General features: G+C 66.3%; 46 protein-coding genes and 2 riboswitches (2 of these 48 only partly in view). Of the genes, 22 read left to right on the top strand and 24 right to left on the bottom strand.

Annotation, left to right across the window (positions count from 1 at the left end; all coding sequences use genetic code 11):
• Together hmgA and fahA are read left to right on the top strand one after the other, a co-directional pair.
• Positions 1-908: the 3' portion of a homogentisate 1,2-dioxygenase gene (gene hmgA / locus CEY05_RS19590; protein ID WP_088597142.1), read on the top strand. 391 nt of this gene lie to the left of the window's left edge; the window shows 908 of its 1,299 coding nt (coding positions 392-1,299); its start codon lies off the left edge, out of view; the stop codon is at positions 906-908.
• Positions 909-1,044: 136 nt separating this feature from the next.
• On the top strand, positions 1,045-2,481 hold the full coding sequence (gene fahA / locus CEY05_RS19585) for a fumarylacetoacetase (protein ID WP_233161605.1): 1,437 nt from the start codon (positions 1,045-1,047) through the stop codon (positions 2,479-2,481).
• A 116-nt stretch (positions 2,482-2,597) separates the two neighbouring features.
• Here the strand turns inward: fahA and CEY05_RS19580 are convergent, their stop codons facing one another.
• The gene (locus CEY05_RS19580; RefSeq protein WP_088607533.1) at positions 2,598-3,332 is read right to left on the bottom strand and encodes a FadR/GntR family transcriptional regulator; all 735 of its coding nucleotides are present in this window, start codon (positions 3,330-3,332) and stop codon (positions 2,598-2,600) included.
• 166 nt (positions 3,333-3,498) lie between these two features.
• Here CEY05_RS19580 and CEY05_RS19575 point away from each other — a divergent pair, with 166 nt between their 5' ends.
• The 4 genes from CEY05_RS19575 (at position 3,499) to CEY05_RS19560 (ending at position 7,445) form a co-directional block, all read left to right on the top strand.
• On the top strand, positions 3,499-4,344 hold the full coding sequence (locus CEY05_RS19575) for an NAD(P)-dependent oxidoreductase (protein WP_233161604.1): 846 nt from the start codon (positions 3,499-3,501) through the stop codon (positions 4,342-4,344).
• 168 nt (positions 4,345-4,512) lie between these two features.
• The gene (locus CEY05_RS19570; protein WP_088597140.1) at positions 4,513-5,529 is read left to right on the top strand and encodes a TRAP transporter substrate-binding protein; all 1,017 of its coding nucleotides are present in this window, start codon (positions 4,513-4,515) and stop codon (positions 5,527-5,529) included.
• 84 nt (positions 5,530-5,613) lie between these two features.
• Positions 5,614-6,171, top strand: a complete 558-nt coding sequence (locus tag CEY05_RS19565) for a TRAP transporter small permease (RefSeq protein WP_233161603.1) — start codon at positions 5,614-5,616, stop codon at positions 6,169-6,171.
• Entirely contained in the window at positions 6,162-7,445 is a 1,284-nt protein-coding gene (locus tag CEY05_RS19560) for a TRAP transporter large permease (protein WP_088597139.1), read from the top strand. The genes CEY05_RS19565 and CEY05_RS19560 overlap by 10 nt, the downstream gene beginning before the upstream one ends.
• On the opposite strand, the gene CEY05_RS19555 is transcribed toward CEY05_RS19560, so the two are convergent.
• The 4 genes from CEY05_RS19555 to CEY05_RS19540 form a co-directional block, all read right to left on the bottom strand.
• Positions 7,361-8,149, bottom strand: coding sequence for a phosphatase PAP2 family protein (locus tag CEY05_RS19555; protein ID WP_088597138.1), 789 nt, complete (start codon positions 8,147-8,149; stop codon positions 7,361-7,363). The two genes, CEY05_RS19560 and CEY05_RS19555, sit on opposite strands and share 85 nt — an antisense overlap.
• A gap of 145 nt (positions 8,150-8,294) precedes the next feature.
• Positions 8,295-9,632, bottom strand: coding sequence for a HAMP domain-containing sensor histidine kinase (locus CEY05_RS19550; protein ID WP_088597137.1), 1,338 nt, complete (start codon positions 9,630-9,632; stop codon positions 8,295-8,297).
• Complete coding sequence (locus CEY05_RS19545) at positions 9,629-10,369, bottom strand: response regulator transcription factor (protein WP_088597136.1); 741 nt, start codon at positions 10,367-10,369, stop codon at positions 9,629-9,631. The genes CEY05_RS19550 and CEY05_RS19545 overlap by 4 nt, the downstream gene beginning before the upstream one ends.
• Entirely contained in the window at positions 10,366-11,781 is a 1,416-nt protein-coding gene (locus tag CEY05_RS19540; RefSeq protein WP_088597135.1) for an FAD-binding oxidoreductase, read from the bottom strand. The genes CEY05_RS19545 and CEY05_RS19540 overlap by 4 nt, the downstream gene beginning before the upstream one ends.
• Positions 11,782-12,208: 427 nt before the next feature.
• On the opposite strand from CEY05_RS19540, the gene CEY05_RS19535 reads away from it, so the two are divergent.
• Complete coding sequence (locus CEY05_RS19535; RefSeq protein ID WP_304528858.1) at positions 12,209-13,606, top strand: phosphomannomutase/phosphoglucomutase; 1,398 nt, start codon at positions 12,209-12,211, stop codon at positions 13,604-13,606.
• A gap of 61 nt (positions 13,607-13,667) precedes the next feature.
• On the opposite strand, the gene CEY05_RS19530 is transcribed toward CEY05_RS19535, so the two are convergent.
• From CEY05_RS19530 to coq7, 3 genes are all read right to left on the bottom strand, one after another.
• The gene (locus tag CEY05_RS19530) at positions 13,668-14,693 is read right to left on the bottom strand and encodes an NAD-dependent epimerase/dehydratase family protein (protein ID WP_088597134.1); all 1,026 of its coding nucleotides are present in this window, start codon (positions 14,691-14,693) and stop codon (positions 13,668-13,670) included.
• A gap of 29 nt (positions 14,694-14,722) precedes the next feature.
• Positions 14,723-16,000 (bottom strand): Vi polysaccharide biosynthesis UDP-N-acetylglucosamine C-6 dehydrogenase TviB, encoded by a 1,278-nt coding sequence (gene tviB, locus CEY05_RS19525; RefSeq protein ID WP_088597133.1) that lies wholly within the window; start codon positions 15,998-16,000, stop codon positions 14,723-14,725.
• A 1,183-nt stretch (positions 16,001-17,183) separates the two neighbouring features.
• Positions 17,184-17,885 carry a 2-polyprenyl-3-methyl-6-methoxy-1,4-benzoquinone monooxygenase gene (gene coq7, locus CEY05_RS19520; protein WP_088597132.1) on the bottom strand — a complete coding sequence of 234 codons (702 nt, stop codon included), beginning with the start codon at positions 17,883-17,885 and terminating at the stop codon, positions 17,184-17,186.
• Positions 17,886-18,240: 355 nt separating this feature from the next.
• Between coq7 and CEY05_RS19515 the strand changes: the two genes are divergently transcribed.
• Genes CEY05_RS19515 through CEY05_RS19505 form a run of 3 tightly spaced genes read left to right on the top strand, consistent with a single transcriptional unit; the run spans position 18,241 to position 20,048 of the window.
• Positions 18,241-18,687, top strand: coding sequence for an OsmC family protein (locus tag CEY05_RS19515; protein WP_088597131.1), 447 nt, complete (start codon positions 18,241-18,243; stop codon positions 18,685-18,687).
• 3 nt (positions 18,688-18,690) lie between these two features.
• Positions 18,691-19,485 (top strand): thymidylate synthase, encoded by a 795-nt coding sequence (locus tag CEY05_RS19510; protein WP_088597130.1) that lies wholly within the window; start codon positions 18,691-18,693, stop codon positions 19,483-19,485.
• Positions 19,482-20,048: a dihydrofolate reductase gene (locus tag CEY05_RS19505; protein ID WP_088597129.1), complete on the top strand. Its 567-nt coding sequence runs from the start codon at positions 19,482-19,484 to the stop codon at positions 20,046-20,048. Before CEY05_RS19510 ends, CEY05_RS19505 begins: the two co-directional genes overlap by 4 nt.
• Before the next feature lie 52 nt (positions 20,049-20,100).
• Here the strand turns inward: CEY05_RS19505 and CEY05_RS19500 are convergent, their stop codons facing one another.
• A complete protein-coding gene (locus CEY05_RS19500; RefSeq protein ID WP_233161602.1) occupies positions 20,101-21,555 on the bottom strand; it encodes a PLP-dependent aminotransferase family protein in 1,455 nt (484 codons plus the stop codon).
• A gap of 228 nt (positions 21,556-21,783) precedes the next feature.
• Here CEY05_RS19500 and CEY05_RS19495 point away from each other — a divergent pair, with 228 nt between their 5' ends.
• Both CEY05_RS19495 and CEY05_RS19490 read left to right on the top strand, forming a co-directional pair.
• Positions 21,784-23,106, top strand: a complete 1,323-nt coding sequence (locus CEY05_RS19495; protein ID WP_198952830.1) for an aspartate aminotransferase family protein — start codon at positions 21,784-21,786, stop codon at positions 23,104-23,106.
• Between the two features lie 194 nt (positions 23,107-23,300).
• On the top strand, positions 23,301-24,779 hold the full coding sequence (locus CEY05_RS19490) for a CoA-acylating methylmalonate-semialdehyde dehydrogenase (RefSeq protein WP_088597128.1): 1,479 nt from the start codon (positions 23,301-23,303) through the stop codon (positions 24,777-24,779).
• Between the two features lie 94 nt (positions 24,780-24,873).
• Here the strand turns inward: CEY05_RS19490 and gcvP are convergent, their stop codons facing one another.
• The 6 genes from gcvP to CEY05_RS19460 form a co-directional block, all read right to left on the bottom strand.
• Positions 24,874-27,747, bottom strand: a complete 2,874-nt coding sequence (gcvP, locus tag CEY05_RS19485) for an aminomethyl-transferring glycine dehydrogenase (RefSeq protein ID WP_088597127.1) — start codon at positions 27,745-27,747, stop codon at positions 24,874-24,876.
• Between the two features lie 111 nt (positions 27,748-27,858).
• Positions 27,859-28,227: a glycine cleavage system protein GcvH gene (gene gcvH / locus CEY05_RS19480; protein WP_088597126.1), complete on the bottom strand. Its 369-nt coding sequence runs from the start codon at positions 28,225-28,227 to the stop codon at positions 27,859-27,861.
• 100 nt (positions 28,228-28,327) lie between these two features.
• The gene (gene gcvT, locus CEY05_RS19475) at positions 28,328-29,428 is read right to left on the bottom strand and encodes a glycine cleavage system aminomethyltransferase GcvT (RefSeq protein WP_088597125.1); all 1,101 of its coding nucleotides are present in this window, start codon (positions 29,426-29,428) and stop codon (positions 28,328-28,330) included.
• A gap of 100 nt (positions 29,429-29,528) precedes the next feature.
• Positions 29,529-29,661, bottom strand: a riboswitch (glycine riboswitch).
• 28 nt (positions 29,662-29,689) lie between these two features.
• A riboswitch (glycine riboswitch) is annotated at positions 29,690-29,792 on the bottom strand.
• Positions 29,793-29,846: 54 nt separating this feature from the next.
• Positions 29,847-31,088: an NAD(P)/FAD-dependent oxidoreductase gene (locus tag CEY05_RS19470; protein WP_088597124.1), complete on the bottom strand. Its 1,242-nt coding sequence runs from the start codon at positions 31,086-31,088 to the stop codon at positions 29,847-29,849.
• A 30-nt stretch (positions 31,089-31,118) separates the two neighbouring features.
• Positions 31,119-33,380, bottom strand: coding sequence for an arginine/lysine/ornithine decarboxylase (locus CEY05_RS19465; protein ID WP_088597123.1), 2,262 nt, complete (start codon positions 33,378-33,380; stop codon positions 31,119-31,121).
• A gap of 113 nt (positions 33,381-33,493) precedes the next feature.
• Positions 33,494-35,740 (bottom strand): hypothetical protein, encoded by a 2,247-nt coding sequence (locus CEY05_RS19460; protein ID WP_088597122.1) that lies wholly within the window; start codon positions 35,738-35,740, stop codon positions 33,494-33,496.
• A 303-nt stretch (positions 35,741-36,043) separates the two neighbouring features.
• Here CEY05_RS19460 and CEY05_RS19455 point away from each other — a divergent pair, with 303 nt between their 5' ends.
• Together CEY05_RS19455 and CEY05_RS19450 are read left to right on the top strand one after the other, a co-directional pair.
• Positions 36,044-36,982, top strand: a complete 939-nt coding sequence (locus tag CEY05_RS19455) for a TRAP transporter substrate-binding protein (protein WP_088597121.1) — start codon at positions 36,044-36,046, stop codon at positions 36,980-36,982.
• Between the two features lie 126 nt (positions 36,983-37,108).
• Positions 37,109-37,582, top strand: a complete 474-nt coding sequence (locus CEY05_RS19450; protein WP_088597120.1) for a GNAT family N-acetyltransferase — start codon at positions 37,109-37,111, stop codon at positions 37,580-37,582.
• On the opposite strand, the gene dcd is transcribed toward CEY05_RS19450, so the two are convergent.
• The 4 genes from dcd to apbC form a co-directional block, all read right to left on the bottom strand.
• Positions 37,563-38,126 (bottom strand): dCTP deaminase, encoded by a 564-nt coding sequence (dcd, locus tag CEY05_RS19445; protein ID WP_088597119.1) that lies wholly within the window; start codon positions 38,124-38,126, stop codon positions 37,563-37,565. The two genes, CEY05_RS19450 and dcd, sit on opposite strands and share 20 nt — an antisense overlap.
• A 62-nt stretch (positions 38,127-38,188) precedes the next feature.
• The gene (locus tag CEY05_RS19440; RefSeq protein ID WP_088597118.1) at positions 38,189-41,785 is read right to left on the bottom strand and encodes a translocation/assembly module TamB domain-containing protein; all 3,597 of its coding nucleotides are present in this window, start codon (positions 41,783-41,785) and stop codon (positions 38,189-38,191) included.
• Positions 41,782-43,692 carry an autotransporter assembly complex family protein gene (locus CEY05_RS19435; RefSeq protein WP_088597117.1) on the bottom strand — a complete coding sequence of 637 codons (1,911 nt, stop codon included), beginning with the start codon at positions 43,690-43,692 and terminating at the stop codon, positions 41,782-41,784. The genes CEY05_RS19440 and CEY05_RS19435 overlap by 4 nt, the downstream gene beginning before the upstream one ends.
• A 3-nt stretch (positions 43,693-43,695) precedes the next feature.
• Entirely contained in the window at positions 43,696-44,781 is a 1,086-nt protein-coding gene (gene apbC / locus CEY05_RS19430; protein WP_088597116.1) for an iron-sulfur cluster carrier protein ApbC, read from the bottom strand.
• 170 nt (positions 44,782-44,951) lie between these two features.
• Here apbC and CEY05_RS19425 point away from each other — a divergent pair, with 170 nt between their 5' ends.
• Positions 44,952-45,218, top strand: coding sequence for a hypothetical protein (locus CEY05_RS19425; RefSeq protein ID WP_088597115.1), 267 nt, complete (start codon positions 44,952-44,954; stop codon positions 45,216-45,218).
• A gap of 154 nt (positions 45,219-45,372) precedes the next feature.
• On the top strand, positions 45,373-47,526 hold the full coding sequence (metG, locus tag CEY05_RS19420; RefSeq protein ID WP_088597114.1) for a methionine--tRNA ligase: 2,154 nt from the start codon (positions 45,373-45,375) through the stop codon (positions 47,524-47,526).
• A gap of 213 nt (positions 47,527-47,739) precedes the next feature.
• Here metG and CEY05_RS19415 read toward each other — a convergent pair whose 3' ends face one another.
• From CEY05_RS19415 to CEY05_RS19400, 4 genes are all read right to left on the bottom strand, one after another.
• Positions 47,740-48,501 (bottom strand): 5'-methylthioadenosine/adenosylhomocysteine nucleosidase, encoded by a 762-nt coding sequence (locus tag CEY05_RS19415; protein ID WP_088597113.1) that lies wholly within the window; start codon positions 48,499-48,501, stop codon positions 47,740-47,742.
• Complete coding sequence (locus tag CEY05_RS19410; protein WP_233161601.1) at positions 48,498-49,343, bottom strand: sulfurtransferase; 846 nt, start codon at positions 49,341-49,343, stop codon at positions 48,498-48,500. The genes CEY05_RS19415 and CEY05_RS19410 overlap by 4 nt, the downstream gene beginning before the upstream one ends.
• Positions 49,344-49,353: 10 nt before the next feature.
• Positions 49,354-50,184: an META and DUF4377 domain-containing protein gene (locus CEY05_RS19405; protein WP_233161600.1), complete on the bottom strand. Its 831-nt coding sequence runs from the start codon at positions 50,182-50,184 to the stop codon at positions 49,354-49,356.
• Positions 50,185-50,380: 196 nt separating this feature from the next.
• Entirely contained in the window at positions 50,381-50,920 is a 540-nt protein-coding gene (locus CEY05_RS19400; protein WP_088597112.1) for an META domain-containing protein, read from the bottom strand.
• A 179-nt stretch (positions 50,921-51,099) separates the two neighbouring features.
• Here CEY05_RS19400 and CEY05_RS19395 point away from each other — a divergent pair, with 179 nt between their 5' ends.
• Positions 51,100-51,396 (top strand): antibiotic biosynthesis monooxygenase, encoded by a 297-nt coding sequence (locus tag CEY05_RS19395; protein WP_088597111.1) that lies wholly within the window; start codon positions 51,100-51,102, stop codon positions 51,394-51,396.
• Between the two features lie 77 nt (positions 51,397-51,473).
• On the opposite strand, the gene CEY05_RS19390 is transcribed toward CEY05_RS19395, so the two are convergent.
• Positions 51,474-52,088 carry a GNAT family N-acetyltransferase gene (locus CEY05_RS19390; protein WP_233161599.1) on the bottom strand — a complete coding sequence of 205 codons (615 nt, stop codon included), beginning with the start codon at positions 52,086-52,088 and terminating at the stop codon, positions 51,474-51,476.
• 241 nt (positions 52,089-52,329) lie between these two features.
• On the opposite strand from CEY05_RS19390, the gene CEY05_RS19385 reads away from it, so the two are divergent.
• From CEY05_RS19385 to CEY05_RS19365, 5 genes are all read left to right on the top strand, one after another.
• Positions 52,330-53,127 carry a hypothetical protein gene (locus CEY05_RS19385; protein ID WP_143220512.1) on the top strand — a complete coding sequence of 266 codons (798 nt, stop codon included), beginning with the start codon at positions 52,330-52,332 and terminating at the stop codon, positions 53,125-53,127.
• 190 nt (positions 53,128-53,317) lie between these two features.
• Positions 53,318-53,971 carry a hypothetical protein gene (locus CEY05_RS30995; RefSeq protein ID WP_143220510.1) on the top strand — a complete coding sequence of 218 codons (654 nt, stop codon included), beginning with the start codon at positions 53,318-53,320 and terminating at the stop codon, positions 53,969-53,971.
• 271 nt (positions 53,972-54,242) lie between these two features.
• The gene (locus CEY05_RS19375) at positions 54,243-55,658 is read left to right on the top strand and encodes an MmgE/PrpD family protein (RefSeq protein WP_088597107.1); all 1,416 of its coding nucleotides are present in this window, start codon (positions 54,243-54,245) and stop codon (positions 55,656-55,658) included.
• 52 nt (positions 55,659-55,710) lie between these two features.
• The gene (locus CEY05_RS19370) at positions 55,711-56,799 is read left to right on the top strand and encodes a tripartite tricarboxylate transporter substrate binding protein (protein WP_088597106.1); all 1,089 of its coding nucleotides are present in this window, start codon (positions 55,711-55,713) and stop codon (positions 56,797-56,799) included.
• Positions 56,800-56,833: 34 nt separating this feature from the next.
• Positions 56,834-57,671: the 5' portion of an MmgE/PrpD family protein gene (locus CEY05_RS19365; RefSeq protein ID WP_088597105.1), read on the top strand. The gene runs 605 nt beyond the window's last position; only the first 838 of its 1,443 coding nucleotides appear in the window; the start codon lies at positions 56,834-56,836; the stop codon falls past the right edge of the window.

Genomic DNA, 57,671 nt, shown 5'->3' with positions numbered 1-57,671 from the left:
ACGCCGCCAACCAGTCGATGGCGGGCCGCTACTTCTATGATGCGGACGGCGAATTGCTGCTGGTGCCGCAGGAAGGCCGGCTGCTGCTGTCGACCGAACTGGGCCGGCTGCTGGTCGCACCGCAGGAAATCGCCGTCATCCCGCGCGGCATACGTTTCCGGGTGGACCTGCCCGACGGCCAGGCGCGCGGCTATCTGCTGGAGAATTTCGGCGCTCCCCTGCGCTTGCCGGAGCTGGGACCCATCGGGTCGAATTGCCTGGCCAATGCGCGCGATTTCGAGACGCCGGTGGCGTGGTACGAAGACCGCGCGGGCGATTTCCTGCTGGTCGGCAAGTTCGCCGGCGCCTTCTGGCAAGCCCGCATCGACCACTCGCCGCTGGACGTGGTCGCCTGGCACGGCACGCATGCGCCGTACAAATACGATCTGCGCCGCTTCAATGTGATCGGCTCGATCAGCTTCGATCATCCGGACCCTTCCATCTTCACGGTGCTGACCTCGCCTTCGGACACGCCGGGCACGGCCAATGTGGACTTCGCCATCTTTCCGCCGCGGGTGCTGGCCATGGAGAACACCTTCCGGCCGCCCTGGTTCCACCGCAATGTCGCCAGCGAGTTCATGGGCCTGATCCACGGCGTCTACGATGCCAAGGCGGATGGCTTCCTGCCTGGAGGCGCCAGCCTGCACAACTGCATGAGCGGCCATGGCCCGGATGCCGGCACTTTCGAAAAGGCCTCGCAGGCCGACACTTCGCAAGCGCACTACATCCGCGACACCATGGCCTTCATGTTCGAAACCCGGCGCGTGATTCGCCCCACGGCGCAGGCGCTGGCGTCGCCGCAGCGCCAAGGTGATTACTACACGTGCTGGCAAGGGCTGAAGAAGCACTTCACGCCGGACAAGGTGTAAAGAAAATCAGCCGCGGCCCGACAGCAACAGGGCCCCGTCCCACTGCCCCAATGCTTTTCGGCGCAGGTTGACGCCATGCAGGCGTCGCCCGCCCCGCTTCCATCAGAACACGCCATCCACCGCCACCACGATTGCCATGCAGCTGAACGAAACCCACGACCCGAATCTTCGTAGCTGGATCGCCAGCGCCAACGACGCCGACTGCGACTTCCCGCTGCAGAACCTGCCTTATGGCACGTTCCGCCATGACGACGCCGAACCGTGGCGGGCCGGCGTCGCGATCGGCGATCGCATCCTGGACTTGGGCGCATTGGCGGCGGCGGCGCCTTTCGACGGCCTGGCCGCGCAAGCGCTGGCCGCCTGCGCGGCGCCCGCGCACGCGGGCCGGCTCAATGGCCTGATGGCCTTGGGCGCGGAGCACTGGCACGCGCTGCGCCTGGCGCTGTCCCGCGGCCTGCGGGAACAGGATGGAGAGAGCCAGGCGGATGCAACGCAGCCGCGCGCCGCGCAGGCAGGTGACGCGCAGGCAGGTGGCCGGCCAGGCGGCTCTCCATCGGGCGCGACGCCGCCCGCCAGGCAAGCGATCCGCAGGGCATTGGAAGCCGCCTTGCGCCCGATGGCAGGCGCGCAGCATGCGCCGCCTGCGCACATCGGCGACTACACCGACTTCTATATTTCCCTGCATCACGCGACGGCGGTAGGCCTGCAGTTCCGCCCCGACCAGCCCCTGCTGCCCAACTACAAATGGGTACCCATTGGCTACCACGGACGCGCGTCCAGCCTGGGCGTGGAGCCCGCTTTCCGCCGGCCGGTCGGCCAGACCCGGCCGCCGCGGGAGGGCGCGCCGCCCGCCTTCGGCCCCAGCCAGCGCCTGGACTACGAACTGGAAATGGCGATCTACATCGGCCAGGGCAATGCCCAGGGCCAGCGCATCGCCCTGGCGAATGCCGAAGGCCACGTGTTCGGCCTGGGCCTGCTAAACGATTGGTCGGCGCGCGACATCCAGGCCTGGGAATACCAGCCCCTTGGACCCTTCCTGGGCAAGAGCTTCGCCAGCACCCTGTCGCCGTGGATCGTCACCCTGGAAGCGCTGGCGCCCTTTCGCGCGCCGCTGCGCCGCCCGGCGGGCGATCCGGCGCCGCTGCCTTACCTGGCCTCGGACGCCAACGCCGCGGCCGGCGCCTTCGACGTACAGTTGCAGGTGGACATCAGCACGGAACGATCGCGCCAGGCCGGCCATCCGGCCGCGACGCTGTCACGCAGCAATTTCCGCGATGCCTATTGGACGGTGGCGCAGTTGGTGACGCACCACACGGTCAACGGCTGCAACCTGCAGGCGGGCGACCTGATGGGCACCGGCACCTTGTCCGGTCCGCGTCCGGAAGAGGCGGGATCCCTGCTTGAGCTGGCCGCGGGCGGCAAGGCGCCGCTGACGCTGCCCTGGGGCGAAACGCGCACCTTCCTGCAGGATGGCGATGAGATCCGCCTATCGGCCTTCTGCACCGCGGCCGGCCGCCGCCGCATCGGCTTCGGCAGCGCCCGCGGCCGCGTGTTACCGGCGGACTGGCAATAAAAGCGCAATGGCGACCGGTATCGGTCGCCATCGATGATTGCGGGCAAGGTCTGCCTCGGGCTTCGCCAGTAGTGCCGCCGAGTAACGGCGCACGACACGCGCGTTCTCCGTACCTTTCAACGTTCCTGCGCGCGGCGCAGGCGTTCGCGGCTGTTGCTCAGGTGAGTGCGCATGGCGGCACGGGCCGATTCGGCATCCTGGCGGCGGATCGCCTCATAGATATCCTCGTGTTCCAGGTTCACCCGCGCCAGGTAGACCATGCGGTCCTCATCCGCCAGCTTGGCGGAATTGATACGGGTGCGCGGAATGATGGCCGCGCCCAGATGCGACATGAGGTCGGCGAAATACTTGTTCTGGGTGGCTTCGGCCACCAGCAGGTGAAAGCGGAAGTCGGGCGTGACGGTATCGCCCCCCGGCACCAGCGCGGCGCGGAACTGGTCCAGCGCCTCGCGCATATGCGCCAGCTGTTCATCCGTGCGGCGCGCCGCGGCCAGGCCGGCGGCTTCGCTTTCCAGGCAGATGCGCAATTCCAGGATGACGACGATGTCGCGCACCGTGGCGATATCCGCCGGATCCACGCGGAAGTCCGCCATGCTGTTGGGCTTCAAGGCGTACGTCCCCACCCCATGGTGGGTTTCGACCATGCCCGACGCCTGCAGGCGCGACAGGGCTTCGCGCACCACCGTGCGGCTGACACCGAAGGCGCGCATGATCTCGGACTCGGTAGGCAGTTTCGCCCCCGGCACGATCTCGCCGCTGTGGATCTGGGCGGACAAGCTGTCCACCAGTTCCTGCGCAAGGCTACGAGGTCGGCGACGCGCGGGCACGGCGGCTTCTATATTATTGGTCATCAGGGATTTTCCCGGTCGCGGTGCGCTTGACGGCTTTTTGAAGCGCTAATTATACTGGGCTGGCGTTGTACGATGACATATAAGAACTGCACTGCCCACATTGCACACCCCCACGCGCACGGTGTAAACCCACATCGCCGCGGCCAACGCTACCGAGACAGAACCCGTGACTCCTACGGCTGTAGCTTCCTCCCCCGCGCAGCACTGCGCGCGCCTGTTGCTGACCGGTGCGGGCGGCAACCTGGGCAAAGTCCTGCGAACCCGCCTCAAACCCTATACGGACACCCTCAGGCTGTCGGACATCAGCCAACTGGAAGCCGCTGGGCCCGGTGAAGAGATCATCACCTGTGACCTGGCGGACCCGCAGGCGGTGGACGCCCTGGTCCAAGGCGTCGACGCCATCGTGCACATGGGCGGCGTTTCCGTGGAGCGGCCGTTCGAGGAAATCCTGCCGGCCAACATCCAGGGGGTCTACAACGTCTACGAGGCCGCGCGCCGCCATGGCGTCAAGCGCATCGTCTTCGCCAGCTCGAATCATGTGATCGGTTTCTACCGCCAGGGCCAGGTCATCGACGCCGACGTGCCGGTGCGGCCCGACGGCTATTACGGCATCAGCAAGGCCTTCGGCGAAAACCTGTCCCGCTTCTACTACGACCGTTACGGCATCGAGACCGTGTGCCTGCGCATCGGCTCGTCCTTTCCGGAAGCGAAAGACCGGCGCATGCTGATCACCTGGCTCAGCTATGACGACCTTACCCAGCTGATCGCGCAGGCGTTGTTCACGCCGCACGTCGGCCACACCATCGTCTATGGTGCGTCCGCCAACAAGGAAAGCTGGTGGGACAACTCGCGCGCCGCCCATCTGGGTTTCGCGCCCAAGGACAATTCCGAACCTTTCCGCGCCAAGGCGGAAGCGCAAGCCCCGCTGGCGGCCGATGATCCGGCGGCACGGTACCAGGGAGGCGCTTTCGTCAAGGCGGGCCCGTTCGAAGACAGCGACCGCAAGAAATAGTTTCACACGCAACACAACAACAGCTCCATGCCGCGCGGCAACGCGGTCTGCGTACCCATCCGGGACGACAGGGGGCAACCTTGCAGAGAAGACATCCGCAACGGGCGTCCAGCCCGGTCGCGGATGAATACGAGCCCGCCGCCAGTGCGGGCCAGACTGGAGGTAGACATGTTGCACATCGCTCCCCGGCGCTCCCGCGCCCGCCTGTTCCTGTCCGCTGTCCTGGCCACCGCCAGTGCCGCCGCCCTCGCCGCCGCCGTCATCCCCGGCAGCGCGAACGCGGCGGAATTCCGCACCGCTGACATCTTCACCGACGACTACCCGACCGTGATGGCGGTCAAGCATATGGCCGACCAGATCAAGGAACGGTCCAACGGCAAGCTGACCATCCGCATCTTCTCCGGCGGTGCCTTGGGCTCGGAAAACGACACCATCGAACAGGTCAAGCTGGGCGCGCTGACCATGGCGCGCGTCAGCAGCGCCGCCATGCACAACATTTGTGCGAACACGCGCGTGCCGGCCCTGCCGTTTCTCTTCCGTTCCAAGGAACATCTGCATGCCGTCCTCGACGGCCCCATCGGCGAGCAACTGCTGACGTCCTGCGAGAAAGCCGGCTTCGTCGGCCTGGCCTGGTACGACAGCGGCTCGCGCTCCATGTATACCCGCAACAAGCCCGTGCGCACGCTGGCCGACGCCAAGGGCCTGAAGATACGCGTACAGCAATCCGACCTGTCGGTGGCCATGGTCGAAGCCATGGGCGCCAATGCCACTCCCATGTCGATGGGAGAGGTCTACACCTCGCTGAAGACCGGCCTGGTGGACGCGGCCGAGAACAACATCCCCAGCTACGAAAGCGCCCATCACTTCGAGGTGGCCAAGTTCTATTCGCAGGACGAGCACAGCATGACGCCGGAGATCCTGCTGTTCTCCAAGCGCCAGTGGGACAAGCTGTCGCCCGACGAGCAGAAGATCGTGCGCGAGGCCGCGCGCGATTCGGTGCCCTATATGCGCAAGCTGTGGGACGAGCGTGAAGCGAAGTCGCGCGACATCGTGGTCAAGGGCGGTGCGCAGATCGTGGAGGTGGACAAGGCTTCCTTCCAGGCCGCGATGAAACCGGTCTATGACCGCTTCGTCACCACGCCCGAGATGAAGGACCTGGTCAAGCGTATCCAGGACACGCAGTAGCAGCCCTGCCCTGCCTGCCTTCCCGTGGCGCCGCTCCCGGGCCGCGCCACGACCCTCGCCCAACCTAGCCAGAGGCGTCCCATCATGCCTGCCAGTTTCCAGGAAAGCGCCGCGCCCCCCGTGGGCGCCCCGGCCGCGGCCGGCCCGCTCGACGTGTTCTCCCGTGCTTGCGCCCTGCTGGCGCGCATCTGCATGTGGGTAAGCGTCGCCGGGCTGGTGTGCCTGATCGCCGCCGTCGCGCTGCAAATCTTCGGCCGTCACGTCCTTAACAGCACGCCCACCTGGGCGGAAAGCATCGCCATGCTGCTGGTGCTCTACGTCACCATGCTGGGCGCGGCCGTCGGTGTGCGCGACGCCGGCCACATCGGCTTCGAATCGTTGATCGAAGCCCTGTCACCGGCCAACAAACGCCGCCTGCAGATCCTCATCCACCTGCTGGTGCTGCTGTTCGGCCTGCTCATGGCCTGGTATTGCGGCGTCCTCGCCGACGCCGTGCTCGACTACACGATGCCCAACCTGGGCATCTCGGAAGGCTGGAAATACGTGCCGTCCATGCTGTCGGGCGGACTGATCGCCATCTTCTCCCTTGAACACATCGTGGCGCTGCTGCGGCATCAAAAGGTGGTCCCCGCATGGCACTGACTCTGCTTTCCGTCGCCTTCATGGGCTTCCTGGTCATCGGCGTGCCGGTGGCCTTCGCCATCGGCCTGGCGTCCATCTCGGCCATCATGTACGAAGACCTGCCCATCGCGGTGGCCTTCCAGCAGATGACCTCGGGCATGAACGCCTTTTCCTTCCTGGCCATTCCCTTTTTCATCTTCACCGGCGAGCTGATGCTGTACGGCGGCATCGCCGACCGCATCGTGGCGTTCGCCAAGTCGCTGGTGGGCCACGTACGCGGCGGCCTGGGCATGTCCAATGTGGTGGCCTGCACGCTGTTCGGCGGCGTCTCCGGTTCGCCCGTGGCCGACGTGTCGGCGATGGGATCGGTGATGATCCCGATGATGAAACGCGAGGGCTATCACGCCGATTACGCCGTCAACGTCACCACCCATGCGGCCTTGGTCGGCGCGCTGATGCCGACCAGCCACAACATCATCATCTACACGCTGGCCGCGGGCGGCAAGGTTTCCATCGCCGCGTTGATCGCCGCGGGCGTGGTGCCCGCCGTGATCCTGACGCTGTGCAATCTGGCCGCCGCCTATTTCGTGGCACGCAAGCGCGGCTATCCCGCCGGCACCTTTCCCGGCTGGCACATGGTGCTGCGTTCGCTGGTCGCCGCCCTGCCGGGCCTGTTCGTGGTGGTGCTGATCATCGCCGGCATCCTCAGCGGCGTATTCACCGCCACGGAATCGGCGGCGGTGGCGGTGCTCTATGCCCTGGCCCTGACCCTGTTCGTCTATCGCTCGCTGAGCTTCGACCAGTTCGTGCGGGCCGCCGCCAAGGCGGTCAAGACGACGGGCGTGGTGTTGCTGCTGATCGGCATCTCGGCCACGTTCGGCTATCTGATCAGCTTCTATGGCGTGGCCGAAAAGACCGGCGTCCTGCTGGCGTCCATCTCCACCAGTCCGTGGGCCATCTTTTTGATGGTCAATATCGTGCTGTTCCTGCTGGGCACTTTCCTGGACATGGCGGCGACCATCCTCATCTGCACGCCCATCTTCCTGCCCATCTGCATGCAGTACGGCATGGGGCCGGTGCAGTTCGGCATGGTCATGCTGCTGAACTGCGCCCTGGGCCTGAACACACCGCCCGTAGGCACCACCCAGTTCGTGGGCTGCGCCATCGGCCAGGTGTCCGTGGGAACGGTGATGCGGACGATCTGGCCTTTCTACGGCGCGCTGTTGGCGGCGTTGGCCCTGGTCACATACGTGCCGGCTTTTTCTTTATGGCTGCCCGGCCTGCTCTTGGGCTGAACCAGCAGCCGGTAGAACAACAGGCTGGCCAGCAGCCACATGATGGCGGCGGACCACAGGGTCTGGCTGAGGAAGTGGGCGCCCTGGGCGATACGCACCAGCGAAAAGCCGACGCCCGCCACGATGCCGATGGCCAGGCCGGCCCAACGCCACAAGGAGCGCCCCGCCGCCCAGCCGGCGAAGTACAGCGACAGCAAGGCGTAGCCCGCACCCGCATGCCCACTGGGCAAGGCGCCGCCGGCTTCGCGCCGGCTGGCAGCCCAGAAGTGCTGGGGATACGACGCATAGCCGCCGAACATGCTCAGGTCGTAGGGCCGTGGCAGCGCGGTGTAATGCTTGAGATGCGAAATGACCACCTGCCCCAGCGCACAGGTCAGGGCCGTGGCCCACAGCATCCCCCGCCACGGCCGCAGTGCCGGCAGCCAGCGGCTGGCCACGGCGGCGCCCGCCGCCACCATCGCCACGCCCACGGGCACCACCAGCACCAGCCGGTGGCCGAGTATCTCCAGGGCACGCGAGGCGCGATAGGGAAACTGGTGCGCCTGGGCGTCGTAGAACCAGCGCGCCACGATCAGGTCCAGGCCCCACAGATTGACCGCTTGCGCACAGAAGACCAGCAGCAGGGTCACGGAGAACACCTGGCCGATCAGATAGGTCTCGCGGCGCTCAGCCGCCGACCAGTAGGTGGGGTCGGAAGTAGCCATGGGTTCACCTGCGCAAATAACATTGCAAGCTAACCCGTAACTAGTTGAATATTCGTCAAATCCGCCCGGACGGAGGCATGGAAGGGATCAGGCCGAAGCGTCCGCTCCGGCCCCCCCGCACGGCGGCCTGCACCGCCCCCATGCCCTAGAACCGCAGAGTGAACCGGGTTCCCCGGTCGGCGCCTTCCGTAGCCGACTGCACGGTCAGGCTCCAGGCCTGCATGTCGCACACCCGCTTGGCGATGGCCAGCCCCAGCCCGCGTTCCAGCGCCGCGGCGGCCTCGGGCGACTCCGCCGCGCGAACGCCGTTGCCGTTCGCCTTGCCATTGCCGTTACGCATGTCACGCAGGCGCACGCTGTAGTAGCGCTCGAACACGAAAGGCAGGTCTTCCGCGCGTATCCCCTTGCCGTTGTCACCCAGCACGATGCCGCCCTCCACCGCGCTGACGGTGAGCTGCGCCGGCGCGGCGTGCTCGATGGCATTGCGGATGAGGTTGCGCAGCACGGTCAACAGCGCATAGCGGTCGAGCGTACGGGCATTGCCCGGCTCCAACTGGTCGTCCAGCAGCAGGCCGGCCTGTTCGGCGTAGGCCTCCAGCCCCTGCCAGGCGGATTGCATGCAGTCGCGCAGATCCACCGGCTCCGGCGCGCGCAATTCGTCGCGCGCCATGGCTCGGGCGCTTTCCAGCGCGGCCGCCACGCTGTCGACGTTCTTGACCACGCGGGTCAGGCGCGTGCGCTGGTCATCGCTGACCTGGCCCAGCAGCATCAATTCGCCGTCGCTGCGGATGGCCGCCAGCGGCGTACGCACTTCGTGGCTGAGGTTGGCGGCGAACTCCCGCTCGCGCGCCAGGGAACGGTCGACCTGGTTCTGCACGCGATTGAAGGCCTCGACCAGGCGGCCGGCCTCGTCATTGCGCTCCACCGCCAGGTCTGGCGACCCCGGCGCCCATTTGGCCAACTGGTCGGTCAACGCCAACATCGGACCGACCGCCAGCTGCGCGACCTTGCGCGCCACGCCGTAGGACGCAACGATGCTGATCACGCCCAGGCCCAGCACGATGAGACCGAAGTCGAAGACCCGGTCTTCGTTGTCGGTGGCGTCATACAGGACGAAGAATTTGCCCTGGGGCGGGTTGGCGATCACCACATGCCACGTTTCCACCCCGGGTTCGACCAGATGCAAGCCGGCATCCAGGTTATGGATGGGCTCGGGGATATCGGGATTGACCGCGCCCGGCTGCTGCAGCCATGCGCGCATATTGCTGCCCAGGTCCAGCGGACCATGCGCGGGCATGGTTACCGTGCCGTTCTGCAGATGCGCGATCTGGCGCTCGGCCTCGGTGGTCAGGATGTCATTGACCAGATCGTCTTCCATCTGGTCGAAGGTCAGATAGGCCAGCACCACCAGCGCGGATACGAAGATCGCCACCAGCCCTGTCAATGCCCAGGTGACCCGCTGGGTCAGGGTACTGCCGTTCATGCGTCGGCACCGTCCACCAGCAGGCGCCAGCCGGTCCCATGCAGGGTTTCGATGCCATCGAAGCCGGCGTCGTTCAGCGCCTTGCGCAACAGGTGCATCTGGCTGCGCAGGGCGTCGGAGGACGGCGGCTCGGCGCCCCACAGATGGCTTTCCAGTTCGGCGCGCGACACCACGCGGCCGGGATCGCGCAGCAAGGCTTCGATGATCATGACGGACTTGCGCGTCAGGTGCACCGGCTTGCCGTCCACCGCCACGATGCGGGTGCGGCTGTCATAGCTGAGCGCGCCGCAGCGGCGCACCGGCGTCGCCACGCCGCCACTGGCGCGCAGGATCAGGGCGTTCAGCCTGGCCTCCACTTCCGCCAGCGCGAAAGGTTTGGTCAGGTAGTCGTCCGCCCCATGGGAGAAACCAGCCAGTTTGTCGTCCAGCTCGGCACGGGCGGTCAGCATCAAAACCGGCACAGGCAGCAAGTGTTCGGTACGCATGGCGCGCAGTACCGCATAGCCGTCCATGCCCGGCAGGCCGACGTCCAGGATGACGGCGTCGAAGTGCTGCGATGTCAGCAGGCCGAGCGCGGCGCGGCCGTCATAAGCCGCGTCCGGCACGAAGCCGCGCTGCTCGAGGAAACTGTAGAGGTTGCCGGCGATGGTCGCGTCATCCTCGACGATGAGGACGCGATGGTGGCCGGACGAAGCGGATGACGACGATGACGAGGACGACGGGGCTGGGGAATTCATACGCGGACAACCTTGCCGGGGTTCATGATCCCGTCCGGATCCAGCGCCTGCTTGATCCGGCGCATCAGCTCCAGCTCCAGGGGATCCTTGTAGCGGGTCAGCTCGTCCACCTTGAGTTGCCCGACGCCATGTTCGGCGCTGATCGACCCCTGGTGCGCGGACACGCTGTCGTGCACCACCTGGTAGATCTGCGCTTGCAGGGCCAGCAGGTCGGCTTCGGCCTGGCCAGGCGCGGGCGCCACGTTGTAATGCAGATTGCCGTCGCCCAGGTGGCCGAAAATCACATGGGTGACGCCGGGGAAGCGCGCTTGCAGCAGGCCGTTGGTGGTGCGCACGAATTCAGCGATGCGCGAAATCGGCACCGACACGTCATGCTTGACCGCCTTGCCGAAGGCCGCTTCGGCCAGGGGGATGCTTTCCCGCAGATGCCACAAGGCGCGCGTCTGCGCGACGTTCTCGGCGATGGCGGCGTCGGTGGCCAGGCCGGCCTCCAGCACCTCGCCCAGCACGGATTCGAAGCGTTCGCGCGCATGCGCCTCGCTTTCGCTGTCCGACAGTTCCAGCAGCGCGAACCAGGGCGACTGGGCCGACTCGCCGCTGAAGGGCAGGCGCTGCTGCGGATACAGGCGCACCACGCCTTGCAGGCAATAGCCGGCCATCAATTCGAAACCGGTCAGCGTGGCGCCGAAGCCGTTGCGGGCGCGGGACAGCACCTGCACGGCCTCCTCCACGCCCGGCAGCGCCAGCAAGGCCGTGCAACGGGCCACCGGCGCAGGATAAAGCTTCAGCGTGGCCGCGGTGATGATGCCCAGCGTGCCTTCGCTGCCGATGTACAGGTCGCGCAGGTCGTAGCCGGTGTTGTCCTTGCGCAGGCCGCGCAGGCCATGCCAGATACGGCCGTCCGGGGTGACGACTTCCAGCCCCAGCGTCAGGTCGCGCGTATTGCCGTAGCGCAGCACCTGGGTGCCGCCGGCATTGGTGGCCAGGTTGCCGCCGATGCTGCAGCTGCCCTCGGCGGCCAGGCTCAGGGGAAACAGGCGGTCCGCATTCTCGGCGGCCTGTTGTACCGCCTGCAGGATGCAGCCAGCCTCGACGGTAATCGTATCGTTCTCGGTGTCGACGGCGCGGATCCGGTTCAGCCGGCCCAACGACAGGATCAGCGTTGCGCCTTCCCCGTCCGGGGTGGCGCCGCCGCAAAGGCTGGTATTGCCGCCCTGCGGCAGTACCGGCACCCGGTGGCGGGCGCACAGGCGCACGACACCTGCCACTGCCTCGGTGTCCGCGGGCCGCGCGACGGCCAGGGCCCTGCCCTGATAGCGGCCGCGCCAGTCCAGCGTATAGGAGTCCGTATCGGCGCCGGTCAATACATGCTCGGCGCCCAGCAATGCCCGCAACTCATCCAGGAATGTCATCGACCACCGTAATGGTTATGGCCGCCGCCGGACGGTTTGTCCCCCCGGACAAACCGCGCAATCGACGCAGGCGCCGAAACGGCGCCCCGCCTGGGCGGACGGAAAGTGAAGCTATTGTAGGACGAGACGTGCTCGCCAAGGGCTATGGCAGCATCCCGCCGCAATGCTCCGTCAGGATTGTCGGATTCAGACACATCGACCGCGTCCGCTTCCGTGTAACAATCCCCCCTGCCCCGCGATCTCCGCGTGGCGCAATTCCTGGCGGGATGCGTGGCGCTGATTCGCAGCCAACCCCCCGCCGGATCGCATCCCGCACTGCGTGTTTCGTCCGAGAGGACTAGGACACATGCAGCACGCAGCAGGCGATGGCGCCACCGGCAATCGGGGATAATGCCCTTTTCATCGCACCCCTGAACAAGGAATCAACGTGGCTACCGCGTCGACAATTCCCGCATCGATTTTCAAAGCCTACGACATCCGCGGCACCGTGCCGGACCTGTTGAACGCCGGCTTTGCCCGCGAATTGGGCCTGGCACTGGCCGCCCGCGCCCGTTCCCTGGGCGTCAGCGAAATGGTCATCGGCCGCGACGGCCGCCTGAGCAGCGAAGAACTGTCGCTGGCTTTGCAGGATGGCCTGAACGCCGGCGGCGTGGACACCGTGGACATCGGCGAAGTGCCGACGCCGCTGGTCTATTTCGGCGCCTATACGCTGAAGACCGGCTCCGGCGTGGCCATCACCGGCAGCCATAATCCGCCCAAGTACAACGGTTTCAAGATGATGTTGGCGGGCGCCGCCCTGTATGGCGACGGCATCCAGGAACTGCGCAAGGCCATGGAAGCCGCCGGCGGCAAGGCCCCGCCCGGTGTCACCCCCGGCAAGCGCCGCGAACTGGATCTGGTGGAAACCTATCTGCAGCGCATCGTCGGCGACGTCAAGCTGGCGCGCCCGATGAAGATCGCGGTGGACTGCGGCAACGGCGTGGCCGGCGCCATCGCGCCGCGCCTGTTCCGCGCCCTGGGCTGCGAAGTCACCGAGCTGTTCTGCGAGGTCGACGGCAACTTCCCCAACCATCACCCCGATCCGGCCGACCCGCACAATCTGGAAGACCTGATCCGCTGCGTGCAGACCACCGACAACGAAATCGGCCTGGCCTTCGACGGCGACGGCGACCGCCTGGGCGTGGTCACCAAGTCCGGCCAGATCATCTGGCCCGACCGCCAGCTGATCCTGTACGCGCGTGACGTACTGGAGCGCAATCCGGGCGCCACCATCATTTATGACGTCAAGTGCAGCCGCCACGTCGGCCTGGCCGTCACCGAGGCGGGCGGCAAGCCGCTGATGTGGCAGACCGGCCACTCGCTGGTCAAGGCCAAGCTGGCCGAGACCGGCGCCCCGCTGGCCGGCGAAATGAGCGGCCACATCTTCTTCAAGGAACGCTGGTTCGGTTTCGACGATGGCCTGTACACCGGCACCCGCCTGCTGGAAATCGTGTCGCGCGACGCCAACCCGTCGGCCGTGCTGGAAGCCTTGCCCCAAGCCATCTCGACGCCCGAACTGAAGCTTGAAATGGAAGAAGGCGAACCCTTCGCCCTGGTCAAGGCCCTGCAGGAAAAGGGCAAGTTCGACGGCGCCATCAACGTGGTGACCATCGACGGCGTGCGTGCCGAGTATCCGGACGGCTTCGGCCTGGCCCGGCCGTCGAACACCACGCCGGTGGTGGTGCTGCGTTTCGAGGCCGACACCGACGCCGCCCTCAAGCGCATCCAGGACGACTTCCGCCAGCAACTGCAACTGCTCAAGCCGGATGTGAAGCTGCCGTTCTAAGTCCTCTCGCCCAAAAAAAAAGCCCCGCGCCAGTTCATCTGGCGCGGGGCTTTTTTTCATGTCACCGCAGGAATTGCGTGTACCAGGGCATGGCAACTTCCAGCCCTTCCAGGATGTCGTGCATGGGCTTGTAGCCCAGGTGCTCGTTGGCCTTGCCGATGTCGGCCTGCGAGTGCCGCACGTCGCCGGCACGGAACTCACCGTAGACAGGCGCCTTGTCGTACTTCACGCCGTGCTTGGCCAATTGCGCGCGCAGGTGCTCGAACAACTGGTTCAGGCTGGTGCGGGCGTTGAACGCCACGTTGTAAACCTGGCTGGCCTTCTCCGGCTGCGACAGCGCCGCCAGCAGATTGGCCTGGACGGCATTCTCGACGAAGCAGAAGTCACGGCTGGTCTCGCCGTCGCCGTTGATCACGACGTCCTCATCGCGGATCATGGCGCTGATCCACTTCGGAATCACCGCGGCGTAGGCACCGTTGGGATCCTGGCGCTTGCCGAACACATTGAAGTAGCGCAGGCCCACGCTGCCGAAACCATAGGACCGGGCAAAGACGTTGGCGTAAAGCTCGTTGACGTACTTCGTCACGGCATAAGGCGACAGCGGATTGCCGATCTCCGATTCGATCTTGGGCAGACCGGGATGGTCGCCGTAGGTCGAGCTGGACGCCGCATAGACGAAACCGTGCACGCGCGCATCACGCGCCGCCACCAGCATGTTCAGATACCCGTCGATGTTCACCGCATTGGTAGCCAGGGGATCGGCCAGCGAGCGCGGCACCGAACCCAGCGCGGCCTGGTGCAGCACGAAGTCCACGCCGGTGCAGGCACGGCGGCAGGTTTCGACATTGCGGATGTCGCCTTCGATGAACGTGAAGCGGGCCCATTGCTCGGCCGTCACCAGTTCCATCACCTCGTCCAGGTTGTGCTGGAAGCCGGTGGCGAAATTATCCAATCCGACCACGGTCTGATCGAGCTTGAGCAACGTCTCCAGCAGGTTCGAGCCGATAAAGCCCGCGCAGCCGGTGATCAGCCATTTACGGGGCGCCTGGCGCAGTTCCTCGGTAATCTGTTGATAGCGATTCGTCATGCTTATACCTTCTTCAATGATGACCGGGTTTACAGCCGCAGATCCGATTCGTCCGGGCTCAGGACGTATTTCAGGTCGTAAAGAATGTGCTCGGGCTTGCCGTAGGCGCGAATGGCCGCTGCACCCATGGCGCCGAACTGCTGATGCGCGACAGCAAGAACGATGCCGTCGTAAGCCCCTGCCTGCGGCTGGCTGACAGGGGTAATGCCGTACTCTTGCACCGACTCTTCCGGGTCGATCCAGGGGTCGTAGACGTCGACCGAGACGTTGTATTCACCCAGCTCGCGCACGATATCGACGATGCGTGTGTTGCGCAGGTCCGGGCAGTTCTCCTTGAACGCCAGTCCCATCACCAGCACGCGTGCGCCTTGCACGTGGATGCGCTTGCGCATCATGGATTTCACCAGCTGCGACACCACATAGCTGCCCATGGCGTCATTCAGGCGACGGCCCGCCAGGATGATTTCCGGGTGGTAGCCGATCGATTGTGCCTTGTGCGTCAGGTAGTAGGGATCAACGCCGATGCAGTGCCCGCCCACCAGGCCGGGACGGAAAGGCAGGAAATTCCATTTGGTGCCGGCCGCCTGCAGCACCGCTTCGGTGTCAATGCCCATCTTGTTGAAGATCAGCGCCAGTTCGTTGATCAGGGCGATGTTGACGTCGCGCTGCGTGTTCTCGATGACCTTGGCGGCCTCCGCCACGCGGATGGACGCCGCCTTGTGCGTGCCGGCCGTGATGATTTCGCGATAGAGCGCGTCGACCACCTCCGCCGCTTCCGGCGTCGACCCCGAGGTCACTTTGCGTATCGTGCTGACACGATGCGCCTTGTCGCCCGGATTGATGCGTTCGGGGCTGTAGCCGGCGTAAAAATCGACGTTGAACTTGAGGCCGGAGACACGTTCCAGCACCGGCACGCAATCTTCTTCCGTCGCGCCGGGGTAGACCGTGGATTCGTAGATGACGATATCGCCCCGCTTCAGCACCGCGCCTATGGTTTCGCTGGCGCGTATCAGGGGGGTCAGGTCAGGCTGCTTGTAGGCGTCGATCGGCGTCGGCACCGTGACGATGAACACATTGGCCTCGGCCAGCCGAGCGCGGTCGTCGGTGTAGGTGAGCTGGGCCGCGCTGGCCATTTCCTCGTCGTCGACTTCCAGGGTGTGGTCATGTCCACGCTGCAATTCCTCGATCCGGCGCCGATTGATATCGAAGCCGATGACCGGCCGGCGCTTGCCAAATTCAACCGCCAGCGGCAAGCCGACATAGCCCAGCCCGACCACGGCGAGCTTGAGATCCTGAATACGCAACATGAAGTTTTCCACTGCCTGAATGAATGAGCCGGATTTTAGTAGAAAGGGGCCCGCGTAATTGAGAGCCGGCGATGCGGGACGTTAGCAGCCGTGACGAAGATCAACCGCGACTCCCGCCAGCCAGGAGTCACCCGCGAGGAATGGCGGCCTGCGCGCCCCTGGGAGCGGGAACCGGTGCGCATGGCCGCGACACTGACGGCAGTTTCCAACATTCACCAGAGACTGCCATGACTTTGATCACGACTTCGCCCAGCGCCAGCACGGCCTGGCCAAGCAACTTCGCCCGCCCGCCGGTGCAGCCGAATTTGCTGGATCTGCCCGTTCCGCTCATCATTCGTGCCAGTAGGTCCGGGCAAAGCGGGCGCGCCGCGCAGCTTACCGGACAGGGGCAAGGACACGCCCGGGCGGGAAACGATTACGCCCCCGCACCTTGGTGCCCGCCGCGAAGAGCAGCGCCAACGCGCGGCGCGCCAGAAATGGAAGACTTGATAGACCTGACGACCGACTTGGATGCCCCACCGGATTTCGCCGCCCCGCAATGGCTTGCCGTACCGAAGTCGTTGGCGCCACCGCCGCCCCTCCCGCCGGGGTGGGGGGCACCTCAGCCGCTTCCGCCCATAGGGACGGCGCCACCGCCCCTGCCGCCCAAGTCCTCGGCAAAGTTGCCGTCCAGCCAGCCGGCCTGCGCGCTGCCTAATACACCCGTCATACCGCCGAGGGTCCACCGTCAAATGGATTTACCCACGCCGGTGGGCTACGCACCGGGCGATCCTTGGCCGCCCGCCAACTTCAACCAGGACGCTTGAGGCCAGGCGACGGATAAAAAAAAAAGCCCAAGATCTTGCGATCTTGGGCTAAATCCACCAAAGGAGGAGGGTGGAGGAGACAATCGTGGCAAGTCGAAGGGTTAACCCTGGGGGTCAACCGGAAGCATTTGGGGTTTGCACCGCGCCAACTGCTTTTCGACATCCGTTGAATGAATATTAACCAGAACTTTTGTGCGATGCAAGATAATTTTTTGGAGACCTTGTGGATCAGCACGAGTGTTGCTTTGGTGCATCGCATTATAAACCCGCCGCCCGCCCCCACTCAGCCGGCAAGGCGACTGCAATTATGGGGACGCACTTGCGGGTTAACCCTGTAACGTTCGGCGCCTCGTCAGATCCGTCTGCCCCGGCTAGTCCTAGATCCAATACGCCGTGGTCGTCATCACCCGCGACAACGCCCGCATGGCACCGCGCACCGGCAGGGGCAAGGGGGTGGCACCGGCCCGCTCGGCGCTGACCCTATGGTTGATCTCGTCCTGCTTCATCTGTTCAACCACGTTGCGCGAACGGATGTCCTGGGCCGGCAGGATCTTCAAATGGCTGTCCAGATGGGCTTCCACCTGGCGTTCGGTTTCCGCCATGAAGCCGAGATTGCGCGGCACGCCGGCACGCCCCGCCGCCAGGCCAAGGGCGAAAGAGCCGGCGTACCAGATGGGATTGAACAGGCTGACATGGCTGTTCAGTTCTCCCAGGCGGCGCGCGCACCAGGCCAGGTGGTCGACTTCCTCGGCGGCGGCGTCGCGCAGCAGCGCCCGGGCATTGGCGTCGGCGCACGCCACGGCCTGGCCTCGATACAGGGCCTGCGCGCAAACCTCGCCCACGTGGTTGACCCGCATCAGCCCGGCGGCATGGCGTTTTTCCTGCGCCGACAGCGGGTCGTCCGCCACTTCAGCGCCCGCCGGGTATGGCCGGCCGGCGCTGGCGTTGTTGGAAAGCACCTGCAAGGCACGGTCGACCTCGCCCAGCAGATTGTCCAGCAGGCTGCGACGCCGCAGGAAACCCGGAGCGGCGGCGGAAGCCGGAGTGCCGGAAGAATGGGGAGTAGCGGAGGAAGACATGAGAACTCCTGGTAACAACGCGCCCCGCGGGTAGCACCGGGTGGCCCGTGGGCGGTACATGACGGCCATGGCAACCCGCTGGGCACGTGGCGACAAGCCGCTATTGTATTGAGGGATTACGAGAATACGTCTTGATCCTGATCAGAGAGCTACAGCGGATGCCACGGCCTCGGTTCCAGGCCAGGCAGCGCTGCCTGGCGGACATAGCGCCAGCTCAGCAATCCGCTTGCCGCGTGGCCGCGTCGGCGCCGTGGGCTTCCCGGATGGGTAACGGCGAACCGGCTATCATTTGCGCTTTGGCACGGGGCCCGCGCGGCGCCGCGCACGCAACCTTGAGCAAATACGGGATTTCGACATGGAATGCACCATCGATTGGGGCGGCCCTTCGGGCATGCTGTTCGTAGCCACCTCCGGCAGCGGCCACATCGCCGCGATGGACGGCGCCGTGGATGGCGGCGGCCATGACCTGGCCTTTCGTCCCATGGAAATGGTGCTGGCCGGTACCGGCGGCTGCACGGCCTACGACGTGGTGCTGATCCTGAAGCGCGGCCGCCACGCCGTCACCGGCTGCAACGTCAAGCTGCATGCGGACCGTGCCGATACCGACCCCAAGGTGTTCACCAAGATCCACTTCGCCTTCACGGTCACCGGCAGCAAGCTGCCGCGCGCGGCAGTCGAGCGCGCCGTGCAGTTGTCGCACGAGAAGTACTGCTCGGCCTCGGCCATGCTGGCCGCCACCGCCGAACTGACCTTCTCCGTCGAAGTGGTAGATACCAGCGAAGACACCGCCCAGGCGGCCTGAGCCATGGCCCAATACGAAGATTTCATGCGCCATGTCTACGAACATGGCGTCACCAAGACCGACCGCACCGGTACCGGCACGCGCTCGGCCTTCGGCTACCAGATGCGCTTCGACCTGGCCCAGGGCTTCCCCCTGGTCACCACCAAGAAGCTGCACACCAAGAGCATCTTCATCGAGCTGCTCTGGTTCCTGCGCGGCGACGCCAACGTGCGCTGGCTGCAGGAACGCGGCGTCACCATCTGGGACGAATGGGCCGACGCCAACGGCGACCTGGGTCCTGTCTACGGGGTTCAATGGCGCTCGTGGCCGACGCCGGACGGCGGCCATATCGACCAGATCAGCCAGTTGCTCGACCAGATTCGCCGCACGCCCGATTCGCGCCGCCTGATCGTTTCGGCGTGGAACGTGGGCGAGATCCCCAATATGGCGCTGCCGCCCTGCCACGCGTTCATGCAGTTCTACGTGGCCGACGGCAAGCTGTCCTGCCAGTTGTACCAGCGCAGCGCGGACATCTTCCTGGGTGTGCCCTTCAATATCGCCAGCTATGCCCTGCTGACGCACATGGTGGCGCAACAGTGCGACCTGGAGCCGGGCGATTTCATCTGGACCGGCGGCGATTGCCATATCTACAGCAATCACTTCGAGCAGGTCGAGTTGCAGCTGTCGCGCGAGCCGTATCCGTATCCGAAGCTGAATATCAAGCGCAAGCCCCCCACCCTGTTCGATTACGAGTACGAAGACTTCGAAATCGTCGACTACCAGTTCCATCCACACATCAAGGGGCAGGTGGCGGTATGACTATCGGTGCAGCAGCAGGCGCGACGCAGGCCGCGCCTGCATCGGCCACGCGGGACGCCAACGGCTCGGCCGCGGCGCCCGTGCTGACGCTGGTCGTCGCCTATGCGCGCAACCGGGTGATCGGCCGCGACAACGCCCTGCCCTGGAAATTGCCGGGCGACCTGGCGCATTTCAAGCGCACGACCTTGGGGCATCCCATCGTCATGGGGCGCAAGACCTGGGAATCGCTGGGCCGGCCGCTGCCGGGGCGGCGCAATATCGTCATCAGCCGGGATGCCGGCTATGTGGCTGGCGGCGCTGAAGTGGTGGGCAGCCTGCCGGCCGCGCTGGCTGCCTGCGCGGATGTCGCGCAGGTGTGCGTGATCGGCGGCGCGCAGATCTACGCGGCGGCCCTCCCGCTGGCCGATCGCATCGTCGCCACCGAGGTGCAGGCGGATGTGCAGGGCGATGCCTGGTTTCCCGAACTGCCGGCGGGCGCCTGGCGCGAAGTGTCGCGCCAGGGGCAGCCCGGCGAAAACGGCTACGAATACGACTTCGTCGAATACGAGCGCCAGGCCCGTTGATATCGCTGCACGGTTGATATCGATACCGGCCTTGCTTCGCAACGACGTCGCCCTATTCCAGGGTCTGCCGCAGGGACACCTGCCGCAGGAAGCGCCATAACGAGGCGTCGTCCGAGTACGCGACGTTCAGGCGCAGCCAGGGGATGTCTTCCTGGTCGGCATCGAAATAGGAACCCGGCGCCAGCCAGATGCCGTCGTTCAAGGCGCGGCTGGCCAGCGCGTTGGCGTTGCCCGGCCACACGCCTGGCAAGCCGGCCCACAGGAACAGGCCGGCACGTGGCTCGGAATGCAAGGTCATGCCCAGCTCAGCCAGGGCCTGCGCCACCTTGCCATGCGCCAGCGCCAGGCGTTCCCGCACGCGCGTGACGTGGGCCTGGTAGCGGCCTTCATGCAAGGCCTGATGCACCACCCGTTCGAGGATTTCCGGTGAAGTCAGGCCCACGGCCATCTTGGTGCGCGCCATGTCGCGCACGACGTCGGCGTGAGCCACCAGATAGCCCACCCGCACCGACGGGCTGACCACTTTGGAATAACCGCTGAGATACACCACCCGGCGCGCGCCATCCAGCGCCGCCAGCATGGGTGCCACCCCCACCGCCAGCTCGCGGGAAATATCGTCCTCGACGATCCACATATCGTGCTGCTCAGCCACGCGCAGCAACTGGAAGGCATTCGCCATGGTCAAGGTGGCGCCGGTGGGATTCTGCAGGACCGGATTGACGAACAGGGCACGCGGCCGGTGCAGCACCGCCAACTGCTCCAGCGCCTGGCAGTCCAGGCCGTTGGGGCCGCGCTCGACCGATACGATGCGCAGGCCGGCCAGGCGCAGCAGCGGCAGCAGATTGGCATAACAGGGGCGTTCCACCACGACGGTATCGCCGGGCCGCAACAGCGTGCGGATGGCAAGGTCGAGCCCATGCGTCACGCCCTGGGTCAGCAGCACTTGATCGGGCTGCACCACCAGGCCCAGGCCGGCCAGATGGTCGGCGATGGTGGCCCGCAACGGCGCATAGCCATAGGGATGGCCGTAACCCGTGATGCGTCCGCCGGGCACCCGGGCGACATGGCGCAGGCCCAGATGCAAGCCGTCCTCGTTGAGCCATTCGCCCGGCAACCAGCCGCAACCGGACTTCACCGGGATGGAATGGTCGGCGTAGACGTCCGACAGCAGCCACTCCGCGCCCAGGGTGGGCGGCGACCAGGGACGCGGCGGCGCGTCGGCGGCGGCACCCGGCGCCGCGTTGGAGCGAGGCGCGACGCGGTAGCCGGCGCCCGGCCGGGCAATGACGCGCCCCGCCGCGACCAGCCGCGCATAGGCTGCCGCGACCGTGAAGGTGCTGATTCGATGACCGCGTGCGAAGTCGCGTACGGACGGCAGGGCCATGCCGGGACGCAAGGCCTGCGTATCGATGGCCCGCGTGACGGCGTCGATGACCTGCTGGACCAAGGTCGGCGCATGCGCCCGGTCACGCACGGGTTCGAATTCGATGAGCGGAAGATCGGTCACGGCAGTACTCGCTGCTGGTCACCAGGAAGGCGGAGGGGGACACCTCGTCAGCCGGTGGCCAGTGGCCGGTTGCGGGGCGCGAGGCATCAGAATTCTATACAGTCGTCCAGGATATACCTGTACGGTCAGGGAGATTTGCATGGATTGTATATGTTCATGCCTCTGCGCTGGAGCCAAAATCGCCGCTATTGCCACTCAGCTGCTTACCGCTTACTCCTGGAGCCATCCATGAACGCCCCCGCCCTGCCCGACCTGTCGCATCTGTGGATGCCCTTTACCGCCAACCGTCAGTTCAAGGCCGACCCGCGCATGCTGGCCAGCGCCAAGGGCATGTACTACACGTCGCTGGACGGCAGGCAGATCCTGGACGGCACCGCCGGCCTGTGGTGCGTCAACGCCGGCCACTGCCGCACGGAAATCGCCCAGGCCATCGCCAGCCAGGCCGCGCATCTGGACTATGCCCCCGGCTTCCAGCTGGGCCACCCGCTGGCCTTCGAGGCCGCCACCGCCGTGGCCGGCCTGATGCCGGCCGGTCTGGACCGCATATTCTTCACCAACTCCGGCTCGGAATCGGTCGACACGGCACTGAAGATCGCCCTGGCCTATCACCGCGCACGCGGCGAAGGGCAGCGCACCCGCCTGATCGGCCGTGAACGCGGCTACCACGGCGTGGGCTTCGGCGGCATCTCGGTAGGCGGGATCTCGGGCAACCGCAAGACCTTCTCCGGCGCCCTGCTGCCGTCGGTGGATCACCTGCCGCATACCCACAATCTGGAAAAGAACGCTTTCTCCAAGGGCCAGCCGGCCTGGGGCGCACACCTGGCCGATGACCTGGAACGCATCCTGGCCCTGCATGACCCGTCCACCGTGGCGGCCGTCATCGTCGAACCCATGGCCGGTTCGACCGGCGTGCTGATCCCGCCGCAAGGCTATCTGCAGCGCCTGCGCGAAATCACCGCCAAGCACGGCATCCTGCTGATTTTCGACGAAGTCATCACCGCCTATGGCCGCCTGGGTGCCGCCACCGCCAGCGAGTTCTTCGGCGTGACGCCGGACCTGATCGTCATGGCCAAGGGCGTCAGCAATGCCGCCGTGCCGGCCGGCGCGGTAGCCGTCAAGCGCGAAGTGCATGACGGCATCGTCAACGCGGTCAACGGCGGCATCGAGTTCTTCCACGGTTATACCTACTCGGCGCACCCCCTGGCGGCGGCCGCCATCCTGGCCACCCTGGACATCTATCGCCGCGAAAACCTGTTCGGCCGTGCCCGCGACCTGGCCCCGGCTTTCGAAAAGGCGGCCCATGGCCTGCGCGGCGCGCGCCACGTGATCGACGTGCGCAACATCGGCCTGGTGGCCGGGATCGAGCTGTCTTCGCGCGACGGCGCGCCGGGCGCGCGCGCGGCCGAAGCGTTCAAGCAGTGCTTCGACGCCGGCCTGATGGTGCGCTACACCGGCGACATCCTGGCGATTTCGCCGCCCCTGATCATCGACGAAGCGCAGATCGGCGAAATCTTCGACACCATCGGCAAGGTGCTCAAGGAAATCGCCTGATCGATTTCTGAAGCGTTTCCTTCGCCCCGTGCCATGCGTTCCTGCATGGCACGGGGCGAAATGCTTTCAAGGGTCGCGCGGGGGTGTCATCAAATATCCCCTATGATCCGAATAGACGAAAGCCTCTGGGTAATACTTGAAGCCTGCCCGAACCGCTACCGTGTTCGTGGACCCATCTGCCCTTCCTACCCGTCATGCTGAAGATTCCGCATTTCATCAACGGCCAGCCCTATGATGGCCGCAGCTCCCGTTATGCCGATGGTTTCGACCCGGCGCGCGGCGAGATCGTTTCCAACATCCCGCTGGCCGGACCCGACGAGGTCGACCTGGCCGTGGCGGCGGCGCGCGAGGCCTTTCCCGCGTGGGCGGAAACGCCACCCCAACGGCGCGCGCGCGTCCTCTTCAGTTTCAAGGCGCTGCTGGAGCAGAACCTGGACGCGCTGGCCGCGACCATCACGCAAGAGCACGGCAAGGTACTGGCCGAAGCACGCAGCGAGGTAACCCGCGCCATCGACATGGTGGCGTACGCCTGCGGCATCCCGCAACTGCTCAAGGGCCAGTACACGGAACAGGCCGACGATGGCATCGACAGCTGGAACGTGCGCGAACCGCTGGGCGTGGTGGTCGGCATCACGCCTTTCAACCTGCCCCTGCTGGCGCCCTGCTGGATGTTTCCCTTGGCGCTGGCCTGCGGCAATACCTTCGTCCTCAAGCCGTCCGAACGCACACCCTCGATTGCCGTGCGGCTGGGCGAACTGCTGCGCCAGGCCGGCCTGCCGGCGGGGGTGTTCAACGTATTGCACGGCGACAAACTGGCGGTGGATGCGCTGATCGCGCACGAAGACGTACAGGCGTTGTCCTTCGCCGGTTCGTCCGCCACGGCGCAATACGTTCACACCCAGGCCACCACGCGCGGCAAGCGGGTGCAGGCGCTGGGGGGCGCGAAGAACCATCTGGTGGTCATGCCGGACGCCAACCTGGACCTGGCGGCGGAGGCGCTGTTGCGCGCGGCGTACGGTACGGCGGGCGAGCGTGGCATGGCGGTCTCGGTGGCCGTCGCGGTGGGCAGTGTCGGCGATGCGCTGGTCGAGCGCCTGGCGCCGCGCGTGCGCGACTTGAAAATCGGCAGCGGCATGGATGCGCGCAGCCAGATGGGTCCGTTGATCAGCGCCCAGCATCGCGTCAAGGTGCTGGGCTATATCGAAGACGGCGCCGAAGCCGGCGCCACGGTGGTCGTGGATGGCCGCGATCTGCAGGTGCCGGGCTACGAGAAGGGCTACTTCGTGGGCGGTACCTTGTTCGACCACGTGCGGCCGACCATGAACGTCTACCGCGAGGAGATCCTGGGTCCGGTGCTGTGCGTCTTGCGCGTGCCGGATTTGAAGACGGCGGTGGGTTTGATCAATCGGCACGAATACGCCAACGGTGCGTCATGCTACACACGCGACGGCGCCACCGCGCGTGCGTTTACCCGCGGCGTACGCACCGGCATGGTCGGCATCAACGTACCCATACCGGCGCCGGCGGCATGGCATTCCCTGGGCGGATGGAAGCGCTCGCTGTTCGGCGACGTCGCGTTACATGGCGAAGAAGGCTTGCGCTTCCACACGCGCTACAAGAGCGTGTCGCAACGCTGGCCGGACCAGACCGACGACACCGGTGGTAAGCCATAGTGGCTTGGCCGCCGGCATCTTGAAAAACAAACTGGCCCCTGGGGGCCAGTTTGTTTTTGGGGGAAGGGTCAGGTGTTCCTGACCCGCCCGCGGCTTACGCGTACGCTTCGATCGGCAGGCAGCTGCACACCAGGTTGCGATCCCCGTAGGCGTTGTCCACGCGTGCCACCGGCGACCAGTACTTGCCATCGCGCAGGCTGGCCAGCGGATAAGCGGCCTGGCTGCGCGGGTAGTCGTGATGCCATTCGTCCGCCAGCAAGGTGGCGGCGGTATGGGGCGCGTTCTTCAACACGTTGTCCTCACGGTCGCGTTCACCGTTTTCCACCTGGGCGATTTCCGCGCGAATGGCGATCATCGCATCGATGAAACGGTCCAGCTCCGCCCGGCCTTCGGATTCGGTGGGCTCGACCATCAGCGTGCCGGCCACGGGGAAGCTCATGGTCGGCGCGTGGAAGCCATAGTCGATCAAGCGCTTGGCGATGTCCTCGTTGGAAATGCCGCTGGTTTCCTTCAACTGGCGCACATCGAGGATGCACTCGTGCGCCACCCGGCCGTTACGGCCGGAATACAGCACGGGATAGTGCGCGCGCAGGCGTTCGGCGATGTAGTTGGCGCTGAGGATGGCCACTTCAGTGGCGCGCAGCAGGCCTTCCGCGCCCATCAGCGCGATGTAGATGTACGGGATGGGCAGGATGCCGGCCGAACCGGAGGGAGCGGCCGAGACCGGACCCACCTTGGCGTCGGCGGGCAGCTTGCCACCCGCGTCCAGCACGCCCGGCAAATAGGGAGCCAGGTGGCCGCGCACCGCCACGGGACCGACGCCCGGGCCGCCGCCGCCGTGCGGGATGCAGAAAGTCTTGTGCAGGTTCAGGTGCGATACGTCGGAACCGAATTTGCCCGGCTTGGCCACGCCCACCATGGCGTTCATGTTGGCGCCGTCCATGTACACCTGGCCGCCGGCCGCGTGCACGATCTCGCAGATCTCGGTGACGGCTTCCTCGAACACACCGTGGGTCGAGGGATAGGTGATCATCAGCGCGGACAGGCGGTCGCCCACCTGCGCCACCTTGGCGCGCAGATCGGCCACGTCGACGTTGCCGTTGGCGTCGGAAGCAACGACCACCACCTGCATGCCGGCCAACTGCGCCGACGCGGGGTTGGTGCCGTGCGCCGAGGACGGGATCAGGCAGACGTCGCGCTGATGCTGGTCATTGGCTTCGTGATAACCGCGGATGGCCAGCAGGCCGGCGTATTCACCCTGCGCGCCCGAATTGGGCTGCAGGCTGACGGCGTCGTAGCCGGTGATTTCGCACAGGGCAGCCGACAGGCGCTCGATCAGTTCGGCATAGCCGGCGAACTGGTCGGCGGGGGCGAACGGATGGATCTGGGCGAACTCGGGCCAGGTGATGGGGATCATCTCGGCCGTGGCGTTCAGCTTCATGGTGCACGAACCCAGCGGGATCATGCTGCGGTCCAGTGCCAGGTCCTTGTCGGACAGCTTGCGCAGATAACGCAGCATGTCGGTTTCGGATTGCACGCTGGAGAAAATCGGATGGGTCAGGATGTCGCCCTGGCGCGCCACGGCGGCCGGGATGCCGGTGACGGCGCGCGCTTCCAGTGCATCGACGTCCAGCGCCGGCACGCTCTTGCCCAGGCCGCGCGCGAACACGGCGGCCAGTTGTTGCAGGTCTTCCGCGGTGACGGTTTCGTCCAGCGACACGGACACCTGGCTGCCATCGACCACGCGCAGATTGACCTGCTGCGCCACCGCGGCGTCGACCACGGCCTGCGTGGCGGCGCCGGTTTGCACCAGCAGCGTATCGAAGAAGGTGTCGTTGACGACCGCGGCGCCGAGCGACTGCAAGGCGCCGCGCAGGATGGCGGTGGCGCTCTGCACGCGCTGGGCGATGCGGCGAATGCCCGCCGGACCGTGCCACACGGCATACATGCCGGCCATCACGGCCAGCAGCACTTGCGCCGTGCAGATATTGGAAGTCGCCTTCTCGCGGCGGATGTGTTGCTCGCGGGTCTGCAGGGCCAGGCGCAGCGCGGTGTTGCCCTGCGCGTCCTTGGACACGCCGACCAGGCGGCCGGGCATGCTGCGCTTGTAGGCGTCCTTGCAAGCCATGAAGCCGGCGTGCGGGCCGCCGAAGCCGAAGGGCACGCCGAAGCGCTGGGCCGAACCGATGGCGATGTCGGCGCCCCATTCGCCGGGCGGCGTCAGCAGCGCCAGGGCCAGCAGGTCGGTGGCGCAAGCCACCACGGCGCCCTGTTCATGGGCTTGCGCGGCCAGCGCGCGGTAGTCGCCGATGGCGCCCAGGCTGTGCGGATACTGCAGCAGCACGCCGAAGCAGTCGGGCAGGCCGGCGGCTTCGTCGCCCACCGTCACGGCGATGTCCAGGCCTTCGGCGCGCGTACGCACGACTTCGATGGTCTGGGGGTGGCAGTGCTGCGAAATGAAGAAGACATTGCTGGACGACTTGGCGCCGCGGCGGGCCAGCGTCATGGCTTCGGCGGCGGCGGTGCCCTCATCCAGCAGCGAGGCATTGGCGATATCCAGGCCGGTCAGGTCCATCACCATGGTCTGGTAGTTCAGCAGCGCTTCCAGGCGGCCCTGGGAGATTTCCGGCTGGTAAGGCGTGTAAGCCGTGTACCAGGCGGGATTCTCCAGGATGTTGCGCAGGATGACGTTGGGCGTGTGCGTGCCGTAGTAACCCTGGCCGATGTAATTGCGGAAGACCTTGTTGCGGCCGGCGATCTGCTTGAGCTCGGCCAGCACGTCCGGCTCGCTGCGCGCGGCGGGCAGCGCCAGCGGCGCACGCGTGCGGATGGCGGGCGGCACCACCTGGGCGATCAGCTCGTCCAGGCTGTCAAGGCCCAGCACCGCCAGCATGGCAGCCTGGTCGGCATCGGAGGGACCGATGTGGCGGGGGATGAAATCGGAATGGGTGTCTAGGGCGCGCGACATGGATATCTCGGTGTGACGGTTGTCCGCATCCAGGCGGACGGGCAGCGGAGCGCCGCGAAGGACAGCCGGCCTTGGTGGCACGGCTGCGCGATTACGCGGCGCCGCGCCGCATCAGAGTTTTTCGTAGCCGGCGGCGTCGAGCAGACCGTCGACGTCGGCGGGGTTGTTCGGCTTGAACTTGTAGATCCAGGTGTCGAAAGCCGACTCGTTGATCAGGCCCGGGGTGGCTTCCAGCGCGTCATTGAAGGCAACGACTTCGCCGGCAACGGGGGCATAGATGTCCGAGGCGGCCTTGACCGACTCGACCACACCGGCGGCTTCGCCGGCGGCCAGCTTGGCGCCGACCTTGACGTCGCCGACAAAGACCAGATCGCCCAATTGTTCCTGGGCGTCCTCGGTGATGCCAACGACAAAGACGTCGCCTTCGGCTTTGATCCACTCATGGGATTCGGTGTACTTGCGATCGGTAGGCAGGCTCATGGAAGCTCCTGGAAAGACGTTGTATGACGGTATGGGGTTGCGCGCCCACCCGTTGCAGGCCTGCGAAAGTTTTCGCCGGCCGCCGCGGGAAGCTACGAGTTTACGGGTGTTCGACGGCTTTGCCGTTGCGCACGAAGGGCAATTTGGTCACGGTGGCAGGGACCCACTTGCCGCGGATCTCCACTTCCACCTGCTCGCCGGGACGCGTGCCCACGGGCATGCGGGCGAACGCCACCGATACGCCCAGCGTGGGCGACATGGTGCCGCTGGTGATTTCCCCCGTGCCGGCGGCGCCGCGCACATTCATGTGCGGACGCATCACGCCACGCTCGCCCAGCTTCAGGCCGACGAAATCGTTGGGGGTGGGGAATTGCTCGATGGCGGCGCGGCCGATGAACTGGCGCTGCGCGTCCTTCAGCGACACGGTCCAGGTCAGCCCGGCCTGCGCCGGCTGCGTCAGTTCGTCCATGTCCTGGCCATACAGGTTCATACCGGCTTCCAGGCGCAGCGTGTCGCGCGCGCCCAGGCCGCAGGGTCGTACGCCCTGGGCCACCAGGTCACGCCACAGCGCGACGACTTGCGTGGCGGGCAGGACGATTTCGAAACCGTCCTCGCCGGTATAACCCGTGCGGGCCACCAGGGTGTCGGTATCGGCGATGGCGCCGACGAAAGGCGTCAGCGCTTCGGACGCGGCGCGCCAGGCAGGACGCGCGGCCCACACCTTGGCGCGGGCATTGGGGCCCTGCACGGCGACCATGGCCAGGTCGCGGCGCGGGGTGACCGTGACGTCGAACTTGCCCGCGCTGGCGACGCGTTGCATCCAGGCAACGTCCTTGTCAGCGGTGCCGGCATTGACCACCACGCGCCAGCGGTCGGCGGCGAAGAAGTAGACGATGAGGTCGTCGATGACGCCGCCTTCCGGGTTCAGCATGCAGCTGTACAGGGCCTTGCCCGGCACGGTCAGCTTGGCGATGTCGTTGGCGATCAGGCGGCGCAGGAAATCGCTGGCGCCAGCGCCCGCTACGTCGACGTTGAGCATGTGGGACACGTCGAACATGCCGGCGTCGCTGCGCACGGCATGATGCTCTTCCAGTTGCGAACCATAGGCCAAGGGCATGTCCCAACCGCCGAAATCGACCATGCGCGCGCCGGCGGCGAGGTGTTCAGGTGCCAGGGGGGTTTGCTTCAGAGAGGCGGACATGTGGACTCCGGTAAGGCTCAAGGGATACGGAATACCTGCCGGAGACAACAATGCGGGATCGAATCGGAAAACGACGCGCCCGCCTGCCGGCTGGTGATGTTTCCGCCCCTCTGTCCTTTTGCCTGAGAGTTGCCCCGCGTGGCGGGTTTGCACCTTCGGCGTCCGGGCTTGCCGCCGCCCGCGCTGTCTTGCGCGGGACCTGGGGGCCGCCGGATCTCTCCAGAGTGCTGTGTTGGCCGCCGCGCCGTTGGGCGGGTGGACAGGCATGTTGCGGTATCGGTTACCTGAGCGATTCTGGGCGAATTGCGCCTTCGGTGGCGGCGCCTGTCATGTAACAGCAGCCGCTCTCTCCCGCACCATGCGTGACAGCTTGCGAAGAATATCATGGCGCGCCCCGGACGCGCTATGCAGGAACGCCCTAAAGCGCCTTGCCGCAGGCCACGGCGCAGGCCCAGGCCCATTGGAAGTTGTAGCCACCCAACCAGCCGGTCACGTCGACGGCCTCGCCGATGAAATGCAGGCCGGGCACGGCGCGGGCCTGCATGCTCTTCTGGTCCAGGCCGCGGGTGTCGACCCCGCCGCGCATGACCTCGGCTTTCTTGTAGCCGGCGGTCCCCGTCGGCACCAGGGTCCAGCCATGGATGCCCGCCGCCAGGGCACGCAAAGCCTTGTCGGGCGTGTCGGCCAGGCGCTGCGTGGCCAGGCCATCGCGTTCCACCCACGCTTCCGCCAGGCGCCGTGGCCACAGGCCCGCCAGCACGGTACCCAGTTGCTGGCGATTGCCGGGCTTGGCGCTGACCAGGTCCTGTTCCAGGTCCAGGCCAGGCGCCAGGTCCAGGCTCAGCGGCTCGCCGGGATTCCAGTAGCTGGAGATCTGCAGGATGGCGGGCCCGGACAGGCCCCGATGCGTGAACAGCAAGTCTTCCAGGAATTCGCCTTGCCCGCTGCGCACGCCTGCTTCCAGCGCCACGCCGGACAAGGCGGCAAACGGCTGCCACAGCGCGGGATCGAAGGTCAGCGGCACCAGGGCCGGGCGCGGCTCCACCACTTTCAGGCCGAACTGGCGCGCGACCTTCAGGCCGTAGTCGGTGGCGCCGAGCTGCGGAATGGCCATGCCGCCCGTGGCGATGACCAGCTTGGCAGCGCGGAGGGTGCCCGCCGTGGTGGTGCGCAATACGTAGGTGCAGCCGTCGGCCGTCGGCGCTGTCCCGGCGCCGCTGCTGCCAACGCCGCCAGGGCCGCCCCCTGGGCCCGTCTCACGGCTGATTTCCACCACGCCGCAACCCATGCGCCATTGCACGTTGCCGGCGCCGCATTCGGCGCGCAGCACGTCGATGATGGATTCGCTGGAGTCGTCGCAGAACAGCTGGCCGCGATGCTTCTCGTGCCAGGACACGCCATGCCGGCGCAGCAGGTCGAGGAAATCGCGCGGCCCGTAGCCCGCCAATGCCGAGCGGCAGAAATGGGGGTTTTCCGACAGGAAATTGGCCGGCCCCGTGCCCAGGTTGGTGAAGTTGCAGCGCCCGCCGCCCGAGATCCGGATCTTCTCCGCCAGCTTGTCGGCATGGTCGATCAGCACCACCCGCAAGCCGCGCTGGCCGGCGACGGCGGCGCACATCATGCCCGCCGCCCCCGCCCCGATGATCGCTACGTCATACATGCGATCACCTGCTCCTCACATCCATCACGCTCACATTTCCTTCAGGCAGTCGACGTAGTAGCGCACTTCGCCGTTCTCGTCCGTATCCTCGGCCAGGCCGTGGATGTCGGTTTCGAAGCCGGGGAAGCGGGCGTTGAACGAACGAGCGAACTGCAGGTACTGGACGATGGTGCGGTTGAAACGCTCGCCCGGAATCAGCAGCGGGATGCCCGGCGGGTAAGGGGTCAACAGCACGCCGGTGACGCGGCCTTCCAGGTCTTCGATGCTGACACGTTCCACTTCGCGGTGGGCCATGCGGGCAAAGGCATCGGACGGCTTCATCGCCGGCACCATGTCGCTCAGGTACACCTCGGTGGTCAGGCGCGCCACGTCGTTCTCGCGATAGGCTTCGTGGATCTGTTGGCACAGATCGCGCAGGCCCATGCGCTCGTACTGGCGATGGTCGCGGCAGAACTCGGGCAGGATGCGCCACAAGGGCTGGTTGCGGTCGTAGTCGTCCTTGAACTGCTGCAAGGCGGTCAGCAGCGTGTTCCAGCGGCCCTTGGTGATGCCGATGGTGAACAGGATGAAGAAGGAATACAGGCCGGTCTTTTCCACGACCACGCCGTGCTCGGCCAGGTACTTCGACACCAGGGCGGCCGGAATGCCGGTCTCGCCGAAGCTGCCGGAGATATCCAGGCCCGGGGTGATGATGGTGGCCTTGATCGGGTCCAGCATGTTGAAGTTTTCGGCCATCTCGCCGAAACCGTGCCAGTGGTCGTTCGACTCCAGCAGCCATTCGTCGCGATTGCCGATGCCTTCGGACACCAGGCGATTGGGGCCCCACACCTTGAACCACCAGTCGTTGCGGCCGTATTCCGATTCCACCTTGCGCATGGCGCGGCGGAAGTCCAGCGCCTCGCGGATGCTTTCCTCGACCAGCGCGGTGCCGCCGGGCGCTTCCATCATGGCCGCGGCCACGTCGCAGGACGCGATGATCGCGTACTGAGGCGACGTGGACGTGTGCATCAGATAGGCCTCGTTGAAGATGTTGCGGTCCAGCTTGCGGGTCTTGGACTCCTGCACGATGATCTGCGAGGCCTGCGAAATACCCGCCAGCAGCTTGTGCGTGGAGTGCGTGGCAAAGACGATGGCGTCGTCGCTACGCGGCCGGTCCACGCCGATGGCGTGCATGTTCGTGTAGTACTCGTGGAAGGCCGCGTGCGGCAACCAGGCTTCGTCGAAATGCAGCGTGTCGACGTAGCTGCCCAGTTTTTCCTTGATCATTTCCACGTTGTAGATGACGCCGTCGTAGGTGCTCTGCGTCAGCGTCAGGATACGCGGCGTCTTGTTCACGGCTTCGCGCGCGAACGGATTGGCCTCGATCTTCTTGCGGATGTTTTCCGGTTCGAATTCCTCGATGGGAATCGGCCCGATGATGCCCAGGTGGTTGCGCGTGGGGCGCAGGAACACCGGGATCGCGCCCGTCATGGTGATGGCGTGCAGAATCGACTTGTGACAATTGCGGTCGACCACCACCACGTCGCCGGCGGCGACGTTGGCATGCCACACCACCTTGTTCGAGGTCGACGTGCCGTTGGTGACGAAGTAGCAGTGATCGGCGTGGAAGATGCGGGCGGCATTCAGCTCGGACTCCGCCACCGGCCCGGTGTGGTCCAGCAACTGGCCCAGCTCATCCACCGCGTTGCAGACGTCGGCGCGCAGCATGTTTTCGCCGAAGAACTGATGGAACATCTGGCCGACCGGGCTCTTCAGGAAGGCCACGCCGCCGGAGTGGCCAGGGCAGTGCCAGGAATAGGAACCGTCCTGCGCGTACTTCACCAGTTCGCGGAAGAACGGCGGCGCCAGGCTGTCGACGTAGCTGCGCGCTTCGCGGATGATGTGGCGGCCGACGAATTCCGGCGTGTCCTCGAACATGTGGATGAAGCCATGCAGTTCGCGCAGGATGTCGTTGGGGATGTGTTCCGACGTGCGCGTTTCGCCATACAGGTAGATGGGGATGTCGGCATTGCGGAAGCGCAGCTCGCCGATGAAGGCGCGCAGGTTCTTGATGGCGCTGGCCACGTCTTCCGGGGAATCGACGTCGAATTCCTCATCGTCGATCGACAGAATGAAAGCGCTGGCGCGGCTTTGCTGCTGCGCGAAGGAACTGAGGTCGCCGTAGCTGGTGACGCCCAGCACTTCCACGCCCTCGGCCTCGATGGCCGCGGCAAGCGCGCGTATGCCCAACCCCGAGGCGTTCTCGGAGCGGTAGTCTTCGTCGATGATGACAATGGGAAACCGGAATTTCATGCGGGCACTCCTGCGGGGGGTATGGCGAAAGCGGGGCGAGTGTACTGCGTGCGCGGGACAGGCGCATGACGATATGCGACGGCCAGCCGCCGCGGTCTACGCAGCGCAGTGCGTCACGACGCCAGGCCAGGGCGGCGCCGGCGGAATTTTAGCCCGTCCTCGGCAGGGGCCTGCAGCGGCTCGCCCAGGGCGGCCATATTCGGCGGCGCCAGGGTTTGGCGCGCCCGCTCCAGCACAGCGCGTGCCCGCTCGGTCCGGCCCTGGGCCAGATACCACTGCGCCAGCCGTTCGTAGTGGCGCATCTGCATGGGCTCCCACGCAATACAGCGCAACAGCGCCCGCTGATAGGCCGGCCCCTGGCGGCCGCACTCGCGCGCGTCGGCTTCGGCCATGACTTCGCCGCAAGAACCCGGAGCCTGGCGCCGCAGCATGCGCCAATGGCGCAGGCGTTCGGCCCGGCCGTACAGGTCGGGGAACAAGGCGGCCACATGCCGGGCCACGGCCGGTGCCTGCGGGCTGCCGGCCAGGGCGCGCGTGGCGCTGCGCCAGGCGGCGTCGATCAGGCCCAATGGAGCCTGGGCCTGGGCCAGGCGCAGCCACAAAGGTCCGTGCGAACGATAGCGCTGAGCCAGCGGTTCCAGGATGGCGCAGGCCTGCGCCCAGTTCCGCTGCGCCAGCATTTCGACGCCGTCCAGGTAGCGCGCGGCATCGCGGCCATGCATGCCGGCCAGTACCTCGCGCTTGTACCGGCGCAGGATGGCGGCGTCGTCGATCATGGTCAACGCGCGCCAGCGCACCAGTGCCGGCAAGGCGGCATTGCCGACGATGCGCAGCAGGGTGCGGCCGAAGTCGCGCGGAGATTCCACGATGCCCTGGGCCGCCTGGGCCCGGTGCAGCACCAGCGGCGAGTCGTCGTCGATGCGGGCGTGCCAGGCCGCCGCGCTGGCGACGTCGCCCCGGGCACAAGCGCGCCGCAGGCTGTCCAGGACCGCGGCATCCGTGTGACGCCAATCGGGGTTGAATTCGAAGTCGTGATGCCCGGGGGGCACCAGCACCATGCCCACTGCGCCACCGGGGCCATAGCGGCGCACCAGATCGGCCTGGCTGCTCCATTGCAGGGCCCAGCGTTCCGGATCGCGGCGATAGAACACGCCGTGCCCGGCGTCGTAGCCGCAGACCACGTCCACATGCGAGAAAAAAGGCCCGTCGACCAGGCCGATCACGGGCAGGCCCGCCGACAGCAGGGCCTGCAGCACGGCGGGCTGCATCGACACGAACTCGACACGGTAAGCGCGCGCTGCGAAGTAATCGCGCAGGCGGCCCATGTCCACGCCCCCCTGCCCGCCCAACTGGGCGTACAGCGCCTGTGGGTCATGAGGGTCGCCGTGCCACGCCGCCACCATGGCGGCGGCGGTGGGCACGCACTGATGGCGCACCTGGCTCAAGGGCGGCAGGGCCAGCAGGACGCGGGGGCAGTCGAGCAGGCGTTCGCACTCGGCCACGGCTTGCCGGGCGCCCAGCGAGGGCGTGAGCAGGGTGGTCAGCAGGTGGGCGTCGCGCAGCAGGCTGGCCGTGAAGATGAGCCAGTCGTCGACTTTCTCGCCGGTATCGCCGGCAGGCCAGTGCGCCCTGTAGGCCAAACCGATGCGGCAGGCCGCGTGCAGATTGTTCAGGCTCAGTTCCAGGCACAGGCGCAGATAGTCGTAGGGCTCGTCGCCGCCCTCGGCCTTGACCGACTCGCGCGCCTGCTCGTACAGGCCGGCCGACATCAGGACGTGCGCCAGGCTGGCGCGCGCCCGGTGCCAGCGCGGGGCCAGGTCGACCGCGCGGCGCAGGGCCGCCGCCGCGCGTTCCCATTCGCGCTGGTTGGCCCAGGCATGGCCCAGGGTGTAGGCGACGCGCGGGTCGCGTTCGTACATCAGGTGATAGGGGCTGGGCAGGTGCTGGGCGGCCGGGATGGCGGCGACGCCGCGTAGTTGCGCGGACAGCATGATGGCCTCGGCCAGCGCATGCACGGCTTCGGGGATGCGCCGCGCGGCCAGCAAGGCGGTCAATTGGGCCACCGCGGGGGCGATGTCGCGGCGCACCGCCTGGCGCAGCCACTCCAGCAGGACGTAGGGGTTGTCCGGCCAGCGCTTGCGGGCCCAGCGCACTACCGCGCGGTAGCGCCGTTCCAGGCCCAGGGCGCGCGCTGCCTCGGCCGCCAGCAAGGCGTTGCAGGGCAGCACGGACAGCCGGTCGCGACTGGCCTGTTGCAGCAGGAGCCAGGCGTCAGCGTAGCGGCCCTGCGCCAGGGCATCGGCGCCTGGCTGCAATTCTTCGGACACCAGCGGCGGGGCATAGCGAGAAGCAAAGAACATGCGGAATCCAACAGGACCGGGCCAAAACTCAGGCGCATATATTAGATGAATACAAGATGTAACCCAAATTCAATTTAATGACAGCATTTCCGGACGGCGGTCCCTCCGCCATAAACCCCAGCCCCCTACTCTTCGGTAGAGACTTTCCCTAGGATCGAGTCCGTCCGGCACCAGCCCTGTATATATTTGTCACCTCGCCCGCAGCCCGCGGGAAATTTTTGGTTCGGAGGTTGCATGGTCACGGTGTCCCGGATTCGCATTTCTCAAGCGGTATCGATACTGGCAGGCGTGGCGGCAAGCGCCATGATGGTTGCCGCGGCCCAGGCGGCCACGACGTTGACGATGACCACGGAATATCCCGCCACCGCCATGCCGGGCCTGGGGGTGAGCACCTTCGCCGACCTGGTGAAGCAGAAAACCCACGGCGAGGTCATCATCGATACCTCCTTCGACGCCGCCAAGGGCATCAAGTCCGCCGGCATCATCGACGCCGTGCAGCAACGCAAGGTCGACGCAGGCGATGCCTTCGCCGGCGGCCTGGCCGGCAAATATCCCATCTTCGGGGTGTCCTCCCTGCCCTTCCTGGCCGACTCCCTGCAAAAAGCCCGCGCGCTGACCAAGGCTTCCCGCCCCGCCTACGAAAAGCTGCTGGCCGAGCACAACCAGAAGCTGCTGTACACCACGCCCTGGCCGGCATCCGGCATCTGGTCGAAGACGCCGATCAAGAGCGTGGCCGACCTCAAGGCCCTGTCCATCCGCACCTATGACGACATGTCGCAGGCCACCATGACCAAGGCCGGCGCCAAGGCCTCGAACATTTCCTTCGCCGATGCCATGCCGCGCATCGCCGCGGGCGATGTCAACGCCGTGCTGTCATCGGGCGACGGCGGCGCGGGCCGCAAGCTGTGGGAACATTTGCCGGCCTTCGCCGAAATCAATTACGCCATGCCGATTTCCGTGGCGACGATGAACCTGGACGCCTACAAGGCCCTGAGCCCCGCCCAGCGCAAGGCCATCGACCAGGCCGCCGCCGAAACCGAAACCGAGCAATGGAAGCGCATCCAGGGCCGCCTGAAGGCGAACTATGACAACATGCGCAAGAACGGCGTCGCCATCAACAGCCAGGTCGCGCCCAGCGTGAAGAAAGCGCTGAAGGACGCCGCCGCGGATTCCGTATCGACCTGGAAGCAACAGGCCGGCGCCGACGGCACGGCCATCCTGAAGCGCTATCAAGGGAAGTAAGACCTGCAATGACAGGGCGGCCGCCCGCGCGGCGCGCCTTGCTTGCTGCCTTACCCGCGGCATGCCGTAAAAGCCGCATATAAACCGCATCTCAACCGACACAACACCGACGCAAAGAAGTCGACCATGCAGCACGAAGCACCGAACCCCGCGCCCTCCACGACCCTCGTCTACACGCCGGTTACCGACGGCGATCTCGAAGCCCTGGCGGACCTGCGCGCCGAAGCCATGCGCGACAGCCTGGAACGGGTGGGCCGCTTCGACCCGGACCGCGCGCGCCAGCGCCTGCGCGACGGCTGGGCGCCGGCGCACACGTGGAGTATCGAGTTCGAGGGAAGCCGGGCCGGCTTCTACACCCTGCGCCCGGTCGACGGCGGCCTGAAGCTGGACCACCTCTACATCCTGCCTGCGTTCCAGAACCTGGGATTGGGCGGCCGCGTCATGCAGCGCATCGCCGCGCTGGCCGACGAGGCCCGCCTGGCGGTACACCTGGGCGCCCTGCGCGACAGCCCGTCCAACGCCTTCTACCAGCGCCACGGCTACATCAAGACAGGGGAAGACCCCTGGGATATCTACTACGTCAGGTGCGCGGCAGGGTGACGCCGCGCTGGCCCTGGTATTTGCCGCCGCGATCGCGGTACGACGTCTCGCAGACCTCGTCGCTTTCCAGGAACAGCATCTGGGCGCAGCCTTCGCCGGCATAGATCTTGGCCGGCAGCGGCGTGGTGTTGGAGAACTCCAGCGTCACGTGGCCTTCCCATTCAGGCTCCAGCGGCGTCACGTTGACGATGATGCCGCAGCGCGCGTAGGTGCTCTTGCCCAGGCAGATGGTCAACACGCTGCGCGGGATGCGGAAATATTCCACGGTGCGCGCCAACGCGAAGGAGTTGGGCGGAATGATGCAGACATCACCGGTGAAATCGACGAATGAACCTTCGTCGAAATTCTTCGGATCGACGATGGTCGAGTTGATGTTGGTGAAGATCTTGAATTCACGTGCGCAGCGCACGTCGTAGCCATAGCTGCTGGTGCCGTAGCTGACGATACGTTCGCCATTGTGAGCGCGCACCTGGCCCGCCTCGAAAGGCTCGATCATGCCGTCCGCGGCGGCGCGGCGTATCCACAGGTCGCTTTTGATGCTCATAGAAAAAAACCGTTGAGAAGGTATCGGGGGCGTATTTTACCTGCCGCCGCCAAAGCTGCCTCTCAATCCCCCCAAACCGACCGGTAGATCAGCGCCAGGCCATTGACCGTGCCCCCCTTCACGTCCACCGACCAGCGCCGCGACAAGCGGTAGCTGGCGCGGCCTACCGTACCGGCGCCGGACATGGCCTGTTCGACGCTCAGGGTGATGCCGTTGGCCAGGTTCTTGCTCGCCACCATGAACTGGGTGGCCAGCGCGCTGTCCGGGTCGTTGACCTTGCTGGCCACAGTGGAGTTGGGCAACAGGCTGCCGGAAGAACCGAGCGAGCCGCTGCGGATGCCGACGTCGTCCAGGCCGAAACGCTTGTAGAAGGGCTCGCCTCCGCCCAGCAGCGCCGTGCCCACGGACAACAGCAGCGCCGTATCGCTGCCGCTGGAATCGGCCGCGCGGCCCAGGATCAGCCAGGAAAGCTTGTCGACATCGCTGACGTCCGGATAGGACACCAGGTCGATGCGCGGCCGTTGCGCCGTCCCCGACACCCGCACGCCGGCCTCGACCTGTTCCCCGGTGCGCAAGGCCTCGATATCCAGCAGCGGATTGTCGATGGGTCCCTGGAAGGTGATGTTGCCGCGCCGCAACTGCAGGCGCTGGCCATACGCGTCGATGCGTCCGCCCACCGTGACCAGGCGGCCCGTACCGCTGACCTTGCCGTCGATATAGCGCACGCGCAGGCTGCCGCGCAGGCCCGTGTCCAGCCCCATCCCCGTCAGGAAGAAACGTTGGCCCATGTCCACGTTCAGGTCCATGGACAGCGCCATCGGGGCCGACGCCGCGGCCTCGGCGGCCGTCGGGTCGCCCACCCGATGCAGGCGCACGTCATCGTCCAGCGACGGCACCTCGTTGAGCAGTTCGATGCTGGCCCAGCCGGCATCGGCGGTAAGGTTGCCGGTGATGCTCAGGCGCGGCAGGGCGGCGTCGATATCGATGTCGCCCGACACCATGGCAAAGCGGTCCGTACGCTGCATGGCGGCGTACCGGTGCAGCGTCACGCGCACCTTGCCCGCGGACGTGGTCAGGTTCCAGCTACCCTTGGCTTCGACATAGCCGTTCTGCGCGTCCGGATTGCGGGTGACCCAGTCGTGCGTGCGCGATTCCTTCGGCACCACCCGCAAGGTGTTGGGAAAGCGCAGGCTGTCCAGCGTCAGCACGTCATCGTTCAGGCGCGCGGACAGCGTGCCATCCAGCAGGCGGACGCCGTCGTCGATCCGCACCACGCGCAGTTTCTGCCCGCTGATGGTGCCGTTGGCGCGCCAGTTGCCGCCCAGCGTGCCCTGGGCGTCGATGTCGGCCTTGAGCGAACCGCCCAGTTCGGTGGCGTCGCCGGTGAACAGGCCCAGCCACGCCAGGTCGGCGATGTCGGCGTTCAGGTTCACGCGCATGGCCTGGTTGGTCGCCAGGGCCAGCGCGCCATCCTTGCCGGTGACCAGCATGGCGCTGCCCTTGCCCGCGATGCGGCCCATTTTGGCGGTGGCCAGGTTCAGGGTCGCGTCCAGGCGGCTGCTGGTGGCGGAGACGGCCGTGGCGTTGACTTCCAGCAGCAAGGCTTGCAGGCCCAGCGGAATGGGGGGATCGCCGGGGATGCGCAGGTCGCCGTCTCGCCGCGCCACGCGTGCGCGGCCTGTCAGCCTGCCGGCGAACTTCAGGTCCCAGCTGGCATCCAGCGCGATGCTGCGCTGGCCGCCGGGAATGCTGGCGTTGATGGTGGACTGGCGCGTGCGCCCCGTGTTTTGCTCCAGGGCGGTCGGGTCGGTGGCGCGGATCACGCTGCCTACCAGCTTGGGCGTCAGCACGAAGTTGTCCATGCGGCCGGCGGTTTCCCAGCGCCCGGCACCGCCGCGCGAGCCGCCATGGACCAGGGTAAATCGATCGCCGCTGGGCAGCCCCAGGCCGATGTTGGCGGCGCCGACCTGCCATTGCCAGGCCGGTGCTACCGCATGCGGCAGATAGGCGACCGTGACGGGTTGCGCGATGTTCACCTGGAAGCCGGCATGCGCCGCCTGCAGGCGCAAGATGGAGCCGCGCCAGCCGGTGAGGGGATTCGCATCGGGCGCCGCACCACCCGGCGTGCCCCAGCCGCCTTCGATGACGAAAGACGCGTTGGCTTTGTCCTGGCCTACCAGGCCCGGGCGCACGCGGGCGGGGGTGTAGCCGGCGTCCAGTTCCAGGCGGTGGCGCGCCGGCGTGCCGGACAGCTTGCCTTTGGCGGTGGCGCCGCCGGGCAGGTTCGGCCAGAAGGCAGCCAGTTCAGGCGCTTGCGCATCCAGCGTGATGGCGCCGCCGGCTGGGCCGATCTTGCCGCCCGTGCGCACACGGTTGCGCCCCAGCCTGACATCCAGATCGAAACGGTCGACCTGGATGCCCGCCAGCGCGGCCGGCCAATCGGCCGCCGCGTCCGCGCGGGCACCTGTGGCCATGTCGATGCGGGCGGTGCCGGCCAGCGCCTGGCGATTCCAGCGGCTGGTGTCGGCGATGTCCAGGTCCACGATGGCATGGCGCAGCACGTACGAGTCGGTCAGTTCGACATCGACATCGGCCTGCGTGGTGACCACGGCCTGCGGCAGATCGCCGCCCACCAGGTGGCCCACGTCCAGGTGGTCCGCCGCCAGCTTGCCCGTCAGGCGCTGGGCCGCGCCGTCCTCGCTGCGCTGGGCCTTCAAGGCCAGCGTGGCGCCGGAGCGGTCCGGCAGCACCAGGGCCAGATCCACGGTGCGCGCGGGGAAAGACGCCAGGGGGCTCAGCGCCGCACGCAGGTCCACGCTGGTGTCGGCCCCGCGGCCAGCCATGGTCACATTCAGATCATTCAGGTCCCCCGCCGCATGCGCCTGGATATCGACGACGCAAGCCGCCGGGACCGCATCCTTCGCGCCCTTGGCGTCGCCCGCCGGCCCGCGCAGGGCGTCCAGCTGCTTCAGGCACAGCGGCGAATCCGCTCCCTGGCCGGTCGCGGCTACCCGCAGGTCGACGTCCATCGGCCACGGCGCGGCCAGGCGGCTGAGGCTGGCTTTGCCTTGCACATCCAGTTGCGCGATCTCGTGGCCGACATGCAGGCTGTCCAGCTGCAACTGCACGCCTTCCTTCCCCTGCCCGGCAGCCGTCACGCTGGCCACCAGATTTCCCAGTGTCACCGGCAGCATGGACTGCCCATCGCGCGCCAGGCTGAACTCGCCCACGGCCAGGCGCCGCACTTCGATATCCACCGGTAGCGCGGGCATCCCGCCACCCGTCGTCTCGTCAGCGTGCGTAGCTTCCGGCTGGGTGCTCAACCCGACATGCAGGCTGGAAGCCGACAACTCCGGCACCACCAGCCGCCGATGCCACAGATCCGGCCACGTCACCGTCACCGCCAGGTCCCGCGCATCGATGTCCACGCCAGGCAGATGCAATTCCAACTGGCCGACGCGCAGGCCATGCCACAAGGACCCCTGCACATTGTCGATACGCCCGTCGAGCTGCTCGGCCACCCGCGCCAGCAGCAGGCGCGTGCCCGCCGGCTTGGCCACCAGCCACGCCAGCGCGCCCACCGCGATGGCGAGCAGCACCAGCAGGCCCGGCACCCACCAGACCAGGATATGGCGCAGGAAACGGCCAAGGAACTTCAAAAGGCGATCCCCAGGGAAAAACTCAGCTTCACCGAATGGTCGCGCTGGCCATAGGCCACGTCCAGAAACAGCGGGCCGGCGGGCGTACGCACCCGCGCACCGACGCCGTACCCCAACGCAATATTCATGTCGCCGAAGGACTGCGCGGCGTCGCCGGCATCGACGAAGAAGGCCATGCCCCAGCGTTCATCGAAGAAATGCTGGTATTCCGCGCTGGCCACCAGCAGCGCCGGCGCACCGACGACGGCATTGCCGCGGTCCGCGCCGATGCTCAGGTAGCTATAGCCGCGGATACTGCGCGCCCCGCCCGTGCGGAAACCGAAATCGTCCGGCACCTGGGTATCGCGGGTGGCCCACACCTTGCCGACTTCGCCACGCACGGTCACCAGGTCGCGCAGCCCCACCGGCCACCACTTCTGCCCGCGCAGGCGCAGGCGGGTATAGGGATCGCCATTATTCAGCGTCAGGCCGGCCCCGGTGCCCAGCACGATCAAAGTACCCTCGCGCGGGTTGTACTTGCTGTCGACGTCGCGGCGCAGCCATTCCGCCGTGGCGGTCAGCGTCGGCAGGTCGTAGGTCTCGCCACCGTCGATCTTCACGTGGTCATGCGCCGCCAGCAGCCCGTAGCGGGTTTCGTAGTCGACCCGGCTGCCGCCGCCCGCGCTGCTTTCCTTCAGGCGCGTGGCGCCCACCGCGAAACGCGTGACGTCCAGGCCCTGGATGTCGGAACGGTCGGCCAGCACGCCGATACTGTCCTGGTTGCCGCGCGCGTCGGGCGGCAGCAGGAAGTCGGCGTAGGCCCGCTGGCGCTTGCGGTCCAGCCCGATACCGCTTTGCAGCGTGAGCGGCTGGCCGAACACCACCTGCTGCTGATACGTCATCTCCAGGCGCGGGCCGACGTCGCTATCCAGGCCCAGCGAGGTCGAGAAACGCTTGGGCGGTGCTTCGCTCAGCCGCACCAGCACCGGCAAGGTGATCTCGCCATTGCGGTCCACCGGTGCCGGTGCCGGCCGTTGCGCCGCGGTCACGCGCGCATCGCCGGCCGGCGTGGCGGCGCCCGCATCGCGCGCCGTCGCGGTCTGGTTGCTGGTGGCCGGATCGGTGCCGCCCGGTTCCTGCAGCGATACGAAGGCACCACGAAAGAAAGCGGTCCGCTGCAAGGCCTGCTGCCAGCCGTTCAACTGGTCCTGGTTGAAGGGATCGCCTTCCTTGTAGCGCACGTAGCGGCGCACCAACTGGTCGGGCACGCGCTTCAACCCTTCGACGCGCAGCTCGCCCAGGCGCACCAGCGGGCCGCTGTCGATCACCACGCGCAACCGTACCGTGGCCGCTTCGACATTGACGTCGGCGCCGGAGTCCGCCAGGCGCGCCAACATGAAGTCATGGGTGCTGACGTCGTTCAGGAGCGCCGACTTGGCGCTGTTCCATTCACTATTGATGAAGGGTTTGCCCACAGGCAGCGACCAGCGCTTGCGCAGGTCCGCCACGCGGCTGGCGTAGGCCGGCTGGGTGATACGGCCCTGGAATTCGATGTCGACCGCCGCCACCTGCGCCTGCTGGCCGGGGTCGATGCGGATGGTCCAGGTATCGCCGCCCTTGGCGTCGGCACCCGGCACCAGCTCCACCTTGGCGGAAAAATACCCCTGGGTGGACAAGGCCGCCAGTGCGGCATCGCGACCGCGGCGGCGCAGGCGGGTGATCTCGCCGCCATCCTGGTCTTCGGCCTGGCGCGCGATGGCTTCCACCGCATCGTTGACGGCCTTGACCGTGGCGGGGTCGGCCTTGCCCGCGTCGATGACGATGGCCGGCTTGGCGTAGACCGCCGCGCTCAGCAGGCAGGCGGACAACCACGTTGCGGCCCGCCATGGCGACCCTCGAAACCAAGGTAGACGCGCGGATCGCCGCATGCGTCAGCTGGGCTGGACGACGACGTTCGGGAATTTGCCTGCCATGTCGCGCGGCAGCGCGGCAACGGCGGCGGCCACGCGGCGGGCGATATCGCGGTACAGCCCGGCAGCCTCGCCGTCCGGCTCCGCCACCACGGTGGGCCGGCCGGAATCCGTCTGCTCGCGTATGCGCAGGGCCAGCGGCAGGCCGCCCAGCCATGTCACGTCATATTGCGCGGCCATGCGCTGGCCGCCGCCCTCGCCGAAGATGTGCTCGGCATGGCCGCATTCCGAGCAAATATGAATCGACATATTCTCGACCACGCCCAGGATGGGCACCTCCACCTTCTGGAACATGCGCAGGCCTTTGCGCGCATCCAGCAGGGCCACGTCCTGCGGCGTGGTGACGATGACCGCGCCCACCACCGGCACCTTCTGCGCCAGCGTCAACGCGATATCGCCCGTGCCCGGGGGCATGTCGACGATCAGATAGTCCAGGCTGCGCCAATTGGTCTGGCGCAACAGCTGCTCCAGGGCCTGGGTCACCATGGGGCCACGCCAGATGGCGGGCGAGTCCTCGGCGATCAGGAAGCCGATGGAGTTGGCCTGCAGGCCATGGCCCTGCAAGGGCTCCATGGATTTATTGTCCAGGCTGACGGGCTTGCCGGTGATGCCCAGCATGGTCGGCAGGCTGGGGCCGTAGATATCGGCGTCCAGGATACCCACCTGCGCGCCCTCGGCGGCCAGCGCCAGCGCCAGGTTGACGGCCGTCGTGCTCTTGCCGACACCGCCCTTGCCCGAGGCCACCGCGATGATGTTGGCCACGTTCGGCAGCGGCTTCAGCCCGCGCTGCACAGCATGCGGCTCGATCTTCCACGTTACGGATACCTGGGCGTCGGGCGCGCCCGCGGCGGCCAGTGCCTGGCCCACGGCGCTCCGCAATTGCTGCTGCTGCGTGCGGGCGGGATAGCCCAGCTGCACCGCCACGCTGACGCGGCCGTTCTCCACGCGAATGTCGCGATCTTTTACAAAATCGCTGACTCTGGCCCCGGTGATGGGGTCCGTTACACCAACGAGGGCGGCTTTAATTTGTTCGTTTGTCAAACTCATGTCACTATATTCCCAACCGGCGGCGCGGTCTTTCCCGCAGCCATTTGGCTCCCGCCCTCGGTTTCTGGCCTTCGTCTCGAGCTAAATGCCGGGTTGCTTGGCTACACATTGTCTTGCAAGGATAGCGGAATCCGCAGGAACATTTTGCCGCAACAGGCGTCTATAAGATCATGGACAACGCTCTTACCCGACTCTTCCGCGCGCTCGCCGTCACGCTGCTTGCCCTCGTGGGTGCGGCCATGGCCATCCTTTTCATGGTTTCCACTGCGATCGCGGTGGGCATTCTTTACCTGGTTGCCAAGGCCCGTGGCAAGCCTTTCGGCGTGCGTGCCTATTGGCATCACCGGCAGGCGAATCGCGGCCCTGTCGGCGCCGGCGCGCCCTTCCCGCCGGTACGCCCGGACGTCATCGACGTCGAAGCGCGCGAAGTGCGCTGATCGCTCCAGCAGTCCCGCACGGCGGCAGCGCGCCGTCGCGCAGTAGTGGCAAGACCGGGCGTACATCCTCGAACCGGTAAACTGGCTCTAAAATCGTCGGCTCGAAAATCGAACCAGCGCTTTTTCCCCGGTTCACCCTAACGCCAACCCGGTCATGTCACGCACCCTCTTTGTCACCACCGCCCTTCCCTACGCCAACGGACCTTTCCACATCGGCCATATGCTGGAGTACATCCAGGCCGACATCTGGGTGCGTTTCCAGCGAATGCAGGGTGCGACGGTGGACTTCGTCTGTGCCGACGACGCGCACGGCGCCGCCATCACCATCGCGGCGGACAAGGAAGGCATCACGCCGCAGGCTTTTGTCGCCAAGATCGCGGCGGGCCGGGCCCAGTACCTTGAAGGCTTCCACATCGCCTTCGACAATTGGCACTCCACCGACGGCCCGGAAAACCACCAGCTCGCCCAGGAAATCTACCGCGACCTGCGCAGCGCCGGCCTGATCGAGACCCGCAGCGTCGAGCAGTTCTACGATCCCGAGAAGCGCATGTTCCTGGCGGACCGCTTCATCAAGGGCGAGTGCCCCAACTGCCATTCCAAGGACCAGTACGGCGACAACTGCGAAGTCTGCGGCGCCGTCTACGCACCCACCGCGCTGATCAATCCCTACTCGGCCCTGTCCGGCGCCAAGCCGGAACTGCGCAGCTCCGACCATTTCTTCTTCAAGCTGTCGGACCCGCGCTGCGAAGCCTTTCTGCAGCAGTGGACCGCCGCGCCTGGCCACGTGCAGCCGGAAGTGCAGAACAAGATCCGCGAGTGGCTGTACAAGGACGATGAAGGCAAGGGTGGCCTGGGCGACTGGGACATCAGCCGCGATGCGCCCTACTTCGGCATCGAAATTCCGGATGCGCCGGGCAAGTACTTCTATGTCTGGCTGGATGCGCCGGTGGGCTACCTGGCCTCGCTGAAGAACCTGCTGGACAAGCGCGGCGAGGACTACGCCGCCTATATGGGCCGCCCGGGGCTGGAGCAGGTGCACTTCATCGGCAAGGACATCATCACCTTCCACACCCTGTTCTGGCCGGCCATGCTGCATTTCAGCGGCCGCAAGGCGCCGGACGCCATCTACGTGCACGGCCATCTCACCGTCAATGGCGAGAAGATGAGCAAGAGCCGCGGCACGGGCATCGATCCGCTGCGCTACCTGTCGCTGGGGCTGAATCCCGAGCACTTGCGGTATTACCTTGCCGCCAAGCTTTCCGGCCGCAACGAGGACATCGATTTCAACTCCGAGGACTTCGCCGCGCGCGTCAACAGCGACTTGGTGGGCAAGTACATCAACATCGCCAGCCGCGCCGCGGGCTTCCTGTCCAAGCGTTTTGGCGGGACGTTGGCCGCGGCCGACACGGACGGCGCCGCGCTGCTGCAGACCTTGCAGGCAGCCGGTCCGGAGATCGCCACGCTGTACGACAACCGCGACACGTCGCGCGCGCTGCGCGACGTCATGGCGCTGGCGGACCGGGTCAATGAGTATGTCGACCAGAACAAGCCGTGGGACCTGGCCAAGCAGCAGGGAATGGATGAGCGTCTGCAAGCCGTGTGCAGCACGTGCATCCAGGCCTTCCGCCTGCTGACCATTTACCTGAAACCGGTGTTGCCGGCGCTGGCCGCGCGCGTCGAAACGTTCCTGGCCGTCGCCGCGCTGCAGTCCGGCGATGCCGCCACGCTGCTGCCGGCGGGTCATGCCATCGCGCCCTATCAGCATCTGATGCAGCGGGTCGATCCCAAGCTGCTTGAGCAGTTGTTCGATGCGCCCGCGCCGGCTGCTGCCGCGCCTGCTGCCGGCAAGGCGGGCGGGGCTGGCAAGGCGGCGGCCGTGGGCAATGCGGCGGGGGCGGGCCAAACGGCGAGCGCGGCGGCCGGGACGGCGACGGATGCCGTGGCGCCTGGTGGGGAAGCGATCGCGGCCACCATCGGCATCGAGGATTTCGCCAAGATCGACCTGCGCATTGCGCGCATCGTCAATTGCGAGGAAGTGGAAGGGTCGACCAAGCTGTTGCGCCTGACGCTGGATGCCGGCGAGGGGCGGCACCGGAATGTGTTCTCCGGCATCAAGTCGGCGTACAAGCCGGAAGACCTGATCGGCAAGCTGACCGTGCTTGTGGCCAACCTGGCGCCGCGCAAGATGAAGTTCGGCGTATCCGAAGGCATGGTCCTGGCGGCCAGCCACGCGGATGACAAGGTGGATGCCGGCTTGTACGTGCTGGAACCTTGGCCAGGTGCGCAGCCCGGTATGCGGGTGGGTTGATCACGCGGCGCTGGTCTTTCACTCCAGATTTTTGAAGAACAGGGTCTCCCACTAAAGTGGGAGACCCTTGTTTTTGGGAGTGTTTCACGACGGGGAGCTTCGTATTTTGGGTATTCCCGAAGGCTGCGAGTTTGGCCCTGGACATCTCGCTTCCCCCAACAACTGCCTCCCACTTCAGTGGGAGGTACTTATCCCCTCTTGGGAAAAAAACCCTTAAACCGCGGCGACGAAGCGGCCGATGATGCCGGCGGAATAGAAGCTGGCGACTTCGTGCAGGAAGGCCTTGAAGTCCACCGGGGCGGCGGCATCCGCGCGGTCCGAGACGGTGCGCAGGACCGCGCAAGGCACGCCGTATTCGTGGCACACCTGCGCCACCGCGGCACCTTCCATCTCCACGCACAAGGTGGCAGGAAGCTCTTCCGCCAGGCGCCGCGCCACCTCGGCGGCCCCGATGAACTGGTCCCCGCTGGCGATCTCGCCACGATGCAAGGTGGGGCTGAATATGCCGAAGCGTTCGCGCGTGGCCGTGTCCACCCGGTGCGCCAGATCCCCACCCAGGAAATCCGCCGCGCACTGCGCCAGGATCTCGTTCAAGCCCGCATCGGTGGCAAACTTCGCCCGCGCCAGCAAGGGCACTTCATAACGGGGGAACAAGGGCCGCGCATCCAGGTCATGCTGCACCAGTGTCTCGGCGATCACCACATCGCCCACCCGTACCGCGCTTGCAATGCCGCCCGCCAACCCCGCGAACAACAGGCAGGACACGCCGAATTCCCGTATCAGGGTGACGGCCGTGGCGGCGGCGGCCACCTTGCCCACGCGTGCCAGCACGACCACGCAAGGGCGCCCCGCCAACTGGCCCACGTAGTAATCCCGCATGCCTATGGTGTGCCGCTGCGCCCCCGGCCCCATGCGCGTCAGCAGGTCGGCGATCTCGTCATGCAGCGCGGCCAGGATGCCGATGGGCGCGGTCATGCCAGCGCCACCGGTGCCAGGTCCGGCCCCAGCGTATCGCGGCCGTCGAACACGAAGCATTGCCCTTTGTAGCCCGGCCCGCCGGTTTCCTCGAAGTACTTGAGGATGCCGCCTTCCAGCTGATAAACGTGATCCACGCCCACGTCCTGCATGAACAGGGCTGCTTTCTCGCAACGGATGCCGCCGGTGCAGAAGCTGACCACCGTCTTGCCCGCCAGTTCCTCGCGATGCTGCAGCAAGGCGTCCGGAAACTGCGTGAAGCGCTGGATGCGCCAGTCGATGGCGTTCTCGAACGTACCGGCATCCACTTCGAAATCGTTGCGGGTGTCCAGCATGACCACCGGCCTGCCCTCGTCGTCAACGCCCGCCGCCAGCCAGCGCGCCAGGGTCTGCGCATCGACGCTGGGCGCGCGCCGGTCCTCCGGGCGTATCGCCGGATGGTTCATCCGTATGATTTCCCGCTTCAGCTTGACCAGCAATTTGCCGAAGGGGACCGCATCGCTATGGCTGACCTTGGCCTGCAGGTCGGCGAAACGGGGATCGGCACGCAAAAGGCCGAGAAATGCGGCAATGCCCTCGGCCGATCCCGCCAGGAACAGATTGATGCCCTCGGTGGCGAGCAACACCGTACCTTTCAGGCCGGCATCTTGTGCCCACGCAAGGATGCGCGGACGCAGTTCCTCGCGGTCCTCGATGGTGACGAACTTGTACGCGGCGATGTTGACCACCGCGCCGGCGGCAGCAGCACCGGCACCCGCATCGGCACCGCCACCAGCGACCGCGACCGCGGCCCCATCCGCAACGGCGGCCATGACCGCAACCGCATCCTGATTCAAATCCACTTCCGCCATCTCAATGCCCGACCACTCGCTGTTCGATGACGCGGTCCAGCGTCCATTGCACCGCCGGCATATCCGGCGGCGGGTTCAATACCGGCTGCTCGATCACGCGCAGGCGATAGATGCTGCCGGGCTGGTACTGGAACCCGGCGATGTCGCCGTACCAGTACTGCCACGGCTGGTTGTCGCTGTCGCGCACCTGGTAGCAGGTGGTACGCAGGACGCCGGCGTCGCAAGGCACGCGCTGGGAATTGACGTACACCAGCTTGGCGGACCCGTTGCTGCCGCCCATGACAGGATCGATGCGGCGCGCGAACTCCAGGATGTCACCGTTGGCCAGCGACAGGCTCAGCCGGCGCGGATCGCCATAATTGTCCGCCGCCGTCGCGCTGATGTGGATCAGGCCGGCCAGGAAATCATGTTCGATCTGGGCGCGATCCGCCGGCATGCACGCCATGCGGGTCGCCACCGGGTCCGACGTCAGCAGCAGGTTCTGGCCCCCCGCGACGGTGTAGCTGCTGGTGAAGGTATTGCAGCCGGCAAAGCCCGTCACGCGCGGCTCCGCGCCTTCGCGGGTGAAGGTGATGGTGATGGGCCGGTTGCGCGGATCGTTGGTCGGCACCGGCCGCACGGCACCGCCCGGCCGCGTCCAGCGCACCAGGGTCCAGCTGGTCTGGGCCAGGAAATCGTTGCCGTTGGCCGGCTGGAAGACGGGTGAATTCGCGCTGGCGCGCCAGGCGGACTGGCTGGTGCAGCCGGCCAGGGCCAGGCCGGCAAGCACGGCGGCGCCCAGCATGGCACCCATACCGCTGACGCGTGCACGAAGGCGGGAAAAATCGAGCATTGAGACACTCCAGAGACGCAGGACGGACAGCCCCCTACGCGAGGCGCTATAAACGCAGGACGGGCAGGCCGCCCCCTACGCAAGGCGCTATTTTAGGCATGCCGCGCCGCCCCGATCCGGCACCTGACAAAGTGACACCGATAATGCGGGTTGCGGCGCAATTGTGCGGATTTCCGCCGCAAAGCGGGTTTCCGCCTCAAAGCTTGTTGGGAGCGTCCTCGCCACGCTTGAACGTCATGATGCCGCCGTCCTGCACGTTCAGCGTCATATTGCGCGGCATGCCGCCGCTGTCCAGGGTGAATGTGGCGATGCGGCCAAGCGCTTTCAGGTAGGCCGTCTCGAACCCGGCCAATTGGTCGGACGGGCAACCCATGCGGGTCGCGGCCGGCACCGTGATGGAGAGCTTGCCGCCTTCCAGGCGATAGGCGCCCATATAGCGGTTGCAGCCGGAGAAGCCGGACACGCGGTAATCACGCCCCTTCGCCAGGAAGGCGAGGCCGACGGGCGGGTTGCCGTTGCCGCCAGGCACGGGCAGCGTCGTCCCCTGCGCGTCGGTCCACTTCACCAGTTCCCACGTGGTTTCGGCCAGGGAGTCCGAGGTGGTGGCAGCCTGGGCCGCTCCCGGGCCCTTCGCCTGGGCGTGACCGGTGGTGGTCGCGCAACCGGACAGGATGGCGGCAAAGGCGGCGGCGGTCACGGCGGCGGCCAGGCAGCGCGGCGAATAGGGGAACGGCATCTCGGATTCTCCTGTTGCAATGAGATAAATGCGAAAAAGCAGGTCCCATTGTAGGCAAGGTCATGAACAATGGTCCCAGGCAAGCCATCGGCCGGGTCCCGCAAGGCGCGCGCCTGCCGGCTCAGGCGTAATATGCTCCGGCCTGCTTACTCCCCCATCACCAGAAGAAGGAATACCGCATGTTTACGGAAATCGCGCAGATCGAGATCAAGGAAGGCAGCAATGCCGCGTTCGAAGCCGGCGTGGCCAAGGCCAAGCCGCTGTTCCTGCGCGCCAAAGGCTGCAAGGGCGTCACGCTGCACAAGTCGGTGGAACAGCCCAACCGTTATCGCTTGTACGTGCTCTGGGAGACGGTGGAGAACCACATGGTCGACTTCCGCGAGTCCGAGGATTTCCAGGCCTGGCGTGGCCTGGTGAGCAGCTACTTCGCGCAGCCGCCCCAGGTTGAACACACGGCGGACGTCAACCTGGGTTGAATGAACGGGGGCCCCCGGGGTTCATCGTGACGGATCGATGCCGTGCACCTGAACCCGCACGCGCGCGGGGTACCAAATCATTCCCGCTGCGCGCCCGACCACCGCATGACATATTCACGCCCGCATTCTTTTTCGCCTTCGATCACGAAACCAAGGCGTTCGTAGAGCCGCCGCGCCGGATTGGTCTTCAGCACGTGCAGCACCACCGAGCGATGTTCCGCCGCGGCGCGTTCGAGCAGGCGACGTATCAGTGCCCCGCCCCAACCCTGGCCCTGCCGCGCCGGGGCGATCTGCACCTGCACCAGCATCCACGCATCTGCCGTCGGATGGGTCTTGAACAGGCCAATGAGCTCGTCGCCCAGATACGCCAACTGCGCGTCTTCCAGCCGATATTCCACACGCGCCAACAGGCTCGCTTCATCATCGGGCGCGCCGGCGCTGCGTAGATGCTCCAGCATCGTCGCGCGCCGCAAGGCCATCAGCGTGGGCACGTCTTGCGGCGTCGCCTGCCGCAGCGTCAGCGCCGCCGCATCCGCAGGCGCAGCGCGAACGGTATCCGCAGCCGCGCCCCCGGCTTCAACTTCAGCGCGAAACTGCTCATCCTTTAAGCCACCTACCATCTTCCCTCCTCTACATCTTTTGCATGAGAACCCCATAAAAATGGGGATTTTGCGTCGATCCAGGGGGCGCATTGTCCACCTGTGTCTATTCCTCACCACGTCAAACGCAGGTCATGAATTCAAAACGCCCGTGCTCAAAGTGAAAGCAGTCTTTTGGCGCAGGTCTTTAGCATGACTTGCATGCCGATGACGCCACGGGTCATGACGCGTCATCGGCAATTTGAGCACGAGTATGTACGGCTGCAGCAAGCTGCCGGCAATCAGGCAGCTCCAGACGCGCATATCGGACGGCCAGTCGGAGGACTTTGTCACCATGATCACCGAAATTGTCGATACCCAGTTTGCGGACATTCGCCTCCCCTGCGCGCATGACGGCAAGACTATCCAGGTCGCGATGGTACCGCTGTGCGCGGCCATGCATCTCGACAGCGAGCAAGAGCTACGGCGCATCGCTCAAGACGAGGATCTGGGCAGTCACCTGAAGCCACTGCCGTACGCCCCGCCCCTGAGCGACAGCAACGCCCTGCCCATGGGGGCGGTGGCCTTGTGGCTGCATCGCCTGGCCCAGCAGACCACCGATACCGTCCAACGCCACCGCCTGGCCGTCCTGCAGCAGGAAGGGTTCGTGACCCTGCTCCAACAATGGAGCCGCCTGCTTCAAAGCAATACCGCGGGCGATGACGTGGCCACCCTGACACGCCAGTTCAAGCGCATGCAGATCCAGATGGATGCCATGGACGTGTCCCTGCGCCAGGCGGAATCCTTCATCGAACGGGAGATCATCCGGGCCCAGCTGAGCCAGCTTTGCGCGTTTCCGGTCGGGCCCCGCAGCACGCAGTCGCCGGCGCTGGATCAATTCTGGCGCCTGGTGTTTTCGCGCATGATGGGCGGCGCGGAAATCAACCATGCCCGCCGCTCCGACCGCTTCCTGGCCTTGAACTTCCGCCACCTGCGCAATGTATTGAGCGACGAAGACCGGTCCGTGCTGCTGACGCCCGAACTGCGCAATGAACTCAAGCGCAGCCGCTATCCGAACTTCCTTGGCGTGCGGGTGGTGAACAGCCGCATTTCGCGCAAGAGCCTGCGCTGCTGGGTGTTCAACCTGCATTGAGCAACCTGCACTGAACCAGGGCGCAGCGTCAGAAATTCGCGAAGTTCGATCGCGTCCCCCGGCGGAACGACTGTGCCGGCATCGCTACCAACCCACCATCGCAATCGTCATTGCGCTGATGTAACGGTAGCCCGCAGCAGCCATTGCGGCAGCCCCTCGCACATCTCGACCCCTTCAAGAAGGACGCCTAATGCCCCTCGATATCGGCCCTCGATCGCAGCCCGCTCCCCTGGACCCGGCGAACGCAACATCGACATCGTCTCCCGCAGCCATCGACGCCAGCACCGGCCCGTTGCTCGAACCCGCTGTCTCATCCACCAATGCCGGCAACCCCCGCGTGCCGTCTCAGCAAAGCGGGGCCGACATCGATTTAGGCAGCCCCCAAGCCGCCGCGTCGAAGAGACGGGCAGCCCCATCCGAACTCGACGGTAGCGAGCTGGAAGGCATCAAGAAAAGCAATAGGGTCATGTATGCGGAAGCCACGGAGCATCACGAAATCGAGCAATTGCCCCTCGTCATAGAGTCTTTCGCGCAACAAAAGTTGATGCACAACGAACGTCTGCAAGCGCAGATCGACGTATCTCGCGTAAATCGGGCCACAAGCCCTTACGACATCGACACCGAGATCGCAAACATGCGTGAAGCCTGGACCGCCAAGGAAGATCTGAAAGTCTTCTACTCCCGACTGTGCGGGCTGATTTACCAACCAGAGTACCTGGGAGTCAAAGGCGACCTGATCAAGATTGCCGAAGGTATTTGCGAGCGAACGAAGGACTACCTGCCGCTGCCAACGTATTCCAGCTCGGAAGCTACCGCGCTGGCAGCACCGCAAACGCTCCACTGACCCTCACCGCAGCGCGGTAGAACGGGGCGACACCCGCTCTACCGCATCGCCATTGGCACTCGCCATCTTTGTTCTATTAAAGGGACAAATCAGCTGCTGCGGTGCAGGATGACACGGGCCATCCCCAGATCATCTCTCGATGCGTTCAACGCATCAATCCTTCCAATTTTTGCACTTTACACGGCTGTCGCCGTTCTTCATTCTTCGCGCATACCAAAGCGCAACGCGCCCTCTCCCCCAAAGGGCGCGGACAAGAAACTGGAGACTGAGCATGACGACGACAGGCACCGCCGACGCCCCGGCGTTGACCCGCTACGTGGCGGCATTCGTGGTGGACACGCAGGAAAAGGACATCCCCGAGGACGTCCAGCAGCTAGGCAAGAAAGCCATCCTCGACGCCCTGGGCGTGGCCTTGCCCGGCGCCATTTCCCAACCGGGAAAAGCGCTCACCGGCTATCTGCAGGACCTGGGCTGCACCGGCCCGGCCACCGTCATCGGCACCGCGCAAAAACTGGCGCCGCGTTTCGCCGCGCTGGCCAATGGCACCGCCATGCACGCCGATGACTATGACGACACCCTGCAGGCCGAAACGGGCCGCTACCAGGGCGTGCATCCCACCGCGCCAGTGCTGTCCGCGGTACTGGCCGCCGGTGAAGCGCGCGGCGCCAGCGGCCGCGACGTCCTGCTGGCGTACCAGGTTGGCGTGGAAGTGGCCTGCCGCCTGTTCGACGCCACCCACGTCAATCACATCCTGCACGGCTTCCACGCCACCGCGACTTGCGGCATGCTGGGCGCGGCCGCCGCCGTGGCCCGCCTGTACGGCATGGGCGCCAACGAAGTCGCCACCACACTGGGCATCGCCGCCAGCCAGGCCGGCGGGCTGCAGGAAAACTTCGGCACCACGGTCAAGCCTTTCCACGCCGGCCGCTCGGCCGAAGTGGGCATCGTCGCCGCCGACCTGCAGCGCAAGGGGTTCACGGCATCGCCCATCATCCTGGAAGCCAAACGCGGCTTTTTCCAGGCCCTGGGCGGCGGTTACGAGGCCGCGCGCCTGGTCGACAAGCTGGGGCGGCCCTGGTCCTTCGTCGACCGCGGCATCTGGCTCAAGGCCTTCCCGACCGGCAGCCTGGGCCATCCGGCCATGACCAAGATGCTGGAGCTGGTACGGCAACACGACATCCAGCCGGCGGACGTAGCACGGATACGCGTGAAGACCAGCCAGAACATCCACCACACCCTGCTGCATCACCAACCCAAGACGGAACTGCAGGCCAAGTTCAGCCTGGAGTTTTGCCTGGCCGCCCTGCTGCTGGAACGCAAATGCGGCTTGAACCAGTTCCATGACGAGTACGTCATGCGGCCCGACGTGCAGGACACCATCGCCAAGGTCGAATACACCACCTACTCGCCGGAAGAAGCCACGCGCGAACGGCACACCATCGTCACGTCGCACGTGGAAATCGAGATGAAGGACGGCCGGCGCCATGGCGGTCGCGTGGACGCCGGCAAGGGCAACAAGGCCAATCCCATGTCCGAGGACGAAGTGGCCGACAAGTTCCGGGAGTGCGCGGAATTCAGCCATTGGCCCATGGAGAAGGCGGAACACGCCATTGCCCTGGTCCGCCGCCTGGAGGATGTCGGCGATGTCCGGGAGATCACCCGGGCCTTGACGGCGGCGAACAGCTAGGCGGCCGTCGCGACAAGACGCCGATGAATAAGAAATCGAGGAGACAACCATCATGCAAACCAGCATTCTTCCAGCGCTACACAGGATGATGCGTCGCGCACGCAGGCAGCCGGCCGAGGCCGGCACGGCGCCGCGCCTGCCTGCCACGTCAGCCGCGCTGACCACGGCCGCTGCCGTGGCGGCGGCACTGGCGCTGGGCGCATTCGCCCCCTCCCCCGCGCACGCCGCCGATGACCCCGCCCATTGGCCCGCACGCCCCATCCGCCTGGTGCTGCCTTTCCCGCCGGGCGGCGGTACCGACACCCTGGCCCGCATCATGGCGCCCAAGCTGGGCGCCTTGCTGGGCCAGTCCATCGTGGTCGACAACCGCGCCGGCGCCGCCGGCAACATCGCCACCGACATCGTGGCCAAGGCCGAGCCGGATGGCTACACGGTGCTGATGGGTTTCAACACCGCGCTGACCATGAACCCGTCGATGTACCGCAACCTGCCCTTCGACGTGCAGCGCGACTTCAAGCCGGTCACCCTGCTGGCGTCGGCGCAATACGTGCTGGTGGTCAATCCCACGCTACCCGTGCATAGCGTGCAGGACCTGGTCAACCTGTCCAAGGCCAAGCCCGGCCAGCTCAATTACTCGTCCAGCGGGCCCGGCAGTCCGCTGCATCTGGCCGGCGAACTATTCAAGGCGCGCACCGGCGCCGACATCACCCACATCCCCTACAAAGGCGGCGGCCCGGCCACGATCGGCCTGCTCAGCGGCCAGGCGCAGCTGATGTTCGGCAGCGTGTCCGCCGTCATGCCCCACGTGAAGGAAGGCAAACTGCGCGCGCTGGCCGTCACTGGACTGAAGCGTTCCGACGTGGCGCCGGACCTGCCCACGCTGGATCAACTGGGGCTGAAGAGCTTCAACGTGACGTCCTGGTACGGTTTCCTGGTGCCCAAGGGCACGCCCGACGCCATCGTCGACAAGCTGGCGGCCGCGTCGCAGAAAGTGGTGCAGATGCCCGAAGTGCGCGAAGCCATGGCCAAGCAGGGCCTGGAACTGAGCATCGACACGCCGGCGGAATTCGCCGACCTGATCAAGACCGAATCGGCCACCTGGTCGGACCTTATCCACAAGATGAACATCCACGCGGAATGATGCCGCGCACGCACGCCACAGGACCTTGAGCAAAATGCAGAAGAAGCAAACCACGAAGAATGCGCAGACCCGCAACGCCGGCAGCGGCAAATCCTCCGGCGGCAAATCGCCCAGCGGCGAGGTCTCGCCGGTCATGCGCAACCTGAGCCGGTACATCTCCAGCGCGGCCGGCCGGCCGCTGCCGCGCAAGGTCGCCGAGCGCGCGCGCCTGCACCTGGTCGACACCTTCGCCGCCATGATCTCCGGCTCGCGCCTGCTGCCCGGCAAGAAGGCCATCGAATACGTGAAACCCTTGGGTGGGCGCGAAGAGGCCGGGGTGATCGGCACGCGCCTGGTCACCACCGTGCAGAACGCGGCGCTGGCCAACGGCATGTTCGGCCATGCCGACGAAACCGATGACACGCATCCGCCGTCCTTGACCCACCCGGGCACCAGCGTGGTCCCGTCCGCCCTGGCCATCGCCGAGCGCGGCCGCATGAGCGGCGAAAAGCTGCTGCGCGCCGTCGTGCTGGGCTACGACGTCTGCGCCCGCATGCTGCTGACGCTCAAGCCCATGCCCTATCTGCGCTCCGGCCACCACGCCGGCGCCACCGGCCAGTTGTTCGGGGCGGCCGCCGCGGCCGGTGCGCTGCTGGAGCTCACGCCCGTGCAAGTGCGCTACATGCTGTCCTATACGGGCCAGCAGACGGCGGGCCTCTACACCATGTTCCGCGACCCCGAGCACATCGAGAAAGCCTATGCGATGGGCGGCATGCCGGCGCACAACGGCCTGCAGGCGGCCATGATGGCAGCCTGCGGCTGGACCGGCGTGGAAGACATCTTCTCCGGCGAACGGGATTTCTTCTACACGTTCGCGCCGGAGGAATTCGATC

The organism is Achromobacter sp. HZ34 (assembly GCF_002209485.1).
GTDB lineage: Bacteria > Pseudomonadota > Gammaproteobacteria > Burkholderiales > Burkholderiaceae_B > Bordetella_C.
This window is presented reverse-complemented; position numbering and strand designations above follow the sequence as displayed.

Bases quoted from the DNA above. Each gene is read 5' to 3' on its own strand.
- CEY05_RS19425 (WP_088597115.1), top strand. From the start codon at position 44,952: ATGGACAACGCTCTTACCCGACTCTTCCGCGCGCTCGCCGTCACGCTG.
- gcvP (WP_088597127.1), bottom strand. From the start codon at position 27,747: ATGTCGCGCGCCCTAGACACCCATTCCGATTTCATCCCCCGCCACATC.
- gcvH (WP_088597126.1), bottom strand. From the start codon at position 28,227: ATGAGCCTGCCTACCGATCGCAAGTACACCGAATCCCATGAGTGGATC.
- CEY05_RS19515 (WP_088597131.1), top strand. From the start codon at position 18,241: ATGGAATGCACCATCGATTGGGGCGGCCCTTCGGGCATGCTGTTCGTA.
- CEY05_RS19505 (WP_088597129.1), top strand. From the start codon at position 19,482: ATGACTATCGGTGCAGCAGCAGGCGCGACGCAGGCCGCGCCTGCATCG.
- CEY05_RS19405 (WP_233161600.1), bottom strand. From the start codon at position 50,184: ATGCTCGATTTTTCCCGCCTTCGTGCACGCGTCAGCGGTATGGGTGCC.
- CEY05_RS19555 (WP_088597138.1), bottom strand. From the start codon at position 8,149: ATGGCTACTTCCGACCCCACCTACTGGTCGGCGGCTGAGCGCCGCGAG.
- CEY05_RS19540 (WP_088597135.1), bottom strand. From the start codon at position 11,781: ATGACATTCCTGGATGAGTTGCGGGCATTGCTGGGCGCCGAGCATGTA.
- CEY05_RS19470 (WP_088597124.1), bottom strand. From the start codon at position 31,088: ATGTATGACGTAGCGATCATCGGGGCGGGGGCGGCGGGCATGATGTGC.
- CEY05_RS30995 (WP_143220510.1), top strand. From the start codon at position 53,318: ATGCCCCTCGATATCGGCCCTCGATCGCAGCCCGCTCCCCTGGACCCG.
- CEY05_RS19545 (WP_088597136.1), bottom strand. From the start codon at position 10,369: ATGAATTCCCCAGCCCCGTCGTCCTCGTCATCGTCGTCATCCGCTTCG.
- CEY05_RS19375 (WP_088597107.1), top strand. From the start codon at position 54,243: ATGACGACGACAGGCACCGCCGACGCCCCGGCGTTGACCCGCTACGTG.
- CEY05_RS19460 (WP_088597122.1), bottom strand. From the start codon at position 35,740: ATGTTCTTTGCTTCTCGCTATGCCCCGCCGCTGGTGTCCGAAGAATTG.
- apbC (WP_088597116.1), bottom strand. From the start codon at position 44,781: ATGAGTTTGACAAACGAACAAATTAAAGCCGCCCTCGTTGGTGTAACG.
- CEY05_RS19390 (WP_233161599.1), bottom strand. From the start codon at position 52,088: ATGCGCCCCCTGGATCGACGCAAAATCCCCATTTTTATGGGGTTCTCA.
- CEY05_RS19560 (WP_088597139.1), top strand. From the start codon at position 6,162: ATGGCACTGACTCTGCTTTCCGTCGCCTTCATGGGCTTCCTGGTCATC.
- CEY05_RS19550 (WP_088597137.1), bottom strand. From the start codon at position 9,632: ATGAACGGCAGTACCCTGACCCAGCGGGTCACCTGGGCATTGACAGGG.
- CEY05_RS19370 (WP_088597106.1), top strand. From the start codon at position 55,711: ATGCAAACCAGCATTCTTCCAGCGCTACACAGGATGATGCGTCGCGCA.
- CEY05_RS19580 (WP_088607533.1), bottom strand. From the start codon at position 3,332: ATGACCAATAATATAGAAGCCGCCGTGCCCGCGCGTCGCCGACCTCGT.
- CEY05_RS19385 (WP_143220512.1), top strand. From the start codon at position 52,330: ATGATCACCGAAATTGTCGATACCCAGTTTGCGGACATTCGCCTCCCC.
- CEY05_RS19530 (WP_088597134.1), bottom strand. From the start codon at position 14,693: ATGACGAATCGCTATCAACAGATTACCGAGGAACTGCGCCAGGCGCCC.
- dcd (WP_088597119.1), bottom strand. From the start codon at position 38,126: ATGAGCATCAAAAGCGACCTGTGGATACGCCGCGCCGCCGCGGACGGC.
- tviB (WP_088597133.1), bottom strand. From the start codon at position 16,000: ATGTTGCGTATTCAGGATCTCAAGCTCGCCGTGGTCGGGCTGGGCTAT.
- gcvT (WP_088597125.1), bottom strand. From the start codon at position 29,428: ATGTCCGCCTCTCTGAAGCAAACCCCCCTGGCACCTGAACACCTCGCC.
- CEY05_RS19565 (WP_233161603.1), top strand. From the start codon at position 5,614: ATGCCTGCCAGTTTCCAGGAAAGCGCCGCGCCCCCCGTGGGCGCCCCG.
- CEY05_RS19455 (WP_088597121.1), top strand. From the start codon at position 36,044: ATGATGGTTGCCGCGGCCCAGGCGGCCACGACGTTGACGATGACCACG.
- CEY05_RS19435 (WP_088597117.1), bottom strand. From the start codon at position 43,692: ATGCGGCGATCCGCGCGTCTACCTTGGTTTCGAGGGTCGCCATGGCGG.
- CEY05_RS19395 (WP_088597111.1), top strand. From the start codon at position 51,100: ATGTTTACGGAAATCGCGCAGATCGAGATCAAGGAAGGCAGCAATGCC.
- CEY05_RS19415 (WP_088597113.1), bottom strand. From the start codon at position 48,501: ATGACCGCGCCCATCGGCATCCTGGCCGCGCTGCATGACGAGATCGCC.
- fahA (WP_233161605.1), top strand. From the start codon at position 1,045: ATGCAGCTGAACGAAACCCACGACCCGAATCTTCGTAGCTGGATCGCC.
- CEY05_RS19570 (WP_088597140.1), top strand. From the start codon at position 4,513: ATGTTGCACATCGCTCCCCGGCGCTCCCGCGCCCGCCTGTTCCTGTCC.
- CEY05_RS19510 (WP_088597130.1), top strand. From the start codon at position 18,691: ATGGCCCAATACGAAGATTTCATGCGCCATGTCTACGAACATGGCGTC.
- CEY05_RS19465 (WP_088597123.1), bottom strand. From the start codon at position 33,380: ATGAAATTCCGGTTTCCCATTGTCATCATCGACGAAGACTACCGCTCC.
- metG (WP_088597114.1), top strand. From the start codon at position 45,373: ATGTCACGCACCCTCTTTGTCACCACCGCCCTTCCCTACGCCAACGGA.
- CEY05_RS19495 (WP_198952830.1), top strand. From the start codon at position 21,784: ATGAACGCCCCCGCCCTGCCCGACCTGTCGCATCTGTGGATGCCCTTT.
- CEY05_RS19400 (WP_088597112.1), bottom strand. From the start codon at position 50,920: ATGCCGTTCCCCTATTCGCCGCGCTGCCTGGCCGCCGCCGTGACCGCC.
- CEY05_RS19490 (WP_088597128.1), top strand. From the start codon at position 23,301: ATGCTGAAGATTCCGCATTTCATCAACGGCCAGCCCTATGATGGCCGC.
- CEY05_RS19450 (WP_088597120.1), top strand. From the start codon at position 37,109: ATGCAGCACGAAGCACCGAACCCCGCGCCCTCCACGACCCTCGTCTAC.
- coq7 (WP_088597132.1), bottom strand. From the start codon at position 17,885: ATGTCTTCCTCCGCTACTCCCCATTCTTCCGGCACTCCGGCTTCCGCC.